General features: G+C 50.7%; 44 protein-coding genes (1 of these 44 running past the window's edge). 16 read left to right on the top strand and 28 right to left on the bottom strand.

The features are described 5' to 3' along the window. Window positions 1-1,964: the 3' portion of a PQQ-binding-like beta-propeller repeat protein gene (locus AAC022_RS09885; RefSeq protein ID WP_339730525.1), read on the top strand. It extends 145 nt beyond the left edge of the window; 1,964 of the gene's 2,109 nt are visible here — the last part of the coding sequence; the start codon falls outside the window, past its left edge; it ends in the stop codon at window positions 1,962-1,964. A 66-nt stretch (window positions 1,965-2,030) separates the two neighbouring features. Further along, window positions 2,031-2,552: an SMI1/KNR4 family protein gene (locus AAC022_RS09880; RefSeq protein ID WP_339730524.1), complete on the top strand. Its 522-nt coding sequence runs from the start codon at window positions 2,031-2,033 to the stop codon at window positions 2,550-2,552. Between the two features lie 12 nt (window positions 2,553-2,564). On the opposite strand, the gene AAC022_RS09875 is transcribed toward AAC022_RS09880, so the two are convergent. The 3 genes from AAC022_RS09875 to AAC022_RS09865 form a co-directional block, all read right to left on the bottom strand. Then, complete coding sequence (locus tag AAC022_RS09875) at window positions 2,565-5,846, bottom strand: DUF6797 domain-containing protein (RefSeq protein WP_339730522.1); 3,282 nt, start codon at window positions 5,844-5,846, stop codon at window positions 2,565-2,567. Between the two features lie 243 nt (window positions 5,847-6,089). After that, complete coding sequence (locus AAC022_RS09870) at window positions 6,090-6,521, bottom strand: hypothetical protein (RefSeq protein ID WP_339730520.1); 432 nt, start codon at window positions 6,519-6,521, stop codon at window positions 6,090-6,092. A gap of 500 nt (window positions 6,522-7,021) precedes the next feature. Then, entirely contained in the window at window positions 7,022-7,723 is a 702-nt protein-coding gene (locus AAC022_RS09865) for an EF-hand domain-containing protein (RefSeq protein ID WP_339730518.1), read from the bottom strand. 349 nt (window positions 7,724-8,072) lie between these two features. Here AAC022_RS09865 and AAC022_RS09860 point away from each other — a divergent pair, with 349 nt between their 5' ends. Then, entirely contained in the window at window positions 8,073-8,687 is a 615-nt protein-coding gene (locus AAC022_RS09860; protein WP_339730516.1) for a hypothetical protein, read from the top strand. Between the two features lie 172 nt (window positions 8,688-8,859). On the opposite strand, the gene AAC022_RS09855 is transcribed toward AAC022_RS09860, so the two are convergent. Further along, window positions 8,860-9,981, bottom strand: a complete 1,122-nt coding sequence (locus AAC022_RS09855) for a hypothetical protein (RefSeq protein ID WP_339730514.1) — start codon at window positions 9,979-9,981, stop codon at window positions 8,860-8,862. A gap of 282 nt (window positions 9,982-10,263) precedes the next feature. Between AAC022_RS09855 and AAC022_RS09850 the strand changes: the two genes are divergently transcribed. Next, on the top strand, window positions 10,264-11,205 hold the full coding sequence (locus AAC022_RS09850; protein WP_339730512.1) for a PQQ-binding-like beta-propeller repeat protein: 942 nt from the start codon (window positions 10,264-10,266) through the stop codon (window positions 11,203-11,205). Next, window positions 11,202-11,948: a redoxin domain-containing protein gene (locus AAC022_RS09845; protein ID WP_339730510.1), complete on the top strand. Its 747-nt coding sequence runs from the start codon at window positions 11,202-11,204 to the stop codon at window positions 11,946-11,948. The genes AAC022_RS09850 and AAC022_RS09845 overlap by 4 nt, the downstream gene beginning before the upstream one ends. A gap of 28 nt (window positions 11,949-11,976) precedes the next feature. Here AAC022_RS09845 and AAC022_RS09840 read toward each other — a convergent pair whose 3' ends face one another. Together AAC022_RS09840 and AAC022_RS09835 are read right to left on the bottom strand one after the other, a co-directional pair. Further along, window positions 11,977-14,997 carry a M56 family metallopeptidase gene (locus tag AAC022_RS09840; protein ID WP_339730508.1) on the bottom strand — a complete coding sequence of 1,007 codons (3,021 nt, stop codon included), beginning with the start codon at window positions 14,995-14,997 and terminating at the stop codon, window positions 11,977-11,979. Window positions 14,998-15,014: 17 nt separating this feature from the next. Beyond that, a complete protein-coding gene (locus tag AAC022_RS09835; protein ID WP_339730506.1) occupies window positions 15,015-15,407 on the bottom strand; it encodes a BlaI/MecI/CopY family transcriptional regulator in 393 nt (130 codons plus the stop codon). A 410-nt stretch (window positions 15,408-15,817) separates the two neighbouring features. On the opposite strand from AAC022_RS09835, the gene AAC022_RS09830 reads away from it, so the two are divergent. Together AAC022_RS09830 and AAC022_RS09825 are read left to right on the top strand one after the other, a co-directional pair. Then, window positions 15,818-16,201: a BlaI/MecI/CopY family transcriptional regulator gene (locus AAC022_RS09830; RefSeq protein WP_339730503.1), complete on the top strand. Its 384-nt coding sequence runs from the start codon at window positions 15,818-15,820 to the stop codon at window positions 16,199-16,201. A 5-nt stretch (window positions 16,202-16,206) separates the two neighbouring features. Further along, entirely contained in the window at window positions 16,207-18,882 is a 2,676-nt protein-coding gene (locus AAC022_RS09825) for a M56 family metallopeptidase (protein WP_339730501.1), read from the top strand. Window positions 18,883-19,025: 143 nt separating this feature from the next. Here the strand turns inward: AAC022_RS09825 and AAC022_RS09820 are convergent, their stop codons facing one another. The 4 genes from AAC022_RS09820 to AAC022_RS09805 are packed head-to-tail and all read right to left on the bottom strand — an operon-like array spanning window position 19,026 to window position 25,460. Then, a complete protein-coding gene (locus AAC022_RS09820) occupies window positions 19,026-20,237 on the bottom strand; it encodes a DUF1501 domain-containing protein (protein WP_339730499.1) in 1,212 nt (403 codons plus the stop codon). Between the two features lie 11 nt (window positions 20,238-20,248). Then, window positions 20,249-21,649 carry a DUF1800 domain-containing protein gene (locus tag AAC022_RS09815; RefSeq protein ID WP_339730497.1) on the bottom strand — a complete coding sequence of 467 codons (1,401 nt, stop codon included), beginning with the start codon at window positions 21,647-21,649 and terminating at the stop codon, window positions 20,249-20,251. Further along, window positions 21,649-25,059 carry a M56 family metallopeptidase gene (locus tag AAC022_RS09810; RefSeq protein WP_339730495.1) on the bottom strand — a complete coding sequence of 1,137 codons (3,411 nt, stop codon included), beginning with the start codon at window positions 25,057-25,059 and terminating at the stop codon, window positions 21,649-21,651. Before AAC022_RS09810 ends, AAC022_RS09815 begins: the two co-directional genes overlap by 1 nt. Window positions 25,060-25,091: 32 nt before the next feature. Then, window positions 25,092-25,460, bottom strand: a complete 369-nt coding sequence (locus AAC022_RS09805; RefSeq protein WP_339730492.1) for a BlaI/MecI/CopY family transcriptional regulator — start codon at window positions 25,458-25,460, stop codon at window positions 25,092-25,094. Window positions 25,461-25,764: 304 nt separating this feature from the next. On the opposite strand from AAC022_RS09805, the gene AAC022_RS09800 reads away from it, so the two are divergent. Together AAC022_RS09800 and AAC022_RS09795 are read left to right on the top strand one after the other, a co-directional pair. Next, window positions 25,765-27,330, top strand: a complete 1,566-nt coding sequence (locus tag AAC022_RS09800) for a sulfatase (RefSeq protein ID WP_339730489.1) — start codon at window positions 25,765-25,767, stop codon at window positions 27,328-27,330. A gap of 120 nt (window positions 27,331-27,450) precedes the next feature. After that, complete coding sequence (locus tag AAC022_RS09795) at window positions 27,451-27,729, top strand: hypothetical protein (RefSeq protein ID WP_339730486.1); 279 nt, start codon at window positions 27,451-27,453, stop codon at window positions 27,727-27,729. An 82-nt stretch (window positions 27,730-27,811) separates the two neighbouring features. On the opposite strand, the gene AAC022_RS09790 is transcribed toward AAC022_RS09795, so the two are convergent. The 6 genes from AAC022_RS09790 to AAC022_RS09765 form a co-directional block, all read right to left on the bottom strand. After that, on the bottom strand, window positions 27,812-27,934 hold the full coding sequence (locus tag AAC022_RS09790; RefSeq protein ID WP_339730484.1) for an SDR family oxidoreductase: 123 nt from the start codon (window positions 27,932-27,934) through the stop codon (window positions 27,812-27,814). Window positions 27,935-28,270: 336 nt separating this feature from the next. Then, the gene (locus AAC022_RS09785) at window positions 28,271-30,271 is read right to left on the bottom strand and encodes a hypothetical protein (protein ID WP_339730483.1); all 2,001 of its coding nucleotides are present in this window, start codon (window positions 30,269-30,271) and stop codon (window positions 28,271-28,273) included. Further along, window positions 30,262-30,798 carry an RNA polymerase sigma factor gene (locus AAC022_RS09780; RefSeq protein WP_339730481.1) on the bottom strand — a complete coding sequence of 179 codons (537 nt, stop codon included), beginning with the start codon at window positions 30,796-30,798 and terminating at the stop codon, window positions 30,262-30,264. Before AAC022_RS09780 ends, AAC022_RS09785 begins: the two co-directional genes overlap by 10 nt. A gap of 197 nt (window positions 30,799-30,995) precedes the next feature. Further along, window positions 30,996-31,325 (bottom strand): hypothetical protein, encoded by a 330-nt coding sequence (locus tag AAC022_RS09775; RefSeq protein WP_339730479.1) that lies wholly within the window; start codon window positions 31,323-31,325, stop codon window positions 30,996-30,998. A gap of 81 nt (window positions 31,326-31,406) precedes the next feature. Further along, window positions 31,407-31,835: a hypothetical protein gene (locus AAC022_RS09770; protein WP_339730477.1), complete on the bottom strand. Its 429-nt coding sequence runs from the start codon at window positions 31,833-31,835 to the stop codon at window positions 31,407-31,409. 97 nt (window positions 31,836-31,932) lie between these two features. After that, window positions 31,933-33,330, bottom strand: coding sequence for a DUF1501 domain-containing protein (locus AAC022_RS09765; protein WP_339730475.1), 1,398 nt, complete (start codon window positions 33,328-33,330; stop codon window positions 31,933-31,935). 316 nt (window positions 33,331-33,646) lie between these two features. Here AAC022_RS09765 and AAC022_RS09760 point away from each other — a divergent pair, with 316 nt between their 5' ends. Together AAC022_RS09760 and AAC022_RS09755 are read left to right on the top strand one after the other, a co-directional pair. After that, the gene (locus AAC022_RS09760; protein WP_339730473.1) at window positions 33,647-34,051 is read left to right on the top strand and encodes a BlaI/MecI/CopY family transcriptional regulator; all 405 of its coding nucleotides are present in this window, start codon (window positions 33,647-33,649) and stop codon (window positions 34,049-34,051) included. A 31-nt stretch (window positions 34,052-34,082) separates the two neighbouring features. After that, window positions 34,083-38,423: a carboxypeptidase regulatory-like domain-containing protein gene (locus AAC022_RS09755; protein WP_339730471.1), complete on the top strand. Its 4,341-nt coding sequence runs from the start codon at window positions 34,083-34,085 to the stop codon at window positions 38,421-38,423. A gap of 27 nt (window positions 38,424-38,450) precedes the next feature. Here AAC022_RS09755 and AAC022_RS09750 read toward each other — a convergent pair whose 3' ends face one another. Both AAC022_RS09750 and AAC022_RS09745 read right to left on the bottom strand, forming a co-directional pair. Continuing rightward, window positions 38,451-40,016, bottom strand: coding sequence for an arylsulfatase (locus AAC022_RS09750; RefSeq protein ID WP_339730468.1), 1,566 nt, complete (start codon window positions 40,014-40,016; stop codon window positions 38,451-38,453). A 159-nt stretch (window positions 40,017-40,175) separates the two neighbouring features. Beyond that, entirely contained in the window at window positions 40,176-40,808 is a 633-nt protein-coding gene (locus AAC022_RS09745; RefSeq protein WP_339730467.1) for a hypothetical protein, read from the bottom strand. A gap of 649 nt (window positions 40,809-41,457) precedes the next feature. Between AAC022_RS09745 and AAC022_RS09740 the strand changes: the two genes are divergently transcribed. After that, complete coding sequence (locus AAC022_RS09740) at window positions 41,458-44,070, top strand: inverse autotransporter beta domain-containing protein (RefSeq protein WP_339730466.1); 2,613 nt, start codon at window positions 41,458-41,460, stop codon at window positions 44,068-44,070. A gap of 57 nt (window positions 44,071-44,127) precedes the next feature. On the opposite strand, the gene AAC022_RS09735 is transcribed toward AAC022_RS09740, so the two are convergent. The 4 genes from AAC022_RS09735 to AAC022_RS09720 all read right to left on the bottom strand — a co-directional run bounded on the left by AAC022_RS09735 (window position 44,128) and on the right by AAC022_RS09720 (window position 48,321). After that, the gene (locus tag AAC022_RS09735; RefSeq protein WP_339730465.1) at window positions 44,128-45,663 is read right to left on the bottom strand and encodes an HTTM domain-containing protein; all 1,536 of its coding nucleotides are present in this window, start codon (window positions 45,661-45,663) and stop codon (window positions 44,128-44,130) included. Between the two features lie 257 nt (window positions 45,664-45,920). Further along, window positions 45,921-46,193 (bottom strand): EthD family reductase, encoded by a 273-nt coding sequence (locus AAC022_RS09730; protein ID WP_339730463.1) that lies wholly within the window; start codon window positions 46,191-46,193, stop codon window positions 45,921-45,923. A gap of 44 nt (window positions 46,194-46,237) precedes the next feature. Beyond that, entirely contained in the window at window positions 46,238-47,074 is an 837-nt protein-coding gene (locus AAC022_RS09725) for a phosphoenolpyruvate hydrolase family protein (protein WP_339730461.1), read from the bottom strand. A gap of 26 nt (window positions 47,075-47,100) precedes the next feature. Then, complete coding sequence (locus AAC022_RS09720; protein WP_339730459.1) at window positions 47,101-48,321, bottom strand: Tm-1-like ATP-binding domain-containing protein; 1,221 nt, start codon at window positions 48,319-48,321, stop codon at window positions 47,101-47,103. Between the two features lie 297 nt (window positions 48,322-48,618). Here AAC022_RS09720 and AAC022_RS09715 point away from each other — a divergent pair, with 297 nt between their 5' ends. Then, window positions 48,619-49,380 carry a carbonic anhydrase family protein gene (locus AAC022_RS09715; protein WP_339730457.1) on the top strand — a complete coding sequence of 254 codons (762 nt, stop codon included), beginning with the start codon at window positions 48,619-48,621 and terminating at the stop codon, window positions 49,378-49,380. 407 nt (window positions 49,381-49,787) lie between these two features. On the opposite strand, the gene AAC022_RS09710 is transcribed toward AAC022_RS09715, so the two are convergent. Then, entirely contained in the window at window positions 49,788-51,116 is a 1,329-nt protein-coding gene (locus AAC022_RS09710; RefSeq protein WP_339730454.1) for a DUF4303 domain-containing protein, read from the bottom strand. A 290-nt stretch (window positions 51,117-51,406) separates the two neighbouring features. Continuing rightward, a complete protein-coding gene (locus AAC022_RS09705; protein ID WP_339730452.1) occupies window positions 51,407-52,384 on the bottom strand; it encodes a hemolysin family protein in 978 nt (325 codons plus the stop codon). Between the two features lie 397 nt (window positions 52,385-52,781). Here AAC022_RS09705 and AAC022_RS09700 point away from each other — a divergent pair, with 397 nt between their 5' ends. The 3 genes from AAC022_RS09700 to AAC022_RS09690 all read left to right on the top strand — a co-directional run bounded on the left by AAC022_RS09700 (window position 52,782) and on the right by AAC022_RS09690 (window position 54,909). Continuing rightward, window positions 52,782-53,303 (top strand): hypothetical protein, encoded by a 522-nt coding sequence (locus tag AAC022_RS09700; protein ID WP_339730450.1) that lies wholly within the window; start codon window positions 52,782-52,784, stop codon window positions 53,301-53,303. 69 nt (window positions 53,304-53,372) lie between these two features. After that, window positions 53,373-53,726 carry a hypothetical protein gene (locus AAC022_RS09695; protein ID WP_339730448.1) on the top strand — a complete coding sequence of 118 codons (354 nt, stop codon included), beginning with the start codon at window positions 53,373-53,375 and terminating at the stop codon, window positions 53,724-53,726. Window positions 53,727-53,988: 262 nt separating this feature from the next. Beyond that, the gene (locus AAC022_RS09690) at window positions 53,989-54,909 is read left to right on the top strand and encodes a sugar phosphate isomerase/epimerase family protein (RefSeq protein WP_339730446.1); all 921 of its coding nucleotides are present in this window, start codon (window positions 53,989-53,991) and stop codon (window positions 54,907-54,909) included. 43 nt (window positions 54,910-54,952) lie between these two features. Here the strand turns inward: AAC022_RS09690 and AAC022_RS09685 are convergent, their stop codons facing one another. From AAC022_RS09685 to AAC022_RS09670, 4 genes are all read right to left on the bottom strand, one after another. Beyond that, a complete protein-coding gene (locus AAC022_RS09685) occupies window positions 54,953-55,810 on the bottom strand; it encodes an SGNH/GDSL hydrolase family protein (RefSeq protein ID WP_339730444.1) in 858 nt (285 codons plus the stop codon). Window positions 55,811-55,867: 57 nt separating this feature from the next. Further along, complete coding sequence (locus AAC022_RS09680; protein ID WP_339730442.1) at window positions 55,868-56,251, bottom strand: carboxypeptidase-like regulatory domain-containing protein; 384 nt, start codon at window positions 56,249-56,251, stop codon at window positions 55,868-55,870. A gap of 128 nt (window positions 56,252-56,379) precedes the next feature. Continuing rightward, window positions 56,380-57,336 carry a DUF1559 domain-containing protein gene (locus AAC022_RS09675; RefSeq protein WP_339730440.1) on the bottom strand — a complete coding sequence of 319 codons (957 nt, stop codon included), beginning with the start codon at window positions 57,334-57,336 and terminating at the stop codon, window positions 56,380-56,382. 78 nt (window positions 57,337-57,414) lie between these two features. Then, window positions 57,415-57,671, bottom strand: a 257-nt coding sequence (locus AAC022_RS09670) for a hypothetical protein (RefSeq protein ID WP_339730438.1), incomplete at its 5' end; no start/stop codon positions are given.

Below are 57,671 nucleotides of genomic sequence, written 5' to 3'. Positions count from 1 at the left end.
CGGCGCCGCTCTCCTGTCCTTGTGTGAAAGGGTATGCCCAGCGCGACTATGAGAAGCTGGGTGAATTTCTGGCGAAGCAACTGGGCCGCAAAGTCGAGGTGAAATTTTCGGAATCACTGGCAAAAGTGGTACCGGAAAAAGTGAACGATCAACCCTGGTTGATTATTGGCAAGCAGTCTGTGGTTCGCGCTGATGCAGGCGCTTTGAAACTGAAGGTGCAGGCAATTGCCCGTCTGTCTGATCTGAAGGGGGCAACCACCCAAACCGGTTTGATTGTGGTTCCCACGAAGGATCCCGCGAAAACCGCCCAAGACCTGCAGGGCTATCGGATTTTCTTCGGGCCTTCGGAATGTGATGAAAAGCATCTCGCCGCCATGGACATTTTAAGAAAGGCCCACGTCACGATTCCCGAAAAACTGGAAATCAGCGCAGCTTGCAGTGATGGGGCCTGCAAAATTCTGGAGTTTGACAAAGACGTGCGTGCAGCCGCCGTGATATCCAGCTACGCCAAGCCACTCCTGCAGGGGTGTGGCACGATCAAAAAAGGAGATCTGCGGGTTGTGGCCGAAACAAAACCGGTTCCCTTTATCACCGCTTATGTGGGCGGGAATCTGAATACGACCGAGCGAAAGGAAATCAGCACGGCACTGATGAATGTGGTGACGCAGCCGGAACTCTGTCAGTCCTTAGAATCCCTGTTGGGTTTTGTGCCCCTCGAAAATTCGGCGGACGCATCCAAACCAGCCACAGCGGCTGGTAAAAAAAAAATAGCCGAACCGGGGGATAAACAGTCCACTTCAGTCTGGCCCGGCTGGCTTGGCCCCCAGCGAAATGGTTCAGTACCGCAACTGCCAGCGTCACTGCCCGCAACTGCGAACCGCATTTGGGATTATACTCTCGCCTTCTCCGGCTTGGGGGGAATTGCCGCGACCGAGACCAAGGTGATCTTTGGTGATCGGGGGCTGGATAACCAGACCGACCTCTTCCGCTGTCTGTCAGCCAATGATGGAAAAGTGCAATGGGTTTTGGAATATCTGGCGCCGGGAGAACTTGATTATGGTACCACTCCTCGTGCCACGCCGCTGATTTACGGCGAGCTCGTTTTTCTGCTCGGCGCTTTTGGTGATCTACATTGCGTGGAACTTGCGACAGGAAATATCGTCTGGAAGAAAAATCTATATCTGGAGTACGGCGTGGTAGAAACGCCGACCTGGGGCACCTGTTCGTCTCCTTTGATCGTGGAGAACCGGCTGATTGTGAATCCCGGTGCGAAGGAAGCCTCGCTGGTTGCCCTCAATCCACAGACCGGGAAAACGTTATGGCAAACTCCTGGCGCAGAAGCCGGCTATGGTTCGCTCATCGTCGGGAAATTTGGTGGGCGACTCCAGATCGTAGGCCACGATGCCGTTTCACTGGGAGGCTGGGATATCAAAACCGGACAAAGGCTATGGACCGTGGTCCCGGAATTTACGGGAGACTTTAATGTTCCCACGCCTCTGGCTTTGGATGGGAAGCTATTGGTCACCACGGAAAATAATGGGACGCGCCTGTATGGCTTTGATCAAAACGGAATCATTAAACCGAAGCCGCTGGCTGTGAATGAAGATCTGAACCCCGATATGAGTACGCCGATCCAAATTGGCGATCAAGTGTATTGCGTGTGGAATGAGATGTACTGCTTGAATTGGAAAAATGGCTTGAAAACGTCTTGGTACGGGGATGACAAAGCGTTCGGAGATTATGCCGCCTTAATCACTGATTCCAAACGGATTCTCGTGATCGGCAAAGGAGGCCAGTTAGTGCTGGTCGATGGCACAGCGAAGCAATTCAAAGTCGTCTCGCGGCTGGATCTTTTTCCCAGTCCGAGTAATGAGAATATCTTTTCCCACTGTGCCCTCGTCCGTAACCGCCTTTATCTGCGTGGCGAAAGCGAGTTAATCTGCGTTGATCTGGCTGGTCGATAATTCGTGGAAGTGGTACCATTTTATCTCAGTATCGTATTGGGATAGAAACCGAAACGGAGAAACGGTATGTCAAACCTGAAAGACGTAATCACGCAAATTGCTGATTTAACTATTGAAGATGAGGATGGTGAAGAGTGTGAGATTGAGCTCGAAGACCCCGCTTCAGCCGAGGAGCTAATCGCAATTTCAGAGACTATTCCGCTCAATGCAGAACTGATCGACTTTTATTCGACGACGAACGGGATGCTATTGTTCTCAGAAGAAATCTATGATCTGGAAGTTTTAAACTTCGATCGGGAAAGTGGTGTGATCACAATTCATAACTGGGGAAATGGTGATTTTACATGTATCGCAACACCGAAGTCAGAGTTTCCGGAAGGAACAGTCCTGTTCATGAACCATTCGCCGGATGTGCTGGTGCCGATTGCCGCTTCGCTCAGTGAGTGGATTCTGAAGGTCGTTGCAGAATACCAGGAAAAGGGAGCGTTAATGCACCCGGGTGATTACTTTCAGTCCCCGGACGAGCCTGGTCTTTACAGTCATGTTATCGAAAGTCTACGAGGTCGTGACTGCGAGTTGAATGGGTGATTCAGGTTTGTCTTACCCACCTTTGGGAACGCCGTTGATGGTCCAGTAGATCTCTTCGCGAAACGATTGCCCCTGTTGGTCTTTCAGGTTCAACTTTAGATGCACCTGATTGACTGGTTTGAGATCAGGCACGGTTAGCTTGACACTCTTACCGTCTGCGGAGAGAGTCACTTTTGTGATATTCATGCTTTCTTTGCCCGGTCGATCCGTGGTCGGTGAAAACATGTCGGAGCCGTAGTTAGGACGCCAATGGTAGTTCCAATGTTCGGCGAGATATGAATTCAAGTCGGTGGCGGTCGTTGGGTCGAGGGGGAAATTGAAACTCAGCCGTAAACCATCCGGTTCCACCTGACAATCCGTGACCAGCGAAACCGGTTTCCCGGTATAGCGCAGTCGTTGAATGCCTTGATCGACGAGTCCCGGTCGGCCGCCACCATTCCAACCATCCAGACCGACCGCATACACCTGACCGTCAGCCGGATTCACCCGCGCCCGATGAATGCCAGCGCTGAAATCAAAGGGTAATTTGATGATTGCGGCTTGACTGACATCATCTAAATCCTGAAGCATCAGGTAATACAACCAGCCTTTACCAAAGCTGGTATGGAGTAATCGCCCGGAAAGCGGTCCCCAGCGCGGATCATCCACCCACACTTGTCCTCCCGATGAATTATCGAAACTTTGGGGCATCCAAATCAGCGGCTGATCAAACGATTTTGGCGGCACCACTTTACGATGATCGATCCGCCCGCCGTCGGGAGCCCAGCCATTTCCCCCTGAGTGTGTTTGCACATAACCATAAAAACCACTCGGCTTCACCAGGCTGATTTTGGAAGCCGGAATCCAGTTGCCCTGGTTGTCACTAACCGTCATCCGGTTATCAGGCAACATCCCCATTCCGTTCGGCGTGCGAAATCCCGTGCAGTAAACGTCGCGTTGTTTTCCGTCGGGTGAGACTTTAATCACCGCCCCCGGCAACGCATAGCTCGTATACTGGCCGCATTTCGCGTAATAAAAATTACCTTCCGTATCGGTGTGCAAATCAAAATTAAACGAGTGGAAGAAGCGGGAGACATCGGTGTCAGCCGAAAAACTTTCGTAGAAATCGGCTTCACCATCTTGATTCAAATCATGCAGACGCGTCAATCGATCTTTGCAGGTGACATAGATCAGATCGTTCACAACCTTCACGCCAAACGGTTCATACAGTCCGCCTGCAAAGCGTTTCCATTTCACGTTCAACAAACCATCATCGATACCGGAAACAATCCAGATATCGCCGCCATGGGTTGAGACCACCATCCGACCATCGGGAAAGAAGTCGAGCGCCGAGGTCCGAAACCAGGTGTTCCAGGGAGTGGCTTCCGGGATACTGATCGTGTCCAGAACATAAGCACCCCGTTCTAGCCCCCGATAACCAACGGTCTTCAATACATTGGGCCAGTTGGCGGGGCCGCCGTGTGTGAAGGACTGGGGATCGGCGTGAGTCGCGGCTTTGTCCTGTTTCACGAGTGTTTTAAGCGATTGTAAATCGTCTGACCCGCTTCCTGAAAAACAAATGATTTCAACGAGACGAGGCTTGTCATCCTCTGGGATCATCAATACCAGCCGTTGTTGAGAGTCAACTTGCCAGGTCATCCCGCTTACATCACCGGTGACCGCGGATGCGGTAAAGGGGCCGAGCTGGGTTCCCTGTGACCGACCACTAATGGCAATCGCGTTCTTCGCTGAGCCCTGTTTCTGTTGAGGCTGCGTCTCGTTACCAGTCAATACGCCAGAAACGTTTGCTTCAGTCTTATCAGATATTGCCGTTGCCAGCACTAAAGCGGTTCCGGGATTGATACGTAAGGTGTGACGTACCGCAGAAATTCCATCGACTGCTTGCGGCAACTCGGTGATCTCGCGGCCATCAATTTGATATGAGAGCACCAGCTGTTTGCCGTGTAGATAATGACCGTGATAATCGAGCCATTTTTTCGGCAGCGGCCCCCGTGGTCTCAGATTGTCTCGCGGATAATCGAGCGTCCCATTGTGACCCCACTGCCAGCCCGCCAGTCTCGTTAAGCGTTTTCCCTGCGGCTGAGGCACGCCTTCACCGCGGCCGCGAATATGTTGTGTCTGACTTAAATCGAGAAAACCGCCTTGCCAGATCCCGGCCTGATTCAGTGTGTGCAGGTCATAGGAAATTGTCGTTGCCTCATCCAGTTTGACAGTCAACGCGCTGGTGGTGATCCGTCCCAGTTGCGAAGCCAGCGCCGGACCAAAGTCGCGTTCGACATTCAGATCGAATTCACCTGACTTGGTTCCTTTGGGGAGACTCTTGCGATATTCCTCAGTCACTGCGGCGTAAGCGGGATTCCTCTGTTTCATAAAGGCTTCACGAATGTAATGCACCACCTGATAACGTTCTTTCGGGCTGAGGTGCTGCATCGGCCCCATCAGGCCGTTTCCTTTTGAGAGCGTCAAAAACATCCGGTAAGGATCAGCGCCGAATTTCAAAGGCTGTGAGCCGAACGCACGCGCCGTGGGCAGCGAGGGAGTGTTTCCATCCGCACCATGACAGTTTTTACACAGGCCATGAAAGATCCGTTTTCCTGACTCAAAATCCCGTTGATTCATCCGCTGCAGAATTCCCGCATGGTCCAGGTTTTGGGTGTCGTCTTTGACAATCAGTTCTTCCGCCGAGGGTTTCAGTTCTGCTGCACGTTTGACACCGCCGCGGGCTATTTGGAATATATAACTGACTAAATCATAGAACTCGGCCTGATTTTTCAATGTCGCCACCAGTCCGGCGGGCATCATGGATTTCTTGCCGACGGATTGATCATCAATGTCCTGTTTGGGGACCACAATCTCCTGTTCGAGATTTGCGGCATCACGCAATACCAGCGAATCCTTTCGATCTTCAGCGACCAGACCGGAAACCAGTTTCCCGTCGCTTTTCAGGATTGTGACCGTCTCAAACCCTTGTTTGATTTTCTTCGACGGAAAGAGAATCGATTCGAGCAGATACTCATCGGTAAGCATTTGATCGGTCTTTGTCAGATCGGGGCCCAGTGGGGTTACCTCTTTCCCGCTGTCATGGCATTTGATGCAGGCTGCCACCGATTTATAAAAAATCAAAGCCCCTCGTTTCGGATTCCCCCGTCGACGGACTTCTGTTGCCAGTTGTTCCAGCGGAGCCTGTTTGAGTTGTATTTCGAGTGGACTTGCCGGCGATTGTGCATCGGCAGATGGCATCAGTGGAGCTGTCAAGCAGCAGGCTGCCAGAAAAGAGCGCAGGATCAAATTCATGGAAGTGACCTTCATCAGCGATGTTTCTCAGGTTATCAAGTTGGGGAGAAAGACAGCAGTATTACTACTATCTTAGAAGAGATACTGACAACATTCCAGAATAGAACGTCGAAGAGATGAGGAGATTTTCTGTGCCTGTCTTGATTACAGGTAATGTAAGCTGCTGTGGTCGAAGAAAAAGTTCCCATTCTCTCTCGTTACAGGAGAATCATGGAATGGGAAGACTTTGGCAATTTTCAAAGTCTAGGAATCGATTTTTCTGAGAAACTTTAATCCGTACTCCCAAAAATCCACATCGGGAATTTTGCGTTTACGAACAATTTCTGAATCGAACCAGCTATATTCATCTTCCTGAACTGTGAATCCTACCAGGATATTATGTTTTCCAAGACTGCCGGGGAAGAGGAAGGATGCTCCTGCTTGGCTGATGGACCAGCATAATGCTGCCGATGTTTCTTCATTACGAATATCACAAACATGCTCTACTTCTGACTGTAACGAAACGATCAATGTGCCGCGAATCGTCTGTCTGGCATGCTTACGTTGTTTCGCAAACTGAATTGTACTCTTTTGTTCCATTTTTTCCAACAACGCAAGAAAACGCGCAGCGGCACGTTCTTCTGTTCTTGTGACTGGAAATTTTAAGTCGTTAATGTTTGTGGAGAGTGATTGCATAAAAGAAGCCACCTTCTAGACTGGATTGCAGGATCACAATTGTTGATCACTTACACTTAACTTAATCCCTATGCGGGTGACTCCAACAGACATTTTCAGTGATAGCGCACGATGAGGGGAATTATGCGTACTATTTAGATATTGCTGTTATTGTTCTTTCATTGCGTATTTTTATTACAATCCGTACTAGATGAAAAATAGAAACGTGTTGAGAACCATGGTTGATTGTCAGATCCTATTTTATTTCGATCGTTAGTGCTGGAACCCATTCTTCCGTTTTATCTGCCCTCGGAACTGTCGGATATTCCTCCTTTTTAAAATCGTTTCACGTTTTCTGAAGATTGAAAACTGGCGCATAAAAAGTGCCAGGAATCTCTTGTTGACCGGTAAAGCGACTGCAGAACACGAACTCGGAACTCGAAACTACAGTCACCCCAAGGAGTACACCACCAAAGTCGTTAATTGATTCCTGGCACCAAAGCCTCTCACTGTGTACATTCTTAAAGCGCGGGTTTTTGAATTCGCGGAGGTTGCTCCGGATTCAATTTGCCTTTGATACGTTCGAGAATCGCAGCTTGTTCCTCAGCGTCGATCGAGCCATCCATGTTCGAATCAAGAGTTCGAAACAGCCGTTGGAGTGGTCTCGGAACTTCGGTCCGACTGATGGTGTTATCCTGGTTTCGATCCAGTCGCTGGAAAATATCCGCATTGAGACCAATCCCGTTTGCCTTGGGGCTTCCCGTTAGAATTCTGGTACGATCAATCACCGCCATCTGTTCCAGCCGATTCAACATGCCGTCACCGTTGGCGTCAGCATTGGCGATCCGGTTTTGCATTTGTGCAGGGACCTCATTTGGTACGATCATACCATCCCGGTTGCGATCCATTTGAAGCAACATCTGGGTGACCAGTTCGGTGGTATCTGTTGTGGTAGCCTGGCCGCCCGTTCCGCCGCCCATTCCACCACCACGCATTTGATTGCCGCCACCTCCCTGTTGGCATTGACCGCCTCCGCCTTGTCCCATCTGCTGACCCCCGCCGCGCGGGCCGCCGCCCCCTTGTTGCCCTCCGGCTCCCTGTTGGCCACCACCTCCGCGTTGGCCTCCAGCGCCGCCTCGGCCACCACCACCACGCTGGGCATACGCATCACTGGCAAAAATCATCAGTGCAAACAAAGTGAGTAGAAAAGCAAATTTTCGCATACGAAGAATCCCCCTGTCGGACTACAATTGTGAAACCTCAAAAATCCCGTCGGCCCGATCGGGTGATAAACTGATCGCGAATCGAATTCACGGTCAGAGATACGTTGTTTCGTTGATGAAAATAAATGAGATGGGATTGATCAAACATTGTGTAGACACTGTAGACCCTAATAGAATAAAGACTTATGGAATACAGATATGCCAGGTGCAGTGCTACCTCTATTCTATTAAACGTAACGTGACTCTTGATTGCTACTAAAAAATTCAGAGAAAATGGAATTGAAAGCATTACGTAAACAAGAGATAACTAATTCAGGCAGGCGTTTGTTGATGACTGTTGATCACATAAATGATCGATAATGTGAAGCGGATACCCGGAAGAGACTGGAAGCAGAATTACGAGCAGACCGTAATCGATCTAATTCACGAGTATTTCCCACCGATTGAGTACTTGATCGAGATTGATGGAACGCAGTTAGTACGAACGGAAGATGCTGAATGCGACGAAATCATACGGGACTTTTCTCATAAAACCTGGGATCAGCTGGATCACCGGTTGATCACGTATCATCAGGAGGCACCGCTCTTGATGTCATATGCAGGTTTCCTGAAATTCCTGCCTGCCTTTTTAGTTGACTTGTTCCATGCAGATACACAGGTCTTGCACATTGTCTGGAATAGTCTGCTGGAATTTCAGTTCGAGGCACGACCCGCGCATTCACCTTATGAATTAAACGACGATCAGATCTTGTGCTGTATTCTGTCGTTTGTCAGTTCCAGTGATTTTCCTCTGGAGACGATGATGCCACGCCGCACCGCAGAGGAATATTTTCACAATCCCAGCCCGGAAGCCGCCTTGAATATGCTGACCCTGGGACTGCCCCACGAACGCATTACCGCGATCCAGTCTCGGATCGAACAGATTAATGATTGTTTCGTGCGAGAGCACTGGGATGAGGGGTAGATTCCTAGTGGAGCGTCATTTTTAAATATTGGGTTGATAGATATCACGAGAGTGCGACAACGGAGCACGTAAACAACACCCTCAACCCTCAATTCCTAGCTTGACAAAGCACTAGAAGCAGTCTCAAAATGTCAATAAAAGTGAATTGTATTAAGAATCATGGCAGTCTTTATCATTGCTGCTGCAGGTAATTGACCATGTCGATCAGTACCCAGCCTTGTTGACCATTGTTTAACAGCCAGTAGCCCGATGCCCCCGATTTGTCTCCATCTGTCACGTTGCTGGGATGAAACTGTCGATTCTCTTCAAAATATTCCTTCGCGACAGCCGAGCAGTTTTGTGAAAGCTTAATCGTTCCGTCAAAGATTTCCACTTCTCCCAGCCCGCCACCTCCGCCTCGAAAATTTGTGACATCAATCCGTACCTGATCGAACCGGACATGGGGAGGCTTCACCGTCGCGCTTGCGGGGGCATCAATCAGCCAGGGTAGTTGAACGGACTTCCGCCACACGGACTTACCTTGATACAACAGTGTTACGATGCACGCGAGTGTTCCCCGATCACCATAACTTCCGTTATGTTGATTCCAGATTACAATTTTATCTGCTTCCAACACAAGCTGTTGAAGTTGCTTGTCTCGATAGACTCGCTGTTCTGGCGTCAGAAAAGGACGTGCTAATATATACCAGTAACGTCCTCGCAAATGATAGGCTTTTCGAAGCGGTCCTTTTTCTTGTGAAGCCTGTTCCCACCAGGCATCAGCAAGTTTCATTCTTTCGGTCGGAGTCACGGGGCGCTTCAAATCAGACAGCACGGTCTGCCGCAGCTCAGGAGAATCGGACTTGGAGAGTAGCAGTAAACCCTTGCCCCAGTCCCCTTTCTCGAGACAGTAGAAATTTCCGATGGCTTTTAATGCCTCGGGATCGTTGGAATTCTTTTTTAGAGCAGCATACTCCCGGTGAAGTTTAGCAAACTCGCGATTGAGTCGATTCACTTCTTTGATTTTCGCCAGAATTTCTGCTTTCAGTAATTTATTTCGTGACTTCAAATATTCAACGCGTAATTTTGATAGTAGTTTGAGCGCCTGATCGTAATCGTCATGGTCTAATGCCTGCGTTACCTTTGAAAACTCCAGAGGGACTTCCTGATCAAAAGGATCCGACGCAGGCGGTGTTTGTGCGAAAACCTCTGGAAGAGTTGGAACCGATAGCAGTAATAGAACGAGTGAGAACATCACAACACGATGACCGCAGTCGGGGCGATGTACGTAGGGAAGAGTAGGAAACAATATCATCAGTAGCGAATTCCACGAATTGTAGTTGAATCACGGGAGAGAGCAGAAAAGGATCTGAAAGCGCATCTCAAAAAACTTTATCTGACTTAATTTCATATGAGGTTATGTTCTTTGAACACCATAAAGGACAGTGCGCACAAAAGTCAATATCATGCTTCTCCTTCCGACCGATTATTGTTAGTTTCAGAGTATGCCGTTCACTGTTATGATGGAAGCACACTGATTTGAAGCTGACTTAAACATAAAATGACTCTCCACTTACCTTAAATGGAATCTCAAACTATGAAACGCGCCTCGCAATTTCTGATTGTTCTTATCTGTCTGTTAATCAACGCCTCTGTTTACGCCGAGCAACTGGTCCTGGTAGGGGCTTCCTATCAGAAAGATATCCTTGCGATCTGTGATGCAGACGGTAAAGTTCTCTGGTCATTTAAAACGGGTGGTCCTGCGAATGGGCATGCCGGCCATCACGATGTGCAACTTCTGCCTAACGGCAATATTCTGTTTCACGACAGTTGGACCGGGCTCAAGGAGATCACCCTGGATAAGAAAGTTGTCTGGACCTATGATTCCGCGACGATGAATGGCAACGCGGGGAAACGAGTTGACGTACATGCTTTCTCTCGGTTGCCTAACGGCAATACGGTGATTGTCGAAAGTGGCGTCGGGCGGATCATTGAAGTCGACCAGCAGGGCAAGCTCGTGCATGAGTTCCCGCTGAAAAAGGGGGGCACGCAATCCACGCGTCTCGTGCGGATCACGCCACAAGGCACCTATCTGGTCTGTTCCGAAAATCCCGGCGTGGTCACCGAATACAATCGTAAAGGCGAAGTCGTCTGGGATTATCTGACCAACACTCGCGTGTATGGCGCCATTCGTCTTAACAACGGTAACACTCTCATCGCTTCGGGCAGCGGCAACAGTGTGCTCGAAGTCACTCCTGATAAAAAAGTTGTCTGGGAAATCAAAGGCAAAGTCCCCGAGACCGATGTCGAACTTAAATGGACCACCTGTCTGCAGCAACTCGCTAACGGCAACCTGGTGATTGGCAACTGCCACGCGGGGCCGAATAATCCACAGATCCTGGAACTCGATGGCGACAAGAAAATCGTCTGGGAATTCGATGAATTCGATCTCGTCGGCAACGGCCTGGCCTGCTGGCAGATTCTCGACGACGCGCAGTCAAAACTGGTGCGGAAAAAACTTGCTTCGGTGAAGCCATGAGTGGAGAGACATACAATCTCATCCTGATGGTAATTATGATCGGGGTGATGATCGCTATCGGCGTGCTTGTGTTCTCGTTCGGCTTTATGATTTTACGCTGGAACACGGCAAAACGCCGGGGGCACGTGATTCGACTCCTGCTCTCAATGGCCGCTGTCCTCTGTTTGCTTGGAACACAACAAGCGGTTCAGTGGTGGATATTTATGCCATCCCTCGCCAAAGAACAAATGAAAGTGATCAATGAGGCACGCGCTGAAGAATTTGCTAAAACATCTGTCGTCCAGGTGGGAGACGCTGCCCCCGATTTTTCTTTGATGCTGACGAATGGCGAAGCGTTCTCATTGTCAGCAGCGCGCGGTGATGTCGTGTTGATCAATTTCTATTCGAACTGGTGTGGCCCCTGTCGATTGGAATTGCCGCATTTCCAGCAGATCTGGGAAGCGCGAAAGAACAACCTTCGTTTCCGCATGCTGGTGATCGGCCGTGAAGAAACCACCGAATCAGTGCAGGAGTTCTGTAAAGAAAACGGATTCACATTCCCCGCCGCCGCCGACCCCGATCGCGGTGTCTATTCACTTTTTGCGAAGGAATCAATCCCGCGTACGCTGGTGATCTCACCAGAGGGAACCATTCTCTTCTATACGGCTGGCTTTTATGAACCGGATCTGAAGCGACTGGAAGTCATGCTTGATCAGCAGCTAGCCAAGCTGCCAGCGGATCAAAACGAGACGGCTGCAGAGTGAATCAAACAGGCTCCGGTTCCTGAAACGTTTATTTCCCGGAACTTTTATTTTCAACCGCCAGCGCTCTGTCGAGTTGTTCGCTGATGATGAATTCCAGAATACGCCTGATTTGGTGCATGGCTTCTTCCATGTCTTCTTCGGGGAGAGTCACTGGAGTTTCTATCGGAATATTCAGTTTAGTGGCAGCGTAATAGCAGTAAGACTCAAAGCCATAATCGACTGCGGAATCGGTACTCATGATGATGCGGCCATCGCGACCGATCAGGAATGCATTCATCTCACCAAGATCGGTATATTTATTAATGGTCGTTCCTGCTTTGGCATTCGTCCCCGCGTCGATGGCCGCTAATGTTTTTGGTTGCCGAAATTTCTGATACGCACGGACCTGATCAGTGGTTGTTCCGACAGGATGAATTTCCAAAAAGGCGACACCTTGCGCGGCATATTTCATCTGGATCTTTTTAAACAGGTCCCTCTTCATCCCCAAATGAAGCTGCATATCGTCCGGGATATCTGAGAAAGCGAAGATGTCCACAAACAACAGTACGACTACTTTTCCCCGAAAGTCGTCCAGACTTCTTGATTTTCCATCCAGCCAGCTAGCCACTTCCAGAGGCGGCGCGATATCGCCGACCTGCAACTTCGGAGTGTATTCTAGCGGAGGTGGAATCGGTTTTGGATCGCCGGCACGGTACCTGCCGCCATCAATCTCATTTTCATAAAGCGTGCCTTTCGGGAATTCCAGTGCCAGCGTAGCCGGATCAATGGCTTTACGCGGCGTGAATTCGGTGGCTTCCCAGATTTTGACGCGCCCCGGTACGAGTGGCAGATCGGGAAGTGGACGATCGCCTAAATTTTCAACGCCGATTTCCTTGATCTGCTTTTCAATCCCAAGGCTGTCAAACGTGTATTCCTGAAATTTGATCCGCACCGGATAATAGCCGTCAGCCACTTTTTTTACTTCCAAAACTTCAGTTTCTTGATGTAAGCCTCTTACGACTTTGTTCGCATCATCAACCAGCGCCCATTCCATACGTAAAGGCAGGTAACCCTGCGCTGGATCAACCCAGGCCCGCATCCGATAACGTAGCTCTGTTGGTTCGCCTCCAGGAGTGAAGAATCCATCCATCAGAATCACCGGCCGCCCCCTAAACTTCGCACGGCCGATCACCTGATAATGGTCAGGAGATTCAGACATGGAATTGTCCAGACCGTAAGAATGAATCTCCTTCCAGGGTAATTCTTTCAGCCCCAGTGGCGCGATCGTTTTGAAAGAATTAATACCACTAAGCTTGTTACCGATTGTAGCGCGTGTGGAACGATTATCAGGACCATTACCATACCAGTGTCGCATTGGCAGCTGTTGATTGTCCGACCAGGAGATCATTTTAATCGCGTGGTAGTGTGTATTCAGATTCTCAGCAGGCCAGACCGGCCCCCGCTTCAAATTTGCCTCAAGGGCTTTCTCATCGGTGGACCAACGCTGGTGAAAAGACTTGCCATCCGTCCAAAGGTAACGGCGTTCAGCCAGACTTTCCTTCAGACGTGATTGAATCGCTTCCGGTGTCAAGTTTCCTTCGAAAAGCAACTTTTTTCGAACAAAATCCATTGTTAACGCGCGAAAATATTCATCTTTTTGACGAGCGTTTACGTCGGTATTCTCGAATACGACCTTGAATGCATTCTCAAGCTCGGCCCGATCCATATTCAGTAACATTTCGAGGCCCTTTAACTGTCTTCGGTCCTCGTTGATACAATTCATGTTCTCTTGTGTCAGGACGCGGTAGGTCATCTCGACTGGCATCAGCTTTTTGAAATTCGCACGATAACCAGCCAGGATCTCTTCAGCCGCAGGCAGGGCCCGTTTGTCCTGGGCGGCAACGGTTTCTGCGGTCGGTTGCCCCAGCATTGGCGCAAACGGTAGCAATACCAACGCAATGACGACAATTGCGATTTTGGTCAGCCGCGAAATGTTTCCACTCAGCGTTTCACACATGATGGATTTTAATCGTTGTTCCAGAATTTGTTGTGAACCCATGCCTGTTGCGGCGGTGATATGTTGCGGCCGTGAAACATAACCAATCGCTTTGACCAAGACTTCGGCATAGGCACGTCGTTGATCCGGGAGTGTCTGCACGACCCAGGCGTCACAACATGCTTCTTCCGTATTACGAATCTCTCGACGTACTAACCACAGCACCGGATTCCACCAGTAAACGCCGGTCGCCAGCAACTCGATCAACCGCACACAGTGATCGCCGCGCCGATAGTGTGCCAGTTCATGCAGTAACAGCGTCTTTATCTCTGCTTCGTTCAACTGTTCCAGCAAGCCGTTCGGTAAAATAATTCGGGCTCGACTGAAACAGGCCCACAAGAGGGGCGAGACGTTTCCAGAAACCATCTGAATTTGAGGAGCCGATTTCAGACCAATCCTCGCTGCCAATTCTGCCGCGATTTGATTCAGCTGTTTGGACGCCGGTAACGCCTGGCGCAGATACTTCTGAAAACGGATAATCCGCCAAAAGGCAAGCAGAAACCAGCCTGTTGTACCTGTGATCCAGGCCAGCATGAATAGCCGGGCAAAGAGTTCCGTTCCTGATTGGGTATCGGAGCTGAGCAAAGACCACCATGTTGTAATAGATGCCGCCTCTTCTGTTTTTGTGTTGGTTATTGACTGCGCTAGAGTCGAACGTTCCTTTTCAGCGGGAACATTCAAACCGGGAAATGTGAGTTCAGATTGTTCTGGAGGCGGACCAGCACTTTGCGGAACCGGTTGGATGGGGTCTGTTGTGGGGTTCGGAGGCGTGACCTCACTCGCAGCGTTCGCAGAAACATCCTCTTCCGGAAATGCAGGCGATACAGACACGGTCGAAAGCAGATCAAACTGTGGCTGCCAGTAAGCGGGCGTGATCAGCTTGACAAGAATCAATAGCAGAAATAGATGCATTACCGCGGGGTTTTTGATCCAACGTCGTAGCAACATCAGTATTGCGAACAGAACTGCGGCCACGAGTGCATTACTGAGCATGAGATTCAGCAAGGGATTCATATCCAACTCCGTTTGGTTTAGTGTTTTTCTTGCTTTGCGAGATCGTTGATCAGATCCATTAAGACTTTCTGCTGTTTTTTGCTCAAATCATGGTGTTGTGCCAGTTGCGTCAGGAGTGGTGTCAGTGAACCTTCACAGAGGGTTTCTGCAACTTCTTGTAGACGGCGGCCTACCAGATCATTTCGTGCCACCATCGCTTCGTATATGAAAGCAATGCCGGCCGCTTCACGTTGCACAAAGCCTTTTGATTCCAGGCGTTCCAGCAGCTTTTTGACGGTCGAGTAATAGGCGTCTACCCGCTTCGGTTCCAGAATTTCTGTAATCCTGCGAATCGTGAGTGGGCCTTCACGCCACAATACCTGCAGCACGTTCAATTCTGCTTCCGTGACATCACGCGAATGTTTAACCATAGCTTCCTTTCGACGGCTCTAGGACAAACTGTCGCAGGTAAGGGTAGGACGAACTGTCCCAGGTGTCAAGATGAGCGAAAAATATTCTCAAGAGCAGTGAATCAGGTGATCTCGTCATCTGTATGAGATCCGTTTCCGTTTCCGTTTCCGTTTCCGTTTCCGTTTCCGTTTCCGTTTCCGTTTGCGTTTCCGTTTGCGTTTCCGTTTGCGTTTGCGTTTGCGTTTGCGTTTGCGTTTCAAGGGGCCCTGATGAATGACAACAGCAAAAGTCAGCAAGCATTAGATTTACCCGCCGAGATTTCACAGTTTGCTTTTAGAATCTAATTAATTAGATTTTATGTTGACACGCTCTGAAGTCTGTGATCTAATCAGTTTGTTAATCGAATGAATTCGATTGTTAGGGAGCAAAAATGGCACGTCAGACAACCCGGTTTCCTACGGAACTGGAACTTGAAATATTAAAACGACTCTGGGAGCAAGGCCCACTCTCAGGGCACGCGATTCGCGATGCGCTCAATCCTGAGCGGGACGTGACGTATCAATCTGTGATGACGATTCTGGGCATCATGGAAGAGAAGGGATACGTCAAACGTCGAAAGGCAGGGGGCAGCTATCTGTATCGTGCCAGCGTGACGGAAAAAGCGACATCCAAGCGTATGATGCGCGATTTGGTAACACGTCTGTTTAACGGGTCGGCTGCAGCGGCAATGCTGAATTTGCTGGAGACATCAGATCTATCTAACGAGGAGCTTTCGCAACTGCGCGAGTTTGTTAACCGCCGTAATCAGGAGTGATCGAAATGCTAGACTGGAATCAGGAATTCTGTGTGAAACTCGTGATGTGTTTCGTGCATTTGTTATGGCAGGGACTTATTATTGGAGCCGTGTTCGCCGGTTTAATGGGGTTGCTTCGAAAACACTCTCCCCAATCGCGACATGCCTGCGGGATGATTTGTCTCTTGATCTTTGGTCTGTGTGTGCCAGTCACTTTTCTGGCAATCAATGACGCAGTCGGACATGATCTGGAAATGATCGTGTCAGCTAATGAGACAGCAACCGCAATGGAGACAGAAGCCCCGGCTACAATGCCGCTGGCAGTGGATTCGCGTCTGGTTTTCAATACGGACGAGACGAAAGCACTGATTTCTCCTGAAAATACAAGTCCCACAGCAGCCGCACGCTCCTGGGATTTGCGTCGCGTTGCACCCGCGTTGATTGCAATCTATTTTGTTGGCGTGCTGTTTTTTGCCTGTCGACTGGCATTCGGCGTGTATATCAGCCGCAGCTATCGGCGTGTTGCTAGCCCGGTGACTCAACCGGAGCTTGTCGCTTCGATTGAAAAGATCACGCGGCAGATAGGACTCGCATTGCAGCCTCCGGTCATGTGGTGTCAGCGAGTAGGAGTTCCATCGGTGGTTGGTATTCTGAGACCAACCGTTTTGCTTCCCATGGCTTGCCTGGCTCAATTGAGTCCAGAGCAAATGGAACAGCTTCTATATCACGAACTAACCCACATCAAACGTTACGATCATCTGTTTAATCTCGCTCAGAATACATTGGAAGCAGTTCTCTTCTTTCACCCGGTTGTCTGGTTTATCTCAAAACGAGTGCGACTGGAACGTGAGTTCTGCTGCGATGCCGTAGTCGTTGCTTCAGGAAGTCGTGCTGACGATTATGCGAATTTGCTAATTGATGTCGCCGAAATTGCCAAAGCGGTGCCGACCAGAGTGAATCCGGTTGCGGTTTCGGCAACAGGACGCGCGTCAATACTGGGTATTCGGATTGAACGGATTCTGGGCCACAATCGCAGGCAGAAAGACCGATTGTTCGAAACGGGCAGTCTGGTTACGACCGCGATGCTGCTGGGGCTGTTCTGTCTGCTGGCGTTTCAGGTTTCTTCTGTTGCCGAACCTCCTGAAGATCGTTCTATCACTCCGCTGGCTGCGCAGGAAAAGAGTGCTGACGCTGAGGAATCGAAGCCAGAAGCGGTAATGAAGCCACTGAAGCCGGCTGCCCCCGAGGAAATTGTGGGCATTGTGATCGACGAGGAGGGAAAGCCGATTGAAGGTGTGCTGGTGGATGCCTGGACGTGGTGGCAAGGGACGGAAACCAAAACCAACCAGCAGGGCGTCTTCAGATTGAATCCAAAAACAGACGGTGGACGCGCGGAAGTTCGCATCAGTAAGCCGGGGTATTCACCGCACTATATCGTACAACAGGCGTGCGGAGAGGACGTCCTGACCGTCACCTTAAACAGGAAAACCTATATCGAAGGTCAACTGCTTGACCCCAGTGGGAAGTCGGTCGCGGATGCCACAATCCAAGGTTTGCAGGGACCGAAACGGGGTGATGGAGTTTTGATCGGCGAGGTGAAGACCGAGACAACGACGGATGCGACCGGCCACTATCGCATGTATGTCTTTCCTGATACTTACGAGATGCGTGTTTCTGTGCCCGGAGTCGGCGTGGCTCGTGTACCGAATATTGTTGTCGCCAAGAATCAGGCTAAGTCGCTGGATCTTCAGTTGAAACAGGGAGTTCGTTTTGAAGCCCGCGTGATCGACGCGGATACAGGCAGGCCTGTGGATCAGGTTGTGCTCTGGTCATGGCGTGATCGCTCTGTTTTTGGCAAGTCCGATACCGATGGTAGAATTGTGATCGACGGAATGTTGCCCGGCGAATTTGTTTTTCAGGTCGGTTATGGAAAGTCTCAGAAAATAAACGGAAATATCGGCTATTTTAACGGGATTCTAGGACGCTGGTGGTCTCCCGATGCTGTGAAAGAATGGCAACACAAGACGATTCAGCAAGACGGCTGGCAGCGAAACTTTGATAGATTGACGTTTAACCTTTCGACCGGAATGGCCCCCGTTACGATTGTAGTTGAACGCGGTGTGGAGTTTTCAGGGAAAGTTCTAGATCCCGATGGGAATCCCGTTGCCGGTGCGACAGTCGCCCCAGCAAAAAGTGGCAGTGGGAACTCCTTGACCGGTGATACGCGTTACAGTGTCACAACAAAAGAGGATGGTAGTTATCGCGTCGTCATGCCAGCTGGCAATACCTTCGAATACAATCTGATGGTGCATGATGGCAAGTATCAGCAATGGCGCAACTGGGCGAATGGAGTGCGCCAACCCGTCCATTCCAGTCCCAACCAGAAATTCGATGACTTCAACCTGACATTAACCCGCCCGTGTACTGTAAAAGGACGCGTTGTGTCAGCCAGTGGCCGAAGTGTGAAAGGGCTTCGTATCGGTTCGCAGGCAACGGACTTACTGGTAAATCGATATTATGATCCCAAAACGAAGACGAACGCAGATGGGACCTTCGAATTAAAATTCATTCGACCGGGAGAGAATTATATCCGGGTGGAACCATTCCACTTTATCGCGACTTCCGGTCTACCAGGAACGTGGGAGAAGGTCGAATTGAAAGCGGGCGAAGTACATGAAGACATTGAATTGGTGATCGAGTAAAGGCGTTTGTCTCTGTTAATAATACTTTGCTGGTAAGAATACATTGCAGGAGTAACGCACTGTCCACAACCACCAAGTGCCTCCGCCGTTCGTCACGCAGGCACAGAAAAAGAATGGCATTTCGATGCCAGCTCACGCAGTGATTACGATTGCAATAAATCCATGGCTGCAAAGTTTCCCTGCAGACATGATTGCGGATTGATGTCGAGCCATTTTGAGAGGATCGTGGCGTAAACACTACGGAAATCGGTGGTCATTTTGAGATCACCATCTTGCAGATCGGCCAGGTCGGGAGGAGTGCCGTGCAGTCCTGCTTTGACCGCCGGGCCTGCCAGAAACACCGGGCCGGCGGTGCCGTGATCGGTTCCCTGGGAATCATTTTCTGCCACTCGCCGTCCGAATTCACTAAAAACCAGCACCAACACGCGCTCGTCCAGTTGGGAGTCACGCAGATCGTTGAGGAACGCATTCAGTGCGCCGCTGAATTCTGAAAGGCGTCGATAATGATTGAGTTTCTGATTGATATGTGTGTCGTAACCCGATTGAACCGTGTAGTACACGCGCGGTTCCAGTTCGGCTCGGATCAGCCGGGCGATATCTTTCAGTCGGTTTGCCAGACCACTTTGGGGATAACGTGTTTTCGTCTGGCTGGCGTTATTCAGTTTTGCAATGCGTTCGACTGTGGCGCGTGCGTCGACTGTCCGTCGGCGAACAAACTGCCGCAGATCGTCTGTTGTGTTTTTGTCAGAACCAACATCGGCGTTGACGGACTGCGAATCGAGTTGCAGTTCTGCGAGGTTTCGAATCGTCGATTGTGTGGATTGACGTCCTCGGAGCGCCTGAGGCGGATCAATGTCACCCAGACAGATGGCGTCGGCGAACGTTTGAGCCCGATTTGATTTCTGATCGAGGGCACGTCCGAGCCAGCCGTAACCGCCGTGCGCCTTGGGGTTGGGTTGTGCTGACTGCCAGATGCCCCTGCTTTCAAAGTGAGAGCGATTCGGGTTTGGATAGCCGACGCCTTGAATGACCGCCAGTCGTCCGTCTTCCACCAGCTTGGCAGCATCTTTCAGGGCCGGATGTAAGCCGATTTCCGGATTCAGTTTCAGAACCTTTGATTCTGAGATGCGTAATGCTTTTCGATACTTCCGATAGTTCTCATCAGTAAAGGGGACGACCGTATTCAGGCCGTCGTTGCCTCCGTTAAGTTCGATCACGACCAGGATACGCCCGTTGTTCTTTTTATTCTCGGCGGCTTGCAGCGAACGTGTGAGAAAGCAGGGGACCGAGGAAGCAAGCGAGAGGATCGACGTTGACTGGAACGAAGTGTCTAAAAACTGGCGACGTGTCAACATAGAGGACTCCTTCAGTTGAGTTGTGCCTCAGGCGATGCGAGAACGGTGGCGACTGCCTGTTTCAGCACGGCCTCGCGGGAATGGGAATCTGACGAAACGGTTTTGACGATACCTTCGATCCAGCCGGGATTGGGTTCACCACCAAACAGCAGGTCGGCCAGGAACGCCACAAAATCTTCGGGAATACTGGAACGTCCGTGTTTCGCGGCGAAGCTGGACCAGTCCAGATGTGTATGATTTGCGTTAAATTGACCGCGTGAAAGCCCCGCAGCAAAGTTGGCCCGGCTGATGATCGCACTGGTTCTCAACCAGTCCCTGCCGCCGTTCCAGCCTCCGACATTGGGGGGATAAAATAGATCCTGGCCCAGTTTGCGCATCCAGTCTGCCAGAATCATGGTTTGCGGCGGCGGATCAACCAGTTCTAAAGCACGCGTCGCGCCGATGATAAACTCGGTTGGACTTGTGACACGCTGGCGAATATTCTGATCCGAAAAGAAGAGTTCACTCTGGAGAATGGTTTCCGTTCCCCAGTCGATATCCAGATTGTGTGTTTGCAGTCCATCGGCCAGAGTGTCGATGTCTTCCGGCTGAGCGATTTCTTCTCCGAGAAACAGTTGACATAACCGTTCTGCCAGATGCTGCGCTGTGCCGCGTTGATTTAACAAGAGTTCAACGAGTTCGTCACCTTTCCAGGCACGGCGTTGGTTGAGAATCGTCTTTTGACCGGCATCGTGTTGGGAAGCACGAAATGAGAATTGGTCATCGATCACCGTCCAGCCGGTCAGTGTTCGAGCCGCTTCTTTGACATCGGTTTCGGTGTAGTTGCCGAAGCCCAGCGTAAACAGTTCCAATAATTCACGTGCCAGGTTTTCGTTGGGGTGCCCTTTGTGATTGGAAGGCGCATCCAGCCAGAGCAACAACGCCGGATCGTGCAGGGCGGCGGTGAGCAGTGTTCCAAACGGCGCCCGTGCCAGACTGCGGAACAGATCGTTTTGCTGTCTCATCAGCGACAGGTCTTCCAGTTTGTGATTACTGGTGGCGAAGTGATTGTGCCAGAGCAGCGTTAGCTTTTCCGTCAACGGATCAGTCGTGAAGAGCATTTGAAACAACCACCACGCTTTCAGACGATCAGGTTGATTTGAGCGAACTGCCTCCTCAGCAATGCTGGCAGACATACGTTCGAAGTCCTCAGGATAGGTTTTTTCGCACGTGGTCCCATTCATCACGCGGTTAATGCTCGCCTGGGGTCCATCCTGCAGATCGCGCTGGAGTTCATTCCACGTTGCCGCAAACCCGGATCGACGATGCAGGTGAACCACACGCCGCAGATTCCAGGGCGTTTTTTTAGTCGGTCGATATTCACGCCAGCGGATTGAACTAGCAGGCTTCTCTGCCTGAAGTGTACTTTCCATTATTCGGCTCCTTCAGATTTGAACTGGATGTCTCCCAGATCACGAACTTCGCCTGGCTTGAGTGGGGGATCAATCGCAAAATCGCCCAGATAGTAGCCGTTGCCATTCTTGCGGGTTTCCGAGGCACTGATACGGTGTATTTTTCCAGGCACCAGACCGGTGATCGTAAACCGACCGTTTTCATCCGTGTCAAAGCCCATCATATTCCCAGTTTGTTTTTTAATATTGGGAGGCAGCGACACAATTTCTGGATTGTCTAACATTGATTCGTAGACGTTCCCGATTTGGGCTCTGGCTTGGGGCACGCCAGATGCGTCTACGAAGCGGCCGGTGATTTCAGCCCAGGGTTCCAGTCTGATTATCAAGTTGGTCGGATTATTCCCTTGAATAAAGAGATAGCCGACCTGCTTTAGTCCTTCGTGAAATACCTGCACCCGGCGTGGCTTCTCGTCACGATACCCTCTGATTTCCAGCTCGTCTCCATTGAATGATTGCCAGGAGTGGAATGCGTCCATCAATCCCACATATTGTCCCCCCTGAACCGGTTTGCCGTTCTGATCAACAACCTTCACTTTTAGAGAACGTCCGACCTCAAAGGGGAAGTCGAGCTGAATGGATTTCGCATCTTCCGTGGGATTTACTTCTGCTAAGATGTGGAAGTTCATTGCCGCTAACATGTAAGGCACTGTAGGAAATGCATACGTATGGTTGTATCTGCCTTTAATGTTCTCTGCTCCGCTGCCTCGCTGGTACTTCATGTGATCATCGGCCATCATCGTGACGATACCTCGACCGGGAAGAACCGGGATGCGGTAGGTTCCGTCAGGTTGAAGTAGATAACGTCTTGAGTGGTGGCCTAAGGGGGTTTTGATCGATTTTCTGAAGGGGTTATCACTGAATACGAAGTATTCAACGCGCCCACCTTCAATCGGTTCGTCAGTATCTTTGTCGTACGCGCGGCCTTCCACCCAGATTCCCCGTGTGAGTTCAATATTCTTCTGCAGTGGGGTGCCACCTGCCTCGGTCTCCGCGACAAACTTGGAAATGAGATAGGGCTGATCGAGCGGGGAGAGGCAGAGAACTTCATTTTTCCCAATGGGCAAACCTTCCAGTCGATACCGTCCTTTTTTGTCGGAAACCGTATGCACAATGCCCTCGGTCCAGCCGGACATGCGATGGCCGGCCAGATGATAACTTTGCAGAGTGATACCAGGCAGCGGTTTTTGGGTCTTGGAATCTCTGACCACTCCCTCCACAGGCAGTGATGGTCCGGCGACATGCGTGAATGAATTCGGGTGATAGGTGATTTTTCTCAGCGAGGGCTTGCGTGATTCCATGGGGATTTCTATCGCCTTTCCCTTTCGGGTCCGGGCGTAAACGATACTGGTGGCGATACCGGAGCCGGAAACCAGAAGCTTAACGATCCGGTCACGGCCGAGCCCTTTGAGAGTGAATTGTCCGTTTTGATCGGTGGTCGTCGTGGGAAGGTAGTTCAGTGTCTGACCACCAACTTCGCTTCCAAGACGACTCAGAATAAGAGGCTGTAACTGATAATAGTCGGTCCCTGCTGTTTGAGCTGCTTTTTCCCAGGCATCGAGCCCCGCATCGCCTCCATCCATCAGAGTGGCAACTTTCAGCTTCGCGCCCGCAACCGGTTGTCCTTCAATATTGACGATCCGACCTGTTAAGGGAATTTCGTCTGCCACAAGTTGAAATGTGGATGTACCATTGAGAATCCGTTTTCGAGCCTGTTTAAGCATCGCAGCGGGGGCGTGGGATTTGGAATTCTGCTCCAGCACGGCTTCGCGCAATTCTCCTGTTATTTCACAATAATAAGCGCCTTTCGAAGCGGGACCATAACCGTCCGCCAGTGCCACAAACGTGCCTCCTTTCTGGAGCACTTTATAAAGCTGATCTGAAGCGGGAATGGTAAATTTAAACTGCCCCTGGTCATTCGTGGTCGCGAGAATTCGTTTATCGGGATTGTCCCAGCGAATGTAGTTGATGGTTGCCTGCTTAACCGGATGACCGTTCGGATCAACGACGCGTCCTTGATACCGGTGTTCCGATTTTGTGATCGCATCGGTTTTCTTCTTATTGTCAGCATTGGAAGATGTCTTTTTAGCAGTCTTCTCAGAGCTGGTTTGCGGAACCGCTTCTGCTGCAACGACAACGGTGTGGCCTTGATTAGATTGTGTCACTGCATGGCTGGTTTCGTTTTCAAAGACTGACTCAGTCCGGGCATTCACAATCAGAGCTGCACTGGCTGTGGCGGTGATTCCCAGTACTACGATCAAGGCAACCCACTTTGCAGGTAAACGGAGCGTCAATGATCGCGAAGAATCCATAATCCGCAGAATCCGGCGGCTCAACGAAGAACGCAGCGAGACCATGGCTAGCCCCGCTTCCATAGCAAGCGGGGGGGATGGGAGTTGTTCTGCAAAATCGACGAGCGTGTTCGCATAGCTCTTGCGCCCGGACCCATAATGGATGACGTAATCGTCGCATAGATCATCGGCGATGAGTTCCAGACGACGTGACAGTCGCCAGATCAGCGGTTGAAAGAACAGAATTGAAATTGCGATGCGGGCCAGCAGATGGAACAGACAATCGCGGCGGGCCAGATGTGCCAGCTCGTGCAGAAAAATATCGCGTAAGACAGGCTCTGTTAATGTTTTCTGTTCGGGTAGCAGAATCACCGGCTTCCAGATACCAATTAGACAGGGGGAATGGGCAGATGGCGATGTTTTGACGTCCGGTGGGAGTAAACCCAGCGTTTTTGATGTCTCCCGACAAAGATTCTGTACGTCCGCGTCCGCTGTCTGACTGTGGCGACACAGTCGTGCGATCTGGAGATTGGCACGAATCAGTCTGAATAGCAGAAAAACAATTCCCGTGCCCCAGATCAATGAGACGATCCAGCCCACGAATGGTATTGCACGTTTTGCAGTAACGGGATTGGAAAGTGACTCCTCTACAGGAACGGTTTGGGTAGTGAGGTCGGTCTCTGTATCCCTGGCGAGGGGGATACTCGTCGAGTCAAGGTCTGTTTTAGGGAGTCGATTCATATCAGGCATCCCGTTGGTATCATGGATCCGACTTACAGACATTTCGTTTGCAACAGGCGGCAGTGAATTTGCAGCTTGGGGAATCGTTGTACTATCTGATTGAGCGAGCTGTTGCGTTTCCCAGGCAGGGAGTAACGCATAACCGGTGACGCCGATATTGCTCAATGTCAGAGAGGCGAGCGGGCAGAACAGGACGGCGATCAGCGTGACCCGCAGGATGACCGATTGGACGGCTGGTTTATGTCGTCCATAGAGACGTACAGCGAGCAGGCCGATTGTAATCAGGACTGTAGATTGAAGCAGAACATGAACAGCAAAATCGGCGATTTTTGCATCAAACATGAGTTGTTCTCCCGCTGGTGTTGAGTGCCTCGTTACGGCTCGTCGTTGATCAGTTTGCGAAGCCGCTGTAATTCCGACTTGGGAATTTTCTCATTTTCGATCAGGTAGGCGACCAGACCGGCTGCGGAGCCGTCGAAGATCTTATTGATCAGATCGCGCGTGGCCTGCCGCGTGACTTTGTTTTCTTTGATCAGAGGATAAAACACAAACGTGCGTTCCTCGACTTCGTGTGCGACCGCTTGCTTGGCTTCGAGTTGTCGCAACAGTGTCTGGACGGTGCTATGTGCGATTTCATTGCTTTTGTTGAGCGCATCGGTGATCTCGCGCGCATTAGCGCGGCCCCGATCCCAGAGTACCTGCATGATCTGCAGTTGCACGCGCCCCAGTTGTTTGGAATTCATCCGTGTCTCCTTGTAGTGCCTGTCGTTTACTAGTGTCAATTTACTCAAGTAAAACTAGTTTGTCAAATGGAAAATATGATTTTATAAAATTCGTCGTGGGACTGATTCCTGACGTCGTTCCGCTAATTGCGTTAAAGGGAAACAGCGACTTGACTTTGATCAACGTCTTTAAGGAAGGGAGATCTTTTACGACTGCATTAGACATGAGCGGGTTCGGCTTGTTATATTCAATTGAGATCAAACCGGCTTCGGTTTGAATCCTGTTTTAACAAAGCGATCTCGGTTAAAGGAAGTGCATCACATTATGAGTTCCCATTTCTCACGCGTTTTTCAACGGGTTGCTGTTTTCTGTCTGATTCCGTTTCTGTTGGCTGTGTCAGTGCAGGCTGCGAATTTTCAAAACGAAACGCAGTCGCATCCGAATATCGTGGTCTTCCTGGTGGATGATATGGGGGTGATGGATACTTCGGTTCCCTTTTTGACCGACGCAGCAGGAAAACCGAAACGCTACCCGCTCAATGATTATTATATTACCCCCAGTATGGAACGGCTGGCCAAGCAGGGGATTCGTTTCAATCAATTTTATGCGATGAGTGTCTGTTCGCCGACACGCATTTCAATTATGACCGGCCAGAATGCGGCTCGACACCGTGCGACGAACTGGATCAACCCTGCCAAAAACAACGCAGGACCACAGGGGCCACCCGACTGGAATTGGGAAGGTTTGAAGAAAGACGATGTCACATTATCGCGTCTGCTGCAAAAAGCAGGCTATCGCACGATTCATGTCGGGAAAGGGCATTTCGGTGCAGATGGGTTTCCGGGAGCGGAGCCGCTCAATCTGGGGTTTGATGTCAACATCGCCGGTGCTTCATTCGGTGCGCCGGGCAGTTATTATGGAGAGAAGAAATTTGGTCACGGCACGCGACGTGCTCACCACGCGGTCCCGCATTTGGAAAAATATCATGGCACTGATATCTTTCTGACGGAAGCGCTCACGATCGAAGCCAATGCGGCACTCGCTGGTGCTGTTAAAGCGGACAAACCGTTTTATCTTTACATGTCACAATACGCGGTGCACGCCCCCTTTGATTCCGATCCCCGTTTCGCCGCACATTATAAGGATTCGGGAAAGTCGAAAAAGGCACAGGCCTTCGCGACGTTGATTGAAGGCATGGATAAATCGCTGGGCGACATCATGAATCAGCTTGATGCGCTTGGCGTCGCTGAAAATACGCTGATCTTCTTCCTGGGAGATAACGGCTCGGATGCACCGCTGGGACATCAACACGAGGTCGCTTGTGCCGCGCCGCTCCGTGGAAAGAAAGGGGCCCACTACGAAGGAGGCATGCGGGTGCCGTTCATCGCCGCCTGGGCCAAACCGAATCCCAATAATCGGTTTCAGAAACAGCTGCCGATACCGGCTGGTGTGATTCAGCCGCAAGTCGCTGCCGTTCAGGATCTGTTTCCCACGATTCTCGATATTACCGAGGTGAAAATACCAAAGAAGCATATAGTGGATGGAAAATTCCTCAACAAACTCCTGCTCGGCAAACCAGATAAATCGCGGCAGGAAGAGTTCCTGATGCACTATCCCCATTCGCCGCACCGTAGTAGTTACTTTACCACATATCGCATGGGTGACTGGAAAGTCATCTACCACTACGTCCCTTCCGAGGAATCTGAAGGCTCACACTATCAGCTCTATAATCTTGCTAAAGATCCCTTTGAGCAGAACAATCTGGCGAAATCGGAACCGAAGAAGCTTAAACGATTGATGAGGGCCTTGATCGCCAGTATGGAAGAACATGCAGCTCTCTATCCTGTAGAAAAAGGTAGCAGCAATCCGTTGAAGCCGCAAATGCCTTGATTTTCTTCAGAAAAAATGATCCTGCTAGATCCTGTATGCGTTCACAGTGAATGGAAGGCAGATTCAGAGTATTGATACGATGAATTTGGTGTGAGAAACCTAATCTTTGGAGGAGAAGTTATGAAACAGCAAATCGTTCGCATTTCCATTCTTCAATCAAGCAAAATTATGACTGCGATTTATGTCCTGTTTGGGTTCATCTACACACTCATCGGAATCCCACTGATTCTGTTTGGGGAGGGGCCAATGAAAATCGTAGGGATTTTCTATCTGTTTGGTCCCGTATTCATGGGCCTTTTCGGATTTCTGTTTTTTGCCTTCTTCGCCTGGATTTATAACGTACTGGCAAGCGTGCTCGGTGGCTTCGAATACGAAGTCAAAACGATAGAAGCAGTGTGATCTTGCGTCTCTGCAATCATTCTGATGATTCAGACGCTGCCAGGGTGATACGCTAAAGTTGAATCAGGAAAAATGAATTAAGTCAGACCGATCGTGTAATTCCTCCGTCAACACGAATGTTTTGACCGGTACTGTATTGGGCGCCGTCGGAAAGCAGAAATGCGATGGTTTCTGAGAATTCGTCTGTCGTCCCGTAGCGGCCCATGGAGATGCGGCTGAGGAACGCTTTCTTAAGCCAAAAGGGTCACTTGATTCGCCACCCTGTTTTGTTTCAGTGGACACAGACTCGCGAGAAATCTGTTCTGCATTCAATGTGGCCAGCAGAGGGGCTGCAACCAAGACGACGAGGATGACGAGTGTTTTTCGTTGTTTGAATCGGGGTGTGAAAGACATGTGACTGCTCCTGATGAGATGAGAGTACATTTTGCAGGCCGACTACGGTTGAATCAGTCCTGCAATACGTGAACTGGTCAGTCAGCCGTCACAAAAAACTATGATCTGATTATAGTTTCAATATCCCGGCTTGCTACTAAAATCTGCTTCAATCTGTTTCAGGAACATCCAACGTCTTTGTCTCAATCGGCGGCAACGGTGAAGAGAGCGTGGCATAAACACACAGCACGACCAGTAACATCGCTGCGAGCAGGCTGCGTTCGTAGTACAGCCATTCGAATAAAGTCGGTTGAGCCACGCCGGGCAAATTATTCAGCCGATCGAGTGTGACGGCGGCGATCCATTTATCGCTGGTAGGTCGAAAATACAACGGGCGCAGATACGATCGGACCCAGTTCAAATCGAGATTCTCGGGAACTCCATAGATTTGCATCAATTCGACCGCATCTGAGGTTGCCAGCATTGATGCTGACACGCCTTGATGCTTTTCGAAGCCACCGGCGATCTGGTAATAGTGCGTCTGCGTGCTGTGAAACTCAAGCAGCCATCCATGGACCTGCTCGCGGTATCGGTCGCGGTTGATGGGGCGATCGATCACCTCCAGTAACTGTGTTACCAGGAGGGCGGTCTCCAGCATGTCGGACGTTTTGATGGCAGGATTTTCGAGAGTGACGAGTAATCTCTGTTCCAGAAAGTCCCGATCTTCAGATGAGAGTTGATCGCTTTCAGCCAGGGCATAGAAGACCCAGGCGTACTGATTCAGACTGGTAATACGCCGTGGTTTCCGAGAGCTGGTTTCGGGCAGCAGCGATTGCCATTTTTGTTCAATATCGGGAAGTGTTTTTATTTGATCGGGGCGCACGAGCCCTACCCGGAAGGCACTGCCCAGAGTAAAGGTTAACAGATCTTGATCGGTGGCGATTTCGTTATCCAACACCTTACGGGCACGGGACAGATCCGGATGGAGCCCTTGTTCGATCGTCCAGCGCGCCGGGATCTCCCAGTGACGAAAAGTAATCGAGGGGTAAGGCCCTTGCTCGAATGCTTCCACGTAGTGCAGAATTCGTGTTGGTGTCGCAGGCCACCAGATCGTATTTGAGAGCCAAAGCAGAAACGGAAGAGTGATGCAGACATAGAGGACTCCCGGTATCCATTCAGCACGTGCCACGTGTTGCGCAACAGGTGCTTTTCTGAAACGACCAACAATCGCCCAAATCACAGCAGAAACTTGAACGGCGATCATGATCGCAAAAAACCACCAGCCGTATCCGCCGAAAAACGTGGGCTGGTTATCAACCGGTTTGCGAAATGGGTAAAGAACAATCAGGAAGAGGACATTAGGGATAAGGAACGAACAGAGTATAACGAGCCAATGGGGAGCTTTTTGTTTCGACTCGAATGCCGCTCTCCCTCCCAGGCGTGCCATGCTGGTGATCACAATCGGCAGCAGGATCAACGTGCCTAAAAGAAGTACTGCGGTGATCAGTTTTTGATCAACGAAATGAATCCCGCTTAGGGCTCCGTAAGTATTCTGCATTGTCATACTGAGCAGAAGTAAGCCTGACAGACAGGACTGTGCGATCAGCAGTCGATTACCGATCCCGTATCGGGCAAAGCTGGAAAGGAAATACAGCAGTAAGCCGAAGGAAGCCAGTAGTAGCAGGAAGAGCAGCCACGTCGCTCCGATCATCGGCAGGATGAGGACGGCTGCAAATACCGTGAACGCGCCCAACCTGTGGGATCGCCACCATTGCTGAGCGGCTGCCTGCATTTCCTGTGCGTCGTTGATGTCGGATTGATTCTCTTGCTGCACTTTGTGAATTTTACGGGCACTGAAAAAAGTAGCGCCAATTAATAGAAACAAGCTGATCGCGGGTAACGCCGCATAACCCAGCAGCTTTTGCGCCAGCGTCAGAGAAGAGAGCTTGGTCCCTCCACCGACAATCTTGCCTCCCGTGATCAGAGGACAGGGGATGAATGTGGCGGCAATTGTCAGCATTGGATCATCCACGTTCAAAAAGTCGTCCTGGAGTGGTACCACACCAGCTTCCATTCGGACGCGGATACCTGCTTCAAATTCGTTTGCGTCAACTTGATGGGGACGCAGTGCCGCTCTCAAGTCGGATTCGGATACAAGTTCTACAGACATAACAACATCCTTCCAATTTGAGACGAGGAAACTTTTCCATCTAGCATCCGTCGTAAAGTCCGACGCGCCTGATAGAGACGTCCTTCAACGGTCTTATTGCTGATCGCCAGTAAGATCGCGACTTCTTTGATGCTGGTTTCTTCCAGATAATGCATCAATATCACTTGTCGCTGTTTGGTGGGGAGTTGCGTAATCGCGGCTCGTAGTTTCTCTAGATCAGGAGAGGAATCAACATCCGATGGTGCCGCTACTGCTTCCAGAACCGCTGGTTCGACGGATGTGATATGATTTCGCCGTCGTTTACGACTGCGGGCCCAGTTGCGATGCCGATTGCGGGCGACACCACGCAGCCAACCCCCAAAGACTTCAGGCTGTTCCCAGTTTCCGCGGCAGGATTCGCGATTCAGATACGCTTCTGCGAAGCTATCCTGCGCAATTTCCTTCGCATCAACCCAGGGAGCCCCCCAGGAAGCAATCAGGCCCACGAGCGGCCCACGATAGAGTTCAATCAGTTGTGTCAGGTCCATTTTGATCCTTTCGCTACAGAGTAGTGTTCGGACCCGAATGGAATCACACAAAATAAGGGATAAAATGTTCCTTTTTATGAATATCAGCGAAAAACTGCTGTGGATGAATGATTATTTCTAGGTATGTCAATGAGATATTTAAACAGCTGAATTCAAAGTCTTGGTCTCAAAGCTGGGAATCATAATAAGATCCCCAGCTAAATAAGACGAAAGTGCGACAAGCCGAGCAGGATCAGCATAATGATCCCGACGACCCAGATCGGGGCGAACCAGATATGACCGCCAGATTCGGGATTGATGCTGGGATTCTCTGTCTCATCATTGAAGAAGCGCAACGCCACATCAAACAGCATCGCAGAAATGATGGCGACCAACACCGCCAATTCACGGCTGTCACTGAACTTGCTTGCGATTAAAAATCCAGCAAACCCGGCAAAGGCACAGATCAGCGCTTTGGTATTGAAAAACCACATTTGCTTAGAACTTTCTAAAAAGGTCAAGGTAAAAGCGATTGTTGGAAAAGGCATCTATCAAAGTAGAAACGTCGAGGCAGTCTTTTTCCTGTAAATCGTGCCGATGTAATTTGAATAAGAGCGTTACAATCGGGTTTAACACCCTGATCCCGTGGCTTGTAATCGCATGTTCGCTTTTGGGCCAGGTGATTCGTGAATCGCGTCGATAGATGACCGTATCGGGGGGGTGTCATCGTAGATCATTAATTGAATCGTCCAATGACCATAGTCGGCGTTGGTAATCCAGATGTCATGCACGTGCTCTGGAATAGAAATTCCATCCCATGCTAATAGCTGTCCCGGCGGGTCGCACAGGTAGACGCGTTGCTGGTCGATCGAGTTCAGGCAGGCGATAAGGTCCGACCGAAAAACTCCGATATCTGTGTCACCATGTTCTCGGGTTGTCTTTCCGAGGATCCAGTCGATTGACCGTCCGCCACACAGGACCCAGTTAGTGAAACCGCCGAACGTGGATTGAATGTCTGCTACGGGAAGAGATTGCCAACTATTGATCGGAGGATGCATGGCTTCTTACAAGTTAGATCAAAAACGATTCTTGCAACATTATCCCTTCCGGCGTTGTCGAGACGATTGGTTCAACGTCGAAACCACATTTTGCGTATCAGAACAGAGCGGTCAGCGGTTTGGAATCATCGAGCAGGTGGTAGGGACGCTCCAATTTATCGTAGGCCATCAGATCATGGATGCCCATGGCGTTGTAGACGGTGTGCGTGATGTCCGCTGGTGTGACCGGGCTCTTGAGAGGATATTCACCATAGCGGTCGCTGGCACCGAAGGTCTGGCCTCCTTTAATTCCGCCGCCGGCGAGGACGTCGGTCAGGCAGTGCGTCCAGTGATCGCGACCGGCACCGACGGTTCCGCCCGATCGCGGATCACCGATTTTCGGTTTGCGACCCATTTCACTGGTCACCATCACCAGTGTCTCATCCAGCATGCCGCGGGCCGCCAGGTCTTCAATCAGCGCCGAGTAGGCTCGGTCGAATTCCGGTAGCAAATCTTCTTTGAGGCATTGGAAGTTGCTGCCATGTGTGTCCCAGCTTCCCGCACTGCGGCACTTCTTGCCCAGACGATTGAGATCCCCTTTCCAGAAGACCGTGATGAACGGAACGCCGACTTCGGCGAGTCGCCGGGCAGCGAGCAGGCTCATACCGTTGATGGTTTTTCCGTAGCGTTCGATTGTTGCTGGCGACTCTTCGCTCAGATCGAAGGCAGACGTGGACTCTGAAGAAAGCAATAGAGTCAGCGCCCGTTCCTGTTGTTTGTTCATCGTGTCGAAATCGGCAAAGCCATCAAAGTCACGGCGGGCTGTATCCAGTTGCTCCAGTAGCGACCTTCGCTCAGTCAGTCGGGCAGCAGTAACATTCCCTTCCAGAGAGAGTGCCGGCCCGCGTAGTTTGAGTGGCTCTTCCCGCGTTCCTTGAATATACATCGGGTCGTGTTCCACACCGAGCTTCGCCGCAAACTGCCCTGGTCGTGTATAAGGGGCGCGACTGGGCATATGCGGCAGCGTGATCGCGTTGGGCAGATTCGGATGAGCGGGACGACGCGATGCGACCACCGAACCCATGAAAGGCCAGTCATCCGGTTCTGGCGTGCGATTGTTTCCTTTCGTGACGAAGGACTGATCCGGAATATGCCCCGTCAGATTGTGATAATACCCGGCGTGATGGTCATTCGTGTTGACCGTCGCGCCGACCGAATTGACGAGCGCCAGATGATGCGCCTGTTTGGCGAGCATCGGCAAATGTTCGGAGAGTCGGACGCCCGGGGCCGACGTTTCAATCGGCTGAAACGGCCCACGATACTGCGAGGGCGCGTTCGGCTTCAGGTCCCACATGTCGAGATGCGATGCGCCGCCACACAGAAAAAACAGTATGGTCGATTTCGCAGACTTCCGCGCGGGGGGGGCATTGTTCTGGGGAGCCGCTGCAGTTGGTGTTCCAAATCGCATGCCGGCAAAACCAAGCCCCGATGCCACCAGAAATTTCCGCCGTTGCATAACCCGTACTCCCGATGTGAACTAGAGGCCCTGAGCAAGGCCCGCGTGTGTCATCTGCAGCGTAAAGTGAGACGTTTTATGCCTGACCGGATCACTTTTATCATCATTGATTGCATCAGACATATAAACGCATGCTAACATGATATTTCAAGTATGTCCAGCGCGTATTCACATCGTGGCTCATGTTTTACCGTCCTAAGGCTGAGTGCCTCTACTGGGAAGTCAAATTCTATTTTTGTTTAAAAAGGAAACATTTCCTTGACAGTTCGACAATTGTAGTGTAAGGTCGGCATCTGTCGTATTCAGGGAGAGGATTATGGGCAAGAAATCAAAATCGAAGAAACCGTCCACTGCGATGACCGACGTTGAATGGGTCATCATGAACGTTGTCTGGGAGCACGAGCCTTGTGCGGCTGGAACCGTCCAGGAAGCGTTAGCGGAAACGCATGCTTGGGCCTACAGCACAGTCAAGACCACGATGGATCGGATGGTGACAAAGGGGCTGTTGACCAGGAAGTCAATCCGTAACCTGAATCTATTCAGCGCTGCGATCACCCCCGACAATGCAAAACGTGGTGAGTTGAAACGATTACTGAGCCGTGCGTTTGACGGTGCTTTAACCCCCATGCTGCAATTCATTGTCGATGAAGAAGAACTCTCGGCCGAAGAGATTCAACAACTTCGCAAGATGATCAACCGTGCCGATCGGAAGTCTGAGTAAGCAACACATTTTAGTATTGGGAGTCAGAGATATGACTGAATCGTTGAATGAACTCATCAAGCTGCTCAATCACTATGGCGAGTTATTCTGGAGTTTCAGCACAGTCATGTTCGCGCAGGTCTGTGTGCTGGTGATCATTCTTCTGTTAGTCGATTTGTGTCTTCGCAACAGAGTTCGGGCCGTCACTCGGTATTGGCTGTGGTCATTGGTGTTGCTCAAGCTTGTTCTGCCAGTCACACTTTACTCTCCCGTAAGCGCTGCGTACTGGTTAGCTGACTACATTCCTGCAGCTTCGACAGTCGAATCAGCCACTTCTGTGGTGAACTTCGAACCGACTGAAACTTTCAAATCAGAGCTCACAGCTTCAAAATCTGTTTTAACAGACCGACCGCTCGTTCCAGATACAGTACCTCATTTAAAACCTGTACCGGCTACGTTGCCTGCAACAGCTTCTGAAGTTACTCCTGTTCCCCAACTTCCCATTGTTGAGGTTCAGAAAGCAATGCCGGTTCCTCTTCTGTCTCTTAAACCTGTGGCGATGTTGCTGATGATCTGGCTGTCAGTTGTCGTAGTCCTGTGTATTTACGTTCTCCGGCGTACGCGTCAGGTCCGACAACTCACACGACAAGCAGTCGCCGCTCCGCTCGAACTGGTCAATCTGATGCATGATTGCTGTCGCCTGATTGGCCTGAAGCAAGATGTCGTGGAATTGAAAATCTCAGATCAAATAGGCAGTCCGGCAATTTGCGGACTTGGGAAACCGACAATCGTGCTGCCTCGTCATTTGCTGGATCAACTCGACCAGGAACAGTTTCGTCAGGTCTTCGTTCACGAACTGGCGCACTGGAAACGCTACGATTTGCAATTGAACTGTTTGCAGACTCTGCTGCTGATTCTGTATTTTTATAATCCGATGGTGTGGGTTGCGCATACGATTCTCAGGGGCTTACGAGAACAGGCCGTTGATGAAACCGTGTTGGTGACTTTGAATGTGCAGTCAGAGCAGTACTCATCAACGTTGTTGGATATCGCGGCACTGACACCCTTTCCTGACAAAGTCAGCCTGCAATTGATTGGCATTCTCGAACCTCGCAAACCGCTGGTTCAGCGTATTCGGCGGATTATCTCGCGGCCTGTTCCCCGGTCTGCCAAGCTGGGGATTGCCGGTTTCACCACAATCGTTCTCGCCGGCATCCTGCTTCTGCCGATGTCCAGGATGGATCGTTCTCACGCGGCAGTCGAGCCTGAAGTGAAACAGGACAAAGCAACGATAGCGACGACTGAGCAGGAACCGAATCAGAAAACAGAGTCCTCCTCGCAACCGAAAAGTGCCGTAAAAGAAGCACCTGCCCCGCAAGGTATTCTCAGTGGACGCATTGTTGATAAAACTGGCGCGCCCGTGACCGATGCTGAGGTGACGCTTCTCCATCAATTAGGCGGGCGATTGATTCGTGCAAAAACTGATCAGGATGGACGTTATCAGTTTTCCAAGATTCCAAAGCCGGGAGAGCACCGGATTATGATCAAGTCACAGCGTTGGGTGGGGATCGAACGCAGTTCTGATTGTCCTCGTGTTACACTCACAGCCGATTCGAACACGGTACAGGATATTACACTCGAACGAGCCTGCCAGTTGCGCATTGATGCCTTGAATGAGGAAGGTAAGCCGGTTGCCGGAGTGCGTATTTATGCCAAATTATTGACAGACACAAGTGGGTTCAGTCCTGAAACCGTCAGCACCGATCGATATGGGCAAGCGACGCTTGGTTTGAAGCCTTCAAAATTCAAATATATAATCGCTACTTCGTCTCCCAATTATGGTTTCGAGAAGGTTGTGATCAAGTTGGACGATCCGAATAAAATCACGTCGCCACTATTCGTGCTGCAGAAGGGAGTCAGCGTGACGGGTAAGGTCCTCTGTTCGGATGGCAAACCACCCGCCGGTTGGAAGATTAACGCGCTCCCCGACTGGTGGAAATTTGGCCGGTATCCGTCCGGTTATAAAATTGGCAAAGATGGTTCGTTTACTCTGCCGCATATTGTTTCAGAGAAATATAACGTTTCGGTTTCTGTGCCGTCTGGAAGCCAAACATACACTAATAAGGTAGTCCTTAATTCCACCAATTTTCTCACTCTGGACCAGCCTCTCGCCTTAAAATTAGATTATCCTTCCCCGGAGTCATTAGTCTCACTTTCCGGTCAGATTCAATATTCAGGCGATGGGCAGCCGCAGCGTGGGTTCTGGATCTTCGCGAAATCTGACGACCCCCAGCGCAGTGGCAGTGTCTATGTGATGCCAGGTAAGACAGAATTTCGTTTGGATCCCATTCAGCGAGGCAAATACAAACTCAAGATTCAATCGCCCGGACTTGAATTGAAAGGCGGCGAATACACTGTGCTCGCTCCCGCAAAAGATATCAAGTTGGATGTGGTAACGAAGGGAAAACCGAAACTACACGGTACGGTTGTCCGTGGCGATACCGCGCAACCAGTCAATCAATATCAGGTTCGCGCGATCAAGATCAGGACATTACGCGGTCCTAATTTTGTGCAGAGTTCCCGCTGGTTAGATGTCGATAACGCGAAGGGAAAATTCGAAGTCGAAGTCAACGGCCCCGGGATCTATATGGTCCAGGTTGCCGTGCCTGGTTTTGCACGGGCCCTCAGCGAACAGATTAATACCGATACAAACCAAGGGAAACCGATTCAGGTCAAACTGACTGAGGGGGTAACGCTTGCCGGAACCGTGGTTGATGAGAAGGGGCAACCGGTAGAGGGTGCGACGGTGATTCCGCTTTCAAAGTCCAGGGGCGTGATGCCGCCGACACTAGGGGCGTTTACAAAAGAGGACGGGGCTGCAAAAACCGTTGATGGAAAATTTACTCTCAAACACCTTGGTTCAGGCAAGGAATCCTTGAAAGTCACTCACCCGGACTATGCTTTTGCGATTCTCAAAGAGATCGATCTTGATTCCAGTCCGGTTCGGGATGTCATAATTACTCTCAAACGTGGCGGTACTGTGCAGGGGCTGGTCACTGATGCGGCAGGCAGTCCGGAATCGAACGTGACTTTATTCTTTCAAGACAGATCTGGTTACAGTGGTAATGCGGCCAAGCAGGCCGGACTTTTGGCGACCGTGATCACTGATGAAAAAGGTGAGTACTCGGTCTCTCATCTGCCCGAAGAACTCTGTTACGTGAATCGAGTCGACGAATGGAATTCGAATGGCGTCGTGCGTCAGGCGATCCTGCCTGAAAATGGCAAGACCAGTACGCTAAATTTAGGTGGACTCCCTGAATTGACGGGGCGGTTGAAAGTCAATGGCGCGCCACTGGCAAACAGAAAATTACTTCTTGCCGGCGAGAGTCCGAATTTTGGTATCTTTCGTGCAACGACAGAAACCGACAATGATGGCGTTTTTTCATTCTATGGAGCCGGTCCCGCCGAACGGACCTTGTATTATGCTGTTCCAGAGAGACCAAATGATTGGGTTCGCGTCAATTCATTCCAGTTGCTCTCGGAAGATCAAGATCTCGGCACCATCGATCAGAAGATCGGTCAGCTTACTGTAAAATGCACGCCTGCTGCTACCGAAAACATGCGACTGAAACTTCAGACTTATAACCCCGTCTGGACGTATGGCTTGGACACGGGAATCCTGAAACCGCGGAGTAATGACAGTGACCCCTTTGTTTTTACTCAGGTTCCCACTGGGGAATATGAACTGGTGGCTAATCGTCCCGGTTATCCTACTGTCTTTCAGAAAGTTATTATCACACCGGACAACCTGAATGCCAGCGTAACGTTAGCGTTGCCAGAGGGGACGGCAACTCTGCGCGGCAGCCTGAGTAAAGAACTGTTTGGACCGGGGAACGCCATCTGGATCAAATTATGGAGCGAAGATAAACGACTGATGAGTCGTGTCTTTCCGGATGAGCAGGGGAGATTTACAGTCAACCATCTTCCCGCCGGGGACTACTTCCTGACCGAGCAGGACGTGCGTGATTCGAAAAAGTCGTTTCAGTTCACTCTGAAAAAGAACGAAGAGAAAACGTTAAAACTGACACCCGAACTGATCAAGAAGCCATCATCCAAACTTGGATTTCGTATAATTAAGGTCCTCACAGAAAATGGAATTCCCTTGCCGGGCTGTGAAATTCAACTGCAAAGTACGACCGGTACTATCTCGCGTCACAGCCAGCAGGATGAAAGACAGCATTTCGTAGGAGACCCCGGAATGTACGATCTCACCGCAGCTTATCCGGGATATGAAACACGGCACCAGAAGGTTGAACTGATCACTTCGGGCGCTGATGATCGCTACCCTGATGATGTGACACTTATTGTTCGACTCAAGCCGGTTAGTCAGTAAAGTACGGAAATTAGACGGTCCCGTTTACTAATCCTGTTTCTGAATATTCTCGAGAAGCAAAGTAAGCCGTTCGACGACTTCGGGGTGTTCGTTCCAGACGTTTTTCGTTTCTGAAGGATCGTTCTTCAGGTGATAGAGTTGGCCCGTTGCTTCGCCTGGTTTTGGTTTGACCTCGCGAGCACGCGTGAAGCCGCCGGAACCCCGTTTGGGAACCATTTTCCACGGGCCCTGTCTGATTGCGAAGTGGCCCCACAGTGAATGATGCACGGCATAGTCGCGCAGAGGCTGGTCGCTTTTCTTGCCCAGCAAAGCCGGGAGAATATTCACGCTGTCTTCACCAGCACCAGCCGACAGCTTCGTGCCTGTGATCGCGGCACAGGTCGCCAGCAGATCGGTCAGCTCAACCAGTTCGTTGCTTGTCGAATCAGCGGGCGTATGTTCGGGCCAGCGGACGATGAACGGCACTCGGTGGCCGCCTTCCCAGATATCGGCTTTCGTTCCGCGTAGATGCGCATTGCCTTGATGGCCGCGCTCTTTGACGTACTTGGCGCGATGATTGAGTCGATAGTTTTTTACATCGTCCGTTTCCTGTGGCGTCCACCAGTGATACAGGCCGCCGTTATCAGACGTAAACATCACCAGCGTGTTTTCTGCTACGCCCGCACGTTTTAATGCTGCCATAATTGCACCGACTGTGGCATCGACTTCAAGCACAAAATCACCATACTCGCCGGCAGCGCTTTTTCCGCGGAATTCGTCGTTGGGCACCAGCGGCAAATGCGGCGCGGTCAGCGGGAAGTAAAGAAAGAACGGCCGCTGGGGCGACGCTATTGAATGTCGTTCAATATAACGCACTGCCTGTCCTGTCAGAGTTGGCATAACACTTCTGATCGTAAAATCGGGCGAACGCATGCCTTTGTCGACGGAGAGAAATTCAGTATGAATGCGTTCTGATTCAATCGTGGGAATGATCACGGGCCGATCATTTTCGATGTAGCAGAAGGGAGACATATTCAGCGAAGCCGAGATGCCGAAATAAAAGTCGAATCCGTTCGCCAACGGGCCGCCGGTGACTGGTTTGGTGTAATCCACATTATCACCGACTCGGGGACGCTGCCGACGATCGATGGGAACCGCGGGCACAGGCTGTCCGTTTTTATCCGTCCACTGCATGCCCAGATGCCATTTGCCGACACAAGCCGTATCGTAGCCCGCCTGCTTGAGCAGTGAGGGGACGGTGGTCTGGTCCTGTTCGATAAGTGGCGGATCAAAGCCGTCCAGCACGCGATACTTCAACCGCGTTCGCCAGCAGTAACGCCCCGTCAGAATGCCATACCGCGTGGGAGTGCACACCGCGGAAGGCGTATGGGCGTCGGTAAACTTCATCCCCTCCGCCGCCAGACGATCAATGTGCGGCGTTTGAATTTTCGATTCCGCGTTATAGCAGCTCACATCCCCATAGCCGAGATCGTCTGCCAGGATGTAAACAATATTCGGCCGTTCGCCAGCGACCGCCGCAGTTTGCAAAAACAAAACGATGAGGACCACGCGGAGAATGAATTCCAGACGCAAACGTTTAAAGAGTGCCATCATGAAGTGAGACTTTCCAGTTAAATAAAACCGTAGATATCAATTCACTATACAGGGGAGAATAAAGGGAAATCAACAGAGACCGGTTACGGAATAGTCATTGAATCGGATTATGATCAGTCTGATTGACAATTCGCCAGCAAGTGATGAGTTGGCAGGAAATCAATTCGATTTCTTATTCTTGATTGGTTCAACATGCGGCCCTTGCAAATCGTTTTCGACAGGCTGAGGCCTAACAATCGTGAGTCTTAAGGTGTTCGTTGTGACGAATGCATTGTCGATCATTCGCTTTGTTGTGATGTCATACTTTCCGGGAAGCGTCATATCGTACAGATGGTTGATCGGGATATCGCCGAAGTCCCAGGTGAGCACGGAAGAGGAGCCAATATTAAATCTTCTCATACTACTGAAATACGTTCCATGAAAGATACTTTTTCCATATCGGGTCAGGGCAATGGCCTTTTCTGCTGACTTTCCATTTTTCTTGGTAAGACGGTTTTTCGGGAGGTAAAAGATTTCCATTCTGAAACATCGGGAATGGTATCCCTCAAAGAAGAACATCACCTCATGGGGAGAACGGTTTTCTAACTGATAACCCAGCAGGATCGGCTCACCAATGACATAATTTGATTTTTCGGCTGTAAGAGAAGATCGCAGCCCATCAACACTCTGCCCCCATTCAATGCTCGGTTTCGACTTCACTGGTTCATCTGCATTCAGATCGGAATGTGAAATGAACAGAAAAAGAAAACCAGCTAGCATTAGAATGATTGATTGGTCGCTGTTGATTCGCATGCCTTGTTCCTTATTCAGCTTCATTGTTCCGTGACCAATGCAACGGCCGCCTGGCCTTCATGTATTTTGAGAGACCTTCCCGTGAAAGAGTACCGTTGATATCAACTCACTATATGGGGGAGAACAATGAGAAATCAACATAGGCAGCTCGCGGAACGACCAGTGTCAATAAGTAAGATTTCTCTGAAGGAATAACTCGCTACGGTAGTGGAATGCTATCCAAACCGGTCCCAAGCTATAGTCTGGTTTATCTCCTTCTTCCAAGATCGTCCGCTGACACCGTCACGAAATGTTCGCTTGCCATAAAATTGTAAGAAGCTAAGTCTGTCATGATTCGTTGGCGTCGAACGGAGAACAATATGTCTGTGTTGCACGCCACTTCCGCTGATTCTCTCTGATGCAGGTCACGTGATATACCTCAATTTCTCGGTGATTGGCCTAAGGTATCTCTATGGTAGTACCGATACTGATAGTTCCTTTGGAAGCGAAAACGAAGGTTTTACCTCCACGTGTATTGGTTGAAAATATTACAAACAGCACGATTCTGGTGTCTGGGCAACGATAAGTTATGTTACGCGTAAGCAAGACCTGATCTGATCCCAGTGCCCCTTAGAGAATCGTCCATCAACATAGAGACAGGACTTTGTCAGTGAAGCTGGTCAATATTGAAACGCTGCTGATAATCCTCACCACTTATGGTGTGGGATTGACTTCCACTTTCGCGGACTCAGCCCAGTTACTGGATGCGGTGAAATCAGACCTGCAATCAGAGTCAACGCACGAAGCTCCTTTCACGCCGCTGAGCTGTGTGGAAGATCCGAGTGGTGAAACTTGCTATACGGAACCGTTTATCTGGGACGATTCCTCAGGACGATTTGATTCGATGTGGAGCCGGATCTTTTCTAACGATCAATTGTACTCAGCCTACACTGCCTGGGAAATTAAGCCGGGCAACGAACGCGTGCTGGGTGACGGGCAGATCATGGTCCCGTTGTGGCAGACCAGTGACTCACTACTGTTTGCTGACCTGCGTGGCCAGATGGATGATCAATCGAGTTACGAAGGCAACTGGGGACTCGGCTTCAGACAGATCAGAGATGACAGTTGGATCTTAGGCGCCTACGGATTCTACGATCTGCGTCATACCGAGTACGGTAACGATTTCAACCAGGGCACCTTTGGTCTGGAAGCGTTGTCGGTAGAGTGGGAAGCACGCGTCAACGGTTACATCCCCGAAACCGGCACTAAAAGCGTGAGCAGTCTGAACGGCGCCGGGATCTCGAACGGCACTATTGTGGTACGGGCTGGCGAAGAGAGAGCCTATCATGGTGTTGATGCCGAAATTGGGAAGTTGCTCAACGACTGGTGTGACGGTGATGTGGAACTCCGCGGATACGTTGGTGGTTATCACTTCGATACCAACGCCGGCGGTTATCCACACATCAGTGGCCCGCGTGGTCGTGTTGAATTACGAGCATACGACCTGAACTGCCTGGGTGAAGGTTCGCGTGTGACCATTGGCGGCGAACTCCAATGGGATGAAGTCCGCGATACTCAAGTCTTTGCGATGTTACGCGTACGAATTCCACTGGGGCCCTCTAATGATTCGCGTCAATTGACGCGTCTGGAACGCCGTATGCTGGATCGCGTGGTACGTGACGTCGACGTGGTCGCACACGCGCAACAGGGACCGGAAGAAGCAGCTATCAATCCACTGACCGGACGTGAATTTGGTCAGGTTGAGGTTGTTGACGCGAACGGCAATCTGCAGACTGCAGTCAACACGGCAGATGTGAATGGAACGGTCATTGTCAGCGGAGCAGCCGGACAATTGAATCCTGCGAACACGATCAATCTCCAGGAAGGACAAACACTCTTAGGCGGTGGTTCGTCGTTGCAGGTAACTGGAGCTAATTCAGGTCTCGCAGTCACATTTACCGCTCCGGGTAGCAGGCCTGTGATCAGTCAGGCAAGTCCTACCAAAGACGTCATCAAACTAGCGGATAATGCAGTCGTGTATGGAAATACGATCGATGGGGGATTTGACAGCCTGGATGTTACAAATATAGAGGGATCGATCGTCGTTCAGAACAACGTCATCCAGAATTCAAGCCGGCATGGTCTGAATATTTCGTTATCAGGCTCTCAGTCACTCTCGGCCCATGTCGAGAACAACCAGTTTGTGAACGTTGATGACGATGCCATCGTGGCGACTGTGTTTGGCAGTGCCCAGCTCGATCTGTCGAACTCCATTGTGGGGAATACCTTTCTGGGGATGAATAACACCAACAGCGCTGTCAGACTGGAGATTAACGCTTCCAGTGGCGATACCCCAAAAATTACCGCCAGTATCCGTGACAACGTCATCTCTGATCTCAATCAGGATGGAGTCTTCCTGGATATCGATGATACAGGGGAAATGGTCACAACCATAACCAACAACCAGTTTCTGCGGATCGCAGGTGACGGCGTGGAGATCTCCGTTGAAGACCATGATGATGGCAACGTGACACAGACAACGACCGTCACGAATAACCAATTTACTGACATTACGGGGGCCGGGGTTCGTATTGAAACCAACGATAACGATAGCGATGACGACTACCTGATCACTCAGAATACCACCATCACCGGTAACACCTTCCTGCGAAACGGAACGGGTGTGGCAATTCAATATGACAGCGACAGTGACAGTGATGGTGGTGAGTATGTCAGCAACACCACGATTGCGACCAACAAATTTCTGGCGGGAACCGGCGATGGGATCAACCTCAACGTAAGCGACTGGGATGATGAAGATCTGACAATCGACCTGGCTATTACGAATAACGAGTTCGCGACGCATGCCGGTGACGCGATCGATCTGAGTGTAGGAGACATCGATCTGGATTCAGGCGTCGTGGTCTTCCGGCCTATGATTACCGGAAATGCATTTACGGGTACGGCACAAGACAATATCCGAATCAATGTCTCGGATGAAGCATCGTTGGCGGGGAGTATCTTGAACAACACCATCACTGGCGGTCTGGATGGTATTGATATTCTCAGCGGCGGAATCGGCACAAATACGCTGACGATCGGAGGTAACGTGATCAATGCGGTCACAGGCACGGGGATTCAGTTGGATTCTACTACTGCTACCACCATCTCGGACTCGGGGCTGAACAACACGGTGACCACACCGGGAACAGTCTTCAACTTCGACAATCAGGGGAACCTCGGTGGATCGCAAATCCTGATCAATGGTGTCTTGGAACCGTGACCTGACGGTTTCTGTTAACGTGTGATCTGAAATTGCGTTCTACATGAGATTCCCTGTTTACTGCCGCAGTGTCTCTGCAGGAGCAGAGCCACTGGCTTGAATGATCGTCTGAGGTGCAGGCTTCCGCTTGATGCCCTGGATTGCCAGTCTGATCGCTTCCTGGCGGGCTTCTTCCGTTTTCGGATAGAGGCCAGCACGCTTATGGCGTTCTAAAGGCACAATCCAGTTCGGGACTTCAAAGAATCCATAGGAGGCCGTCGCCAGATCGGCTTCAGGGTCGATCATCAACTGGTACGGACGACCATTCAGCGAGACCACCGAGTAACAATGAATCTTCACATTGTGCTTGCCCTGTGCTTCGAGTGTTTCATTCAATGCATGGGCATACTGCAAGAGGAAGTGCGGATTTTTGACCATCCGTTGCAGGTGTGCCTGACTGATCTTGGGGAGTATTTCCGGATGTTGTTCCAGATATCGCTCTGTTTCCGGAGGGTCGAACGTGAACTGCATAAACGCATCTTTGTGTCGTAGCATCATCCGCCAGGAAAAGCAGTGACCTACTTCTGTCCAACTCGGATTCGCAGCGTAGGTCCACGTGCGCAGTGGCCAGAATGATTGGAATGCCAGAAAACAAACGACGAATGCGGTGAGTCCCCAAGCTGCTGGAGCGGTTTTTGACGTGGCAGCAGTCAGAGCTTCCTGTGGCTCGGTAACAGTTGCCCCTTTCCAGCGTTGAGTCAACCAGACGAAGACCTTTCGAGGCCGATCCGGATCGACAAACAACAGTAGCATCGAAATTCCGATGAGCGGAAACAGACCAATCTTGAACAGCTGATCGTTCGTCAAATGGAACCCGATCAGGACCAGCATCGTCGGTACACGTGTTTTGCGGGACAACAAGAGGAACCCGGCTGTTAAATCGAGCAGTAAACCACTCCAGCAAACAAGCCAGACAAACCATTCCTGGCTCAAAACGGGTGCCAGAATATGGTCGGGCGGCTTGATACTGAACCAATACCGGACTGGCTCGCCTTGCAGCCAGTCACTGTTCAGCTTGGCAATCCCACCGAAGAAATACAATACAACAACCTGACCACGCAGCAGGACGAGATTCCATAAAGGAACTGTCGGCGGTTCATCAGTGACTGGTGACCGTTTCCGGAACCAGTGAAAACGATAGCAGGCATCAGCATTGCTGATAGCCAGTATAAAGCTAAAAAGGATCGTCAGGTAGAAGTGGTTGTTGTAGTAGAGTTTGTCAATCAGGAACAGATGCGTATAAATCAGTAGGAACACGGCAGAAGCCCCGCGAAACCAGAGCCCCGCGGTAATCAGCAGGGCAGCGGCCAGCATGAACCAGACCTCAACTCGCATCATCCAGACTTCAGGCAGCGGTTCGATAAACGGAAATAGCGAATACTTGAAGTGAAAATATTCGGGCGAATAAATACCTGTGACCTTAGGCAGCTTGCGAACAGCCTCCCAGACCATCAGTAGCCCCCAGACAATGCGAAACAATCCGAGAGAGGATGCATCAACTCGTTTGGTCAATTGCACTCTGAGCCACATGATAGGATTGTCGGCTTGCATCATTCCGCTCCGTCGGTTGTTTGATAGCACTCAATCTGCTCAGCCTGCAAGAGCGGCATTGTCCGGTTGGGCTTCCAGGGACACGGAAAAAACGCACTTAAAAGCGAGCTAAGCACCAATTGGTAAACAACTTACAGATAGACTACTTTGGGGTTCACTGAGAGGGGAATATAGGAACGACGCGAAAAGCAGTCAAGAGCGGTTTAGGCCTCCAGATGGCGGGGGATCAGGACTTTTTCCTTGTTGTAAATAAATGTCACTCATCCGGTTGCGAAGTTCGGGACATCCGCGATGGTGGCCTGACCTTCGGGGCTGTCGAGAACAAACTGCATCGTAGTCGCGGATTCGGCATACAAACTGACAATGAGATAGTAGGAAGGAGCGGTGTCCGCATCGGCGGAGATACATTTGCCAATTGTCCATCCAGTGAGTCCCTGCATTTTCTTCGCGAGCGGAATGTGGACCTCGTGATAATAGCGGTCAAACGCGGCGGGGTCTTCGGGGTGTCCGTAAAGTACGGTTAAGCGATACATGTTGAATTCTTGTACTCAGGTTAGTGAGAACTAGAGTGAAGCGATCAGTCTTTAATTAAACGCAGGTCCCCGAACTGGCGGACCTGTGCGGTCATCGCCAGTTCCGTTGGCAGGCGTTCCATCGAACTGGCGCCGTAGAAGCCGTCGATCCCCTCCACACGGTCGAAAATATATTGGGCGTCGTCTGGCATCGCTATCGGGCCACCATGGCAGAGCAGCAGTACGTCATCCCGCTCGCTTTTAGCGGCGTCGACCATGGTGCGAATTGCTTCCACCGAATCGTCCAGCGTCTTGCCCGTCGCCGCGCCGATCGTGCCGCCGCTGGTCAGCCCCATGTGAGTGACCACGATATCCGCACCGGCAGCAGTTAGTTTCTTTGCCTGATCGGCGTCGAATGCGTAAGGCGTTGTCAGCAGATCGAGATCGTGCGCCGCACGGATACAATCGATCTCCAGTTCAAAGCCCATGCCGGTCTCTTCCAGATTGGCTCGGAATTGTCCGTCGATCAGCCCGACCGTCGGAAAATTCTGGATGCCGGCAAAACCCATCGCCTGGAGTTCTTTGAGGAACAAATCGCGAATCAGAAACGGATCGGTTCCGCAGACGCCGGCCAGTACAGGAGTCTTCTCAACGACGGGAATGACCTCGCGTCCCAGATCTTTCACGATGTCATTCGCATTACCGTAAGGCATCAGTCCCGACAGTGATCCACGACCAGCCATGCGGTAACGCCCCGAATTGTAAATCACAATCAGATCGATGCCGCCAGCTTCTTCGCATTTGGCGCTCAGTCCGGTGCCGGCTCCGCCGCCGATGATCGGTTGTCCTGCTGCCACTTTCTCGCGCAGCCGCTTCAGGATCGCTTCTCTTGATTCGGACATGAACTGTTTCCTCGTGTTTTGTATCTCTATTTAAATCGGTTTCCGCTCACGCGTTCAAAGGCGGCGACAAGTGCTTCGGCAAACGCCGCATCGTTGATATGGCAGGAATGACGGGTGATGCGTCGCGTGTCTGTCTGCTGGATTTCCTGTTCTAACGTTTCGAACAGACACTGGTCGACTATGGGATCATAGAAGGCTTCTCCTGCTTTATCTAGCATCGAGATGCCCCGCTCAGGAATCAGAATTTCTATCGGAGCGGTCGACCGATTGACTTTGGCGGCGATCCATTGCGCCATCTGCCGATTCTCGTCGAAGGTGGTCCGCATCAGAGTCACCTGTGGATTATGAATCAGAAACTGACGGTCAGCAAACTGTTCGGGAATCGTCTCGCGCGCACCGAAGTTGACCATGTCGAGGGCACCCAGGCTCATCACATACGGGATGCCACGTTCGAGGATGACATCAAACCGACGCGGACCGCCCGGCATAATGCCTCCCACCACTTCATCGGCGACTTCGGTTGTTGTGATATCGAGCACGCCACCGATCAGGCCATCGGCAACCAGCTTCTCCATCGCCTGGCCTCCGGTGCCGGTCGCATGAAAAACCAGGGGATCAAAGCCCTTTGATTCCAGCGTCTCGCGCACCATGTCTACGCACGGCGTCGTCACGCCGAACATCGTCATGCCCAGAGCAGGGCGGTCTTCCGGGAAGTCACGTGAGTTCGTCACCATGCCTGCAATCGCATGGGCGGCGTTACTCAATACCCGCCGCGAGACGGAATTGAGACCCGCCACGTCAACGACCGAATACATCATGGTGATGTCGCTCGATCCGACATACGGTAGCGTGTTGCCGCTGGCGACGGTCGAGACAATCAACTTGGGAAAGCCGATCGGAAGGGCCTGAAACGCGGGAGCGACAATCGCCGTTCCTCCACTCCCCCCAATTGCGATGACGCCCGCTATGTTTGTCGCTTTGATTTCACCGGGCAGCCAATTTCGTAACGCTGCTGACATGGCCGTCACCGCCTGACCACGATCGGTTTGTCCCAACACCTTCTCTGGTCCTGCGGGATGTGCCTGGGCGATGGTTTGTGCCGAAATATCAGCACGGTCTGAATGGCCTTGCGTACTCAAATCGACCAGCACCACGTCGAGGCCCGCGCGGCGAATACAGTCTGCGACGAAGCAGAGTTCGTCACCTTTGGTATCCATTGTCGCCATCGCATAGATGGTTTTTCGCATCTGGGCTCCTTCCTATGACATTGCTCTCTCAACCGGTTTTCCGCTTAACTCAATGTTAATACTGGGGATGCGGCGCTGAATTTGTCAAGCCAGGCAGCAGAATACGGAGTGAAGCACATCAGGTCCGTCTGTAGTGGCTATGCTCTTCGTTCTGGTTCTGGCCCGAATATTTCTGATATTACAGGGGAGTCTGCTTTTTATCTTCCAGCAGTGTGCTAAAGTTCAAAACGGTTACTCACTGCGAACGCCACATCCAACATCGGCAAAAATGATAAAGGTAAAACGAAAATGATCGGAATGAATCTGCGCCCACTATTGTCCTGCTGCCTGTTAGTTTTCATGATGTCTGCTTGTACGCAAAATCAGCCCGTTGCAACGAAAGCAACCAATGAAAAAAAATCGGAAACCGCGGCTGATGTCAAACCACTGGTGAATCGTGTTTTAACACAAGCAGAACAAGACGCGTTGACCCCGGATCAGGTCATCACGATGCTCAAAGAAGGCAATCAACGCTTCGTCGCAGGAACATTGACGGAACGCGATCATTCCAAGCAGGTCCGGGAATCGTCTCTCGGCCAGTATCCCAAAGCGATTATTCTTTCCTGCGTAGATTCGCGGATTCCCGTTGAGGATGTCTTTGATCGTGGTATTGGTGATATTTTTGTTGCCCGCGTCGCCGGCAACTTTGAGAACACCGATATCCTGGGCAGTATGGAGTTCGCCTGTAATTTATCCGGCGCCAAGCTGGTGTTTGTGCTGGGCCACGAACACTGCGGTGCCATCCAAGGAGCCATCGACGGTGCCAAGCTGGGTAATATCACGGCGATGCTGACCAACATCAAACCCGCCATCGATCATTTTAAAGACTACGACGGCGATAAAACGAGCCAGAACGTCAAGTTCGTGGAAATGGTCACCAAGCAGAATGTTCTGGGCACCATCGACCGCATCCGAATCAACAGCCCGGTTTTGAAAGAAATGGAAGCCAAAGGCGAGGTCAAAATCATCGGCGGAATTTACAACATGGACTCCGGCAAAGTCACTTTTCTTGAGAAGTAGCAGGTGTGCTGTTGTGAATTTCAAACGTGATAGCGACGTTTGAGGGAGTTCAAATCGGGCTCCCGACGAGTTTCCGGGGCGGTGACTCGTCCCTTTCTACTTCGGACTTGAACACCGACGTGAGTGGGTGACTCTGCTTCAGCATAGAAGTTTGTCCAACTCCTGTGTGTTAGAGTGGACGCCAATGACAGTCGGTTTTGCCGACCGGACGAGCATAGCGGAACAGTTTAGTGGGCGGCGCGGACGATCTAGCCAATGCCAAAACAGTCACCACCGCCGCTTCGGTGCAACCGATGGTTCGAATGCTGGCGGCGGTCCAATGTCAACTGGCGTGTATGGCATACACAATATAGCACGATCCTGATGATCCAAGCTAATGCGCAAACTCCAGAAAGATATCACTCGTACTAGATCTCGCTCAGACAGTAACTCGCCCACTCTCGCAAGTCGGGGTCGCGGCAGAGTTTTTTCAGTTGCGGTAGATAAGGCGTCGCGGCTTTCTTCCAGTAGCTGAGGCTGAGTATGGCGAGCCGTCGAACGTTGAAGCAAGGGTCATTGAAAAGTGCAACAATCTCTGGCATTGCACATTCGCCTGCGGCCTTGCCAAGATTCCGGTTTCCCAGGCAGCCAACCGCGTGTTCGCGGATAATTCGGTGCTTCGATTTTGTGCCTTTGATCGCTGCGTCAAGACTCTCGACTCCAATCTCGCGAGAGGGCAATGCAATCACGTAGACACCACCTGGCGAGTAATCCTTCTTTACCAGCCGCTGGCAGGATTTTATCTTCAACAGTCGTTCAATCGGCTCATAGTCCAGTGGGAGTGGGACACAGCATTCGTCAGCTGCGCAGGAGTAACTTTCTTTGATGCCCTCGATCGCCGCATCCCGGGAATCCGCCCTCTCTGCTAGTTTGATTACAAAGTCAACATCCCCCAGCAGAACAAGAGCTGTTGTCTCGTGAAATCGTTCGCGACCAGGTGCGGTAGCTTGTTTGCGTAATGCCTTAATGATTCGATCCTGCCGAAGGCCCAATTTCCCGAGCAGGTCAGCTGCAACCCATTCCTGCTCGGGATCGATTAAGCAATCGAGCAATAGGGGAACTGCGGCTTCGCCCATCGAGCTCAGCTTGTCGCGGTGTTGATAGAGGTTCTCTCGATAAATCTTTTTTTTCTGTTCAGATGAACTGGATGCAATGGCAGTCTGTTCCTCAAGCTGCGCGTGTAGGTCGGGAAATCGCCTTTTAAACTGTGCTTTCGTCATGCATTGCTGCAAAATCTGTATTTCAGCGGCATGTTCGTCAGCAAACACAAAAACGCCAAAGTCGCTTGTTGTGCTCCTTCGCTGCTTCAAGTCTGCTGTCAGTTTCTTAGCAATCCGTACCATCGACCGCATCATGGAATCGTAGACGTTCTGCCAATGGTCAGAGTCTAAGCGATTCGCTTCGGTATTCAGCGCAGTCAGGAGTTGTTCCAACTCGCTGTTTCGCCAGGGCAAATCAGTCCAATACCAGTCCGCGGAACTCCACCTTAGATCTTTGTTTCCGTCGAGTTCTTCTTCAGTGTTCAGAGCCAGGCTCGGAAAGGTAATCAACTGCCATTCCTCGGCATAAAACTCATGAAATGCAGCGGCGTAATACAACTCGTCAGAATACTGATTCATGGCTGCCTGGATCGCTTTCATGCAGCGTGACACAAGAACTTCTTCAAACCGTCGCCAATTGAAGTCACATTTTGCCATTGTCTTGGTTTTTGCCCTCGTGCGTCTTGTGCGATACTGTCCAACGAACAATTGATAGACAGAATTTCATTCTGTCTAAAGCTATCAGGAATTCTATCTATTATCAATTGATAACATGTGGTCTTGCATTCATGGCCAGGATTGTTCAGGGAAGACCGAGCAGGATGATGTGATGTGGATTGAGAGTTCTTACGTTTTCATCGTGAACGCAATCAGGCTCTTCCGGAAATCCTGTTCCTCTACGGCAAAGTAATAGAAATCGGGTTGCCTCAGTCTTTTACCCTATGGCATTACTGTCTCGACACAATGTCCTTTTCATCCTCAATTTCGCCGACGATTTCTTCCAGGACGTCTTCCAATGTCACAATGCCGAGGGTTTGTTCCCTCTGCTGAACGACGGCCAGATGCTGGTGGCGTGTGCGGAACTCCAGCAACAGTTCGTCAGCGTGCGTCTCGGCGTTGACGACAAATGGCGCGTGCATGATCGAGGTGATTGACGTCGCTCCCTCACCATCCGCAAGCAAACTCAATACATCGCGGGCGATCAGCATCCCCTGAATATCGTCAGGGGATTTTCGGAACACCGGATAGCGCGAAAACTCCTTTGTGCGAATGATCTCTGCCGCTTCGTTGACCGTGGCTGATGCCGGAATGGAAACCACCTTTCCTAGCGGCGTCATGATGTCTTGAGCCATCCGATCATTGAGGCAAAACGTGCGGAAGATCATGTGGCCTTCGGTCGGTTCGATGTGGCCCCCTTTTTGACCCCGTCTGACAAGTGCGCGTATCTGCGTTTCCGTTCCGATTCTCCTTTCTCCCCGCATCAACGTGTTGGAAAGCCAGGCGAGCGCAACGCAGAGCGGATAGATGGCGAACCCCAAGCCGCGAATCACGGGGGCCGACCAGCGCGCCAATTGCGGCGCGTAATGTGATCCCAGCGCCTTCGGAATCACCTCCGAGAAGACGATCGTTCCGAGCATGAGCACTATTGTGATGGGAACCAAGGCTCTTGGACCATAAAGTCCGAATGCCTGCTGGCTGACGAGAATCGGCCCGAGTACATTGATCAGGTTGGTGAGAATCACGATCACTGCCAGTGAATGAGTCAGTTCCTGTTTTACTTCCCGCAGCCGTCCCGCACCGTGTTTGCCGCGTTGAATCAGTTCATCGACTTCCGGGTGAGAAATGCTCAGGACTGCTGCATCGACAGCGGCCATCAATCCGGATAAGGCGATAAATACGACAATTGAAACTAAAAGCCAAACCATGAACTCACTTTCCAAGCAAGAAGAATCTGGTGAGAAAGTATTCCTGCGCCGAATATGTCACAAATGCGACCGCATTGCAACGTCTTGAACAGGGAAGGGTTCAGATTCGAATGGTACCTCAGTTGATGATCTCCGGATTACGGCAAGTACCCGTCGTTTACTTTTGCGTGAACCATGCTGGTCAATGGTAATTTGTTGACAGGCCGCTTCAGTTTGATACGATTTTTGTATATTGCGGTCGGTGTAGCACCTTCAGCATCATATGTGGTCGGTTTTCATGAATAACTGGTTGGGTGAATAAACTAAATAACCCATACGTCACGCCCGGGATCGGGACGAAGTGAGTTTTCTTACAAAAGTGATATGAGAGGCTCAAAAGCTTGAGGAGTGCAAAAAAGTGTCACGGCGCCCGTTGAAACGCTTCCTGTTGACAGCAAACGCCATTCAAGTGCATCTGCTGTGCGGAACACTGATTGTTTTGCTTTCGGTCAGTATCTGGAACGGCGAGGCACAGCCGGACTATCAATGGGGATTGTTGTTTACCATCGTCATTTACCCCGTTCTCCTCGGCTTGTTGTGGTGGAATGATCGTCTCGAAGAACAGGCGGTTGTAGAGCATGTGATTGAGTCGATAACAGAGCCAGAACGGCTGCGTCGCAAACGCCGTTCGTGGCGCCGGGGCTCGCTGGTGTTTTTCTTCGGCGTGGCAATCGCATTTGTCTATGCGGGCCATCAAGGGGTTCAAGTCGACTTACTCCCGGCACATTATCTGGGCTATTTCTTTTTCGTGATCGCGTCATTGGGAGTCGCAGGCGTCAATGTCTGGCACGGCGGCCCCCTCGACCCGCGTATGGATCCCCCGCTGAAGGAAACGGGGATCTTTGATGAAATGCCGGGAGACACCGATTCAGAGGGATAGCAAGATTGTAGCGAGGGTTTATAATACGGACAGCGATAAGGTGAGAAGCAAGTCAGGTTACCTATGTTGATGAGCATCACGGTCAGGTTGTTAATCGTAGCAGTGATTGCCTCGGCTATGGCGGTAGTCGGGATGGAAATGATCGCATTGCGAGATGGGCATCATGGGGAATTCGGCACCCTGAAGATTGTGATCCCGCTCTCGATATTCGTCTGGCTGGTATTGTCTCTTTTAATTCGAGGGCGGCCCATTCTGGTTGGAGTTTACGTTGGATTCCTCTCTCCGTTCTTGGGTGGCGTTTTGGCAATACCGCCGTTCGGACTTCTGATCGTCCTCACCAACTTGGGGATTTGCATCGGTGTTGGAATCGTGACTGGGCTTTTGGTGGCGATAGTCTTGCGTCAATGGGGGGGAGCGACATGAATGCACAAATCCACTTATAAAGCATCATAAAATCGCTGACTCACGGAGTATGTCTGCAACAGTTTTCCAAATTTAGTTTGGCTGAGTTTTTGTCGATAAGCCACTTTCGATATTTGGTGTTCAGAGCAAAAAGCATCTGCATTCTCAGTGTTATGTTTTGTAAACAATGTTACAATATCGTCGGAAATGGGCGATGCCATTTTTAAAATGTAGCCATCACACAGAAAACAAATGCAACACGACCAATCATCAAGGAGTAATCATGATCCCATCAAATTTATTTTCTCGTCGCCAGTTTGTGTTGTTAGCGGCCGCCGCTGCTGCTTCCGGTCCATTGCTTACACGAGGGGCTGAGAGTCAAGGGGGCTACCTCAACGGTCGCCTGTATAAGACGCTGAAGATTGGGATGGTTCGAGCCGGCAAGACGCTTGAAGAAAAGTTTGCGATTGCGAAGGAAGCCGGCTTCGATGGAATCGAATTAAATACTCCGGGGATTGATGTCAAAGAAGTCCGCGCCGCCATCAAAGCGACGGGACTTCCCGTCGACGGTTCGGTCAACGCCGGACACTGGAATGTTCGCCATACCGATGCCGATCCCGCGATTCGTGCGAAGGCTTTGGCCAGTCTAAAGGAAGCACTGATCCAGACGCATGCCGTCGGTGGAAACTCGGTGCTGCTTGTGGTTGGTAAAGGCAGCGATGGCCCCGAAGAAGAAATCTGGAAGCGATCGGTCGAGAATATTTCCCAGGCAATTCCCCTGGCGGCAAAACTCGGCATCCATATCCTGGTCGAAAATGTCTGGAACCAGTTCTGCTACGACCACGACGGCGACCACACTCAGACTGCGGACAAGTTTGTGAAGTACATCGACGAATTCAATTCCCCCTGGGTCGGCATGCAGTTCGACATTGGAAATCACTGGAAGTACGGCAGCATGGGCGACTGGATTCGGCAGCTCAACAAACGGGTCGTCAAGCTGGACCTGAAAGGCTTCTCGCGCGAAATGGGCAAGTTCACCAAGATCGGCGAAGGCGATCTGGACTGGGCCGACGTCCGCAAGGCACTGGCAGATATCCAGTACGCCGGCTGGGCCGCAGCGGAAGTTGGCGGCGGCGATCTTGAGCGTCTGAAAGAAGTGTCCGCCAACATGGACCGCGCCTTCGGCCTCACGGCTCAGGCTTAACTCAAATGATTTGCGGCACAGTCTGTCCTGTGCCGCAAATCGCTTATTTCGAGTCGCTCTTTTTCAGCGTTTCTGAAATGCTCTTTGCCACTTGTGTTCCCAGCAAAGTGTAGCCTTGCTCGTTGAAGTGCACGTCTTTGGGATTTTGTGCCTCAGTCTGATGCGGAGTGATGAATGTAAACAGATCGTCGATGGCGATACCATGTTTTTTCATCACACGCGCCGCGATTTCATTCCGTTCCTCGATCGCGGGTTTTATACTGGGGCCTTCTTTCCAGTCGGCGGGAACCGGTGTTGTGCTGGCCCAGATCAGTGTGGCCCCTGTTTTCTGCAGTCGTTCCACAATCGTTTCCAGACGCGATTCATAATCCGCAGCAGGGGTGCGACGGTCATGAATTCCAAAATTAAAATGAATCACATCCCAGTCGCCTTTGCCCAACCAGACATCGAGTTGTTTCAACGCTGTGGCTGTCGGTCCGCAATTGGCTGGCGCGCGATGCACGTTCGCTTTGCCCGCTAATGCGTTTCGTGTTGCGACTGTATAACCCCGCGAAACCGAGTCGCCGATCAAGATCACGCGCGGCAGTTTCGGATCATCATTCACATAATCCCAGGCGGTTGTTTTTCCTGCCAGTTTGTCCCGTTGATAATGGGGCAAATAAAACCCACCCAGATTCTCTTCGAGTACTGTTTCCCAGGCTTGCTGATCAGGAGAACGTGTGGCTTTCCAGGCCGCGAACTTCTGATTCAGATCTGCTGCCCGTTTTGCTTTTTTCGCAGCAGCTTCGCTGGCATTGGTCGGCTCTGTGTTCTTCTCTTTACCCGATGTCGGAGATACGACAAAAACTGTCAACACGCAAACAAAAAGACAAGATCGTAAATAAGGAACTGATTGTGACATAATACTCTTTTTCGTTATTGATACTCTGATTAAATAAGCCTGTAGACAGCGCCCGTGTTATTTGGATTTGGGTTTCGATTTCAATTCCAGATTGATGACATTATCCCCTTCTGTGACCGTTGCCGTCAGTTTACTTAGCGTCTCGTCAAACTGCTTGTAAGTAATGATGCTCACATCATGAGGACCGATTTTTGCGCCATTTGTATTCCTGTTGAACAGCAATGTATAATTACCATTTTTATCACTCACACCAGTGGAAGCGCGGCCCGATGTTGGCTGGAACAGAATTTCCGCTTCAGGCAAGGGTTGACCATCGAGAGTCACGACACCGGACACGGGTGCTAGTTCTGGCATATCGCCAGGCGTGTTAGAACAGCCTGCAAGAAACAAACTGAACAGACAGCCCCATTTCATAGTGGCTGATAAATGAATTTGAAACATCGTAATCCTCTTGAGCGATAAACTGGATTGATCTCGTTACATTGACAGTTCGCGTGATATTTTCACGAACGACTTAACCTGGGGCCCACATTGAAAGGCCCCAGGATTTCCTGGTTTAAAAAGGAGCGTTAGAATTCTCCAATTACTTCGCCTCCACCGATTGAAGTCAAGGCATTTAGAACTGCGAATTGATCGACATTTTCACTTAAAAAGCGGACAGACCCGTCTGCCAGTAATATGTGAGCGCCTCCTACATGCTCACTTCCCGCTCCATTGCGATGGACACCAGGATAATCTGCATCTGCATAGATCCGATTGAGCCCACGAGCGGGAATATTCATGTAGTAGGTATAGGTGTAAGCGTTCCAGTAGGGACCATTCCAGTCTTCAAATTTTTTCTTTCGCAACGGCGTTTCCGCCATGCACATGACGTTGCTTGTCCCATCTGTCAAATCTCTTATCCGGGCTCCTCCATTTGGTCCCCACATCCCTTTTGTTGATTCAGAGGTACTTGACAATGTTTTGGTCCATGAGGGATCGGAGCGGTCGGCCACCAGGCCGTAACTCGTGCGCTGTGCTCCTTTCCCTTGCGAAAACGAATAGTCTTCGTCACCTTTTGTCGGTCCGGGGTCGGAAGGGCAAAGGAATACGGACACAGGGGAAGTGACTACGGAGAGCTGGTCGGTTGCTGGTGTCGTGCCAGTACAACCAGAGCCCCCCGTGTACTTTGATTTTCCACTCGGTAAACTGAAATTGTAACTGTTATACAAGGCCGATTGCTCAAGGTAGGGCAAGATCATCTGATAGGCCGTATGGTTCAGGATTTGTCCTGCAGTGACTGCATCACAGTTACAACCAGGTGCGATTGTCGCAGGTGGGAAAATACTATGTGTTTCGTGGTAGTTGTGCATCGCGATCCCGATTTGTTTCAGATTGTTTTTGCAGGTACTGCGTCGGGCGGCTTCGCGTGCCTGCTGCACTGCAGGCAGTAATAAGGCAATCAGGATGGCAATGATGGCGATAACCACTAACAGTTCAATCAGTGTAAAGCCTTTTCTACTGACAATTTGTCGTTTACAACTCATAATCATTTCCTCTTTCAATAAAAATAAATGAAACAATGCTACCCCAGAAGCTGTTTGCGAATAACCAATGAAACAATGCTACTTTGGGTTGTGAATAAAATAAGTTCCTTCGAGGGTGAACTCTCCCGGATTCGCCTCACCCCTGAACCAGTCTGGAATGATTTGAATATCGCCTGACTGATATCCGGAAGCGACACCATGAATGTTTCCCTGTGTGCCTGCATAATAAGTGAACTCTTTGTTAATCGATTTTTTATTGATCCCCGTTGAATCGATACGCGCCAGTAACAGATCGGTCGCGTCAGGGGTAAAGGAAATTAATTCCTCGTTAGCCG

Source organism: uncultured Gimesia sp., from assembly GCF_963976445.1.
Lineage (GTDB): Bacteria > Planctomycetota > Planctomycetia > Planctomycetales > Planctomycetaceae > Gimesia.
The sequence above is the reverse complement of the archived record's forward strand: the minus strand, read 5'-3'. Positions and strand labels throughout refer to the sequence as shown.

What these genes read in the sequence shown, in the direction of transcription:
- AAC022_RS09840 (WP_339730508.1), bottom strand. Translation starts at nt 14,997, where the DNA reads ATGAATCCCTTGCTGAATCTCATGCTCAGTAATGCACTCGTGGCCGCA.
- AAC022_RS09775 (WP_339730479.1), bottom strand. Translation starts at nt 31,325, where the DNA reads ATGCCTTTTCCAACAATCGCTTTTACCTTGACCTTTTTAGAAAGTTCT.
- AAC022_RS09770 (WP_339730477.1), bottom strand. Translation starts at nt 31,835, where the DNA reads ATGCATCCTCCGATCAATAGTTGGCAATCTCTTCCCGTAGCAGACATT.
- AAC022_RS09780 (WP_339730481.1), bottom strand. Translation starts at nt 30,798, where the DNA reads ATGGACCTGACACAACTGATTGAACTCTATCGTGGGCCGCTCGTGGGC.
- AAC022_RS09800 (WP_339730489.1), top strand. Translation starts at nt 25,765, where the DNA reads ATGAGTTCCCATTTCTCACGCGTTTTTCAACGGGTTGCTGTTTTCTGT.
- AAC022_RS09725 (WP_339730461.1), bottom strand. Translation starts at nt 47,074, where the DNA reads ATGTCCGAATCAAGAGAAGCGATCCTGAAGCGGCTGCGCGAGAAAGTG.
- AAC022_RS09710 (WP_339730454.1), bottom strand. Translation starts at nt 51,116, where the DNA reads ATGGCAAAATGTGACTTCAATTGGCGACGGTTTGAAGAAGTTCTTGTG.
- AAC022_RS09825 (WP_339730501.1), top strand. Translation starts at nt 16,207, where the DNA reads ATGCTAGACTGGAATCAGGAATTCTGTGTGAAACTCGTGATGTGTTTC.
- AAC022_RS09690 (WP_339730446.1), top strand. Translation starts at nt 53,989, where the DNA reads ATGATCCCATCAAATTTATTTTCTCGTCGCCAGTTTGTGTTGTTAGCG.
- AAC022_RS09685 (WP_339730444.1), bottom strand. Translation starts at nt 55,810, where the DNA reads ATGTCACAATCAGTTCCTTATTTACGATCTTGTCTTTTTGTTTGCGTG.
- AAC022_RS09755 (WP_339730471.1), top strand. Translation starts at nt 34,083, where the DNA reads ATGACTGAATCGTTGAATGAACTCATCAAGCTGCTCAATCACTATGGC.
- AAC022_RS09820 (WP_339730499.1), bottom strand. Translation starts at nt 20,237, where the DNA reads ATGTTGACACGTCGCCAGTTTTTAGACACTTCGTTCCAGTCAACGTCG.
- AAC022_RS09735 (WP_339730465.1), bottom strand. Translation starts at nt 45,663, where the DNA reads ATGATGCAAGCCGACAATCCTATCATGTGGCTCAGAGTGCAATTGACC.
- AAC022_RS09720 (WP_339730459.1), bottom strand. Translation starts at nt 48,321, where the DNA reads ATGCGAAAAACCATCTATGCGATGGCGACAATGGATACCAAAGGTGAC.
- AAC022_RS09760 (WP_339730473.1), top strand. Translation starts at nt 33,647, where the DNA reads ATGGGCAAGAAATCAAAATCGAAGAAACCGTCCACTGCGATGACCGAC.
- AAC022_RS09795 (WP_339730486.1), top strand. Translation starts at nt 27,451, where the DNA reads ATGAAACAGCAAATCGTTCGCATTTCCATTCTTCAATCAAGCAAAATT.
- AAC022_RS09835 (WP_339730506.1), bottom strand. Translation starts at nt 15,407, where the DNA reads ATGGTTAAACATTCGCGTGATGTCACGGAAGCAGAATTGAACGTGCTG.
- AAC022_RS09675 (WP_339730440.1), bottom strand. Translation starts at nt 57,336, where the DNA reads ATGAGTTGTAAACGACAAATTGTCAGTAGAAAAGGCTTTACACTGATT.
- AAC022_RS09880 (WP_339730524.1), top strand. Translation starts at nt 2,031, where the DNA reads ATGTCAAACCTGAAAGACGTAATCACGCAAATTGCTGATTTAACTATT.
- AAC022_RS09750 (WP_339730468.1), bottom strand. Translation starts at nt 40,016, where the DNA reads ATGATGGCACTCTTTAAACGTTTGCGTCTGGAATTCATTCTCCGCGTG.
- AAC022_RS09785 (WP_339730483.1), bottom strand. Translation starts at nt 30,271, where the DNA reads ATGTCTGTAGAACTTGTATCCGAATCCGACTTGAGAGCGGCACTGCGT.
- AAC022_RS09815 (WP_339730497.1), bottom strand. Translation starts at nt 21,649, where the DNA reads ATGGAAAGTACACTTCAGGCAGAGAAGCCTGCTAGTTCAATCCGCTGG.
- AAC022_RS09715 (WP_339730457.1), top strand. Translation starts at nt 48,619, where the DNA reads ATGAATCTGCGCCCACTATTGTCCTGCTGCCTGTTAGTTTTCATGATG.
- AAC022_RS09745 (WP_339730467.1), bottom strand. Translation starts at nt 40,808, where the DNA reads ATGCGAATCAACAGCGACCAATCAATCATTCTAATGCTAGCTGGTTTT.
- AAC022_RS09830 (WP_339730503.1), top strand. Translation starts at nt 15,818, where the DNA reads ATGGCACGTCAGACAACCCGGTTTCCTACGGAACTGGAACTTGAAATA.
- AAC022_RS09870 (WP_339730520.1), bottom strand. Translation starts at nt 6,521, where the DNA reads ATGCAATCACTCTCCACAAACATTAACGACTTAAAATTTCCAGTCACA.
- AAC022_RS09875 (WP_339730522.1), bottom strand. Translation starts at nt 5,846, where the DNA reads ATGAATTTGATCCTGCGCTCTTTTCTGGCAGCCTGCTGCTTGACAGCT.
- AAC022_RS09845 (WP_339730510.1), top strand. Translation starts at nt 11,202, where the DNA reads ATGAGTGGAGAGACATACAATCTCATCCTGATGGTAATTATGATCGGG.
- AAC022_RS09730 (WP_339730463.1), bottom strand. Translation starts at nt 46,193, where the DNA reads ATGTATCGCTTAACCGTACTTTACGGACACCCCGAAGACCCCGCCGCG.
- AAC022_RS09865 (WP_339730518.1), bottom strand. Translation starts at nt 7,723, where the DNA reads ATGCGAAAATTTGCTTTTCTACTCACTTTGTTTGCACTGATGATTTTT.
- AAC022_RS09790 (WP_339730484.1), bottom strand. Translation starts at nt 27,934, where the DNA reads ATGGGCCGCTACGGGACGACAGACGAATTCTCAGAAACCATCGCATTT.
- AAC022_RS09705 (WP_339730452.1), bottom strand. Translation starts at nt 52,384, where the DNA reads ATGGTTTGGCTTTTAGTTTCAATTGTCGTATTTATCGCCTTATCCGGA.
- AAC022_RS09860 (WP_339730516.1), top strand. Translation starts at nt 8,073, where the DNA reads ATGATCGATAATGTGAAGCGGATACCCGGAAGAGACTGGAAGCAGAAT.
- AAC022_RS09765 (WP_339730475.1), bottom strand. Translation starts at nt 33,330, where the DNA reads ATGCAACGGCGGAAATTTCTGGTGGCATCGGGGCTTGGTTTTGCCGGC.
- AAC022_RS09855 (WP_339730514.1), bottom strand. Translation starts at nt 9,981, where the DNA reads ATGATATTGTTTCCTACTCTTCCCTACGTACATCGCCCCGACTGCGGT.
- AAC022_RS09680 (WP_339730442.1), bottom strand. Translation starts at nt 56,251, where the DNA reads ATGTTTCAAATTCATTTATCAGCCACTATGAAATGGGGCTGTCTGTTC.
- AAC022_RS09805 (WP_339730492.1), bottom strand. Translation starts at nt 25,460, where the DNA reads ATGAATTCCAAACAACTGGGGCGCGTGCAACTGCAGATCATGCAGGTA.
- AAC022_RS09695 (WP_339730448.1), top strand. Translation starts at nt 53,373, where the DNA reads ATGAGCATCACGGTCAGGTTGTTAATCGTAGCAGTGATTGCCTCGGCT.
- AAC022_RS09850 (WP_339730512.1), top strand. Translation starts at nt 10,264, where the DNA reads ATGAAACGCGCCTCGCAATTTCTGATTGTTCTTATCTGTCTGTTAATC.
- AAC022_RS09810 (WP_339730495.1), bottom strand. Translation starts at nt 25,059, where the DNA reads ATGTTTGATGCAAAAATCGCCGATTTTGCTGTTCATGTTCTGCTTCAA.